Below are 56,058 nucleotides of genomic sequence, written 5' to 3' on the forward strand. Positions count from 1 at the left end.
TGCTCGAGCGTTTCGACGGAGACCGCGCAGTCGATCGAACCGGCCGGCAGGCCCGTCGTCCGGGCATCGGCCGGTGCGCGATACTCGATCCGCCACGAACGTTCGAGATCCTCCAGGGAATTCATATCGGGGTGGCTGTTGCCACTGACCCGAGAAATGATGGCGGCGTTGGAGCGGATCAACTCCAGTTTGGCCAGGCGCTCGATGTCGACAGTGATGAACCGCCGGGCCCCGTGCGCGCTGAAGGCCAGCGGAATGATCAGGTCGCGCCCGGCGCCGAACTCGAAGCAGGTCGAATCCCGCAGCGGCCGGAGACTGTACTTCTCGTGGACGTCGAGCAGCCGCTGCGCAAGAGTGTAGATGGATCTGACCTGCTTCTCGGGCCGCGGCAGCCGTCGTGTGACATAGCGCTGCAGGGCGTAGTGGATGTCTTCGCCCAAGGGGATATGCGACAGCACCGAGAACGCTCGCGCCTTTGTTTGCCAGCGCACGTCAGCGGTTCCTTGGTGGAATGGACGTCGTGATTGGACTGATGCTGACGAGCGGTCGTTGAAGCACGGTGTAGGTCCAGGAAAGGCCGATCTTCCGGCTGTTCAGGCAAGTACCAAGTCACGTGGCCGGATTCGGTCATACGGGAGCCGCAGGGGCAATGCAAGGTTCCTGGGACAGGCAGGATCGCGAGCGATCGGCAACGACAATCCACAAGATGATCGAGTTGGCGCCATCCGCGCGCGGGGCCGGCCGGCCTATGCGAAACTGACAATTGCCGAGTGCGACAATGATCGCGAACGGAGCCCCGCGGCCGTACGAGGAGCAGAGCCCGAGCGGAGTGTCGATGCTGCCACGCAGCCGCAAGAGACGGGAGCATGACGATCGTGTTCGGGGCTAGCCGTCGATTTCGAATTGCTCGACGCGGTGCCATTCCAGGTTGATTCCGCTATCGGCTGAGCGTAAATAAGCCCTTGTATTACAGCGACGTTTTAGCATGCGGGCAAGAACATCGCGTATGATCTATGGAAATTCGCCGGTTCGGTCTGCGCCGATCTTCCCTTGCTCTCCCGCTGAGTCTTGTCGAATGTCCGGTGAATTGCAGATTGGCGAGGCTGTCGCAAGGGGCTATCCCCCCGCCGTGCTCTACCTGCGCAACGACGAAACCGTCACGACGGAAGTTTGTGCCTTCAACTATTTCTCCGTTTTCCTCAAGGACCATCCGGATGCGGATGCCCATGTCTGGCTGTTCGACGGCGCGGGCAGGCCGGCAGGATATTTCCACAGGGAGCTCGGCCGCAATGGACAGCTGCAATTGCTGACCTCGGAGCTGTGTCCACGGATTTCGGGGACGGTGGCGATGGCGCTGATTCCGAAGCAGGAGACCAAGCTTCGCCCGGGACGCAAGGTGACGACCGGCTACTACGCGCAATACTATTCGCCGCATGGAGCGATCACGCTGTCGCACGAGCGCGAGCCAGTTGCCGCGGCCCCGTTTCCGACCTCCGCCTGGATGCAATCATATCTCACACGCTTGCTCAGAGAGTCCGGCGTGGTGCTGGTGAACTCCTGCATGGCATCCGAAGGCGCGTCGGTTGGGACGGCACGACTCATGGCGTTGGACGGCAGGGCCCTCGATGAACGCGCGCTGCCGGAGATTTCGCCAATGGGGGCGGTCCGCATTGGCACGCTTGACCTGTTCCCCGACGCCGAGCGGCTGATCGGCCAAGCCGAAGGTTTCGCCCTCGAGTTCAAGGGCACCAACATCGCGAGCCCGTTCAGCTACTATGAATTTGCGAACGGCAAATTCAGCCTGCATCATTTCTAGGGGCGGTGTCCGTGGCACGTTTCTCGTCAACTCCGTGGAAGCCTTACGAGCCCCGATTCACGTTCCCGACGTTTTCGGGAATTGAGAACCGGATGGGCTTCTCGATTCCGGCATGGTACCGCCCGCTCGACGTCAGATATCTCCGCAGCCTCGTCGCCGGCAGCCTGCGCAAGAACTTTCGCGAAACGGTCAAGGATCTCGTTCCCGAGCTCGCCAGCCTGGTCGCCTCGGGCTTCAGCAAGAAGCTCAGGTTCAGGCTGCATATCCTGTCGCGCGACGGCGACTACCGGGCGACCTACGAGTTTCCGGAAAATTATGCGCCTGGCGCCTCCGTCGAGATCGAGCTGTCGCGTCTTTTCGCCTCGCTCGGGCTGCCGCAGGACGACTATCTCGTTGTTGCCGTGATGTCGCGCGGACGCATGGACGGCTTTCGCTCTTCCCCCGCCAGCTATTCGATGACCTATGTCGACCAGGACAATGTCGCGATCTACCGCACCGGCGCATTCGCCCGGCCGCTGAACGAGGGCAGGCTCAAGGCACATGTCGGGTTCACCGGGATCAATCCGAAGATCATTGCGAACCAGGACATCGTCAGTAGCCTGATGCTGATCAACCACTCCTCCGATCCCGAATACGCTCATGCCGCCCATCCGACGTCGAAGCTGATCCGCGAGGACGGCGAGCAGATCGAGGGCGACTTCGGCGTGATTCCGCCGCTCGGGGCGCGCGAGATGTCGGTCGTCGACATGTTCGGCAGCCGCGTGTTCGATTTCCTCAAGCCGTTCGGCGGCCGCGGAACCACGGTCACCACCTGCACCGGTGTCACGCTGGCGAGCCTGCACCTGCAACGCACGAACGACAACCGGCGGACGCTGCTGGGTATCGAGCATTCGCGCCCTGCGCACATGAATCTCGCCGGCATTTTGCAGCATTAATTGAGGACATCGATTGTCGGAGCACGGGGGAATGCTGTCATGGTCCGGCGGGCTTGGCCGCTTGCTGAAGTTTGACGAGCATATGAAGACTCCATCCCTCGGCCTCGTGCTGGGGTTCTGGGCCATCTCGAACGTTCTGGTCATCGCCTGGTGGTGGGTGAATTTATCCGACAGGTATCTCCCGGGCGTGCTGCGGTACGTCGGAATTGCCTTCTACGTGGTCGTCGCGCTCGTTCCGCTCGTGCTCCTGTTCAAGGTCCGAAGGAGCTTCTTCAATCCGGTCACGCTGGGACTGCTCGTGAGTTGTTGTCTCGCGCTGTCGATCACCGCGCACGAGGCCAACCTGCTGCGCGAGCAGCTGCAGTTCAGCCTCGATCACGAGCGCGAGTTTGCCCATATGGACGCTGTGGAAGGCGTCATGCGGCCGTTGCTGGCAAAGATCACCGAGGCCTACGTCCAGATCCTCGGCGACGACCGCACCAACGGGGGTTCGACGTTCCACACCCACATCGTCGCGAACTACCTGTTCGATTCTCTGTCGTTTCTTGCCGTGTTTGCGCTGGCGACGCTGCTTCTGTCGCCGACTGCGACGTGGCTCTGCCTGCTGACCTTTGCGTTCTATACGCAGATCGCAATCTACCCGGGACGCATGGCCCCCGTCTTTATCGCGGGCGGGTTGTTCTGGCAGCTCTTTCTGCTGGCATCGCGGCGATATCCCGCCGCGATCATTTCCGGACTGATCATCAGTTTCGGGCGTACCGACGTCGTGTTCGCGTCGGCGTTCTCGCTTCTGGGCCTCGCAGCTTTCGAGCGGCGATGGCCGACACCGAAGGAATGGGCCGTGTTCGCCGCGCTGGTCGGCCTTTCGGTGGCAGTGCCGAAGATGCTTATCTGGATGCATCCCGGAACCGATTTCAGGTCATTCCTGGTCACGAATGGCGATTTCAGCAAGCTCGTCGTCAATCTTCAAACCATGAAGCTTGTGGTGGCCATCGCCAGTCCCGTGCTCGCAATCATTGTCGTGAGGACGTTTGCGCTGAGCCGGACGATCGCCGTGGTCGTTCCGGCCTGCTTGATCCATGTGGGGCTCGTCTTTTTCATCGCCGATTTTTCCGAGACGCGACTGATCATACCTGCGCTGGGTGGGCTCGCCTTCGTGGCCAGTGAAGCGCTTGGAAAGCTGCTGGAAGGCGAGCGCGATGCGCAAGCCGGCAGCGGCTGAGACCGGGCCCGGATTGCGCCCCGCCAAAGCGGGCGGTCCGGTTCAAAAATTGATGCGTTAGAGGTCGCTCGCGATCACCGGCCCACGGACGTGTATCTCGGAAGAAGCGCCTTCAGGTCTTTTCCGATGATGCTTTCCCCGCAGACGCTGAGATGATCGGAATCCCTGTACATCAGGCAATCGCCGTTCAGCAGGCCGATTGCATCCTGGTTGATGACATCGGAGAACGATATGAACCGGAAGTCCCTGGGTTGCAGGCCAATTTTGCCGCGAAGGTGCTTGTCGAGCGCGGAAAAGATGTCCACCGTCGGAGGATTGAGATGAAATCCTGCGCGCGCAACCCGTTTCATGTTTTCGAGGTCGCGGAAGTCCATTCTCGATTCGACAAAAGGACCGAGCCAGATTGTCCTGGYCATTTTCGACATGGCTTGCAGGTAATCGATCGTCATGGCGATCGGGCGTTCGTTGAAGTGGTACTTGCCTCCAAATCTCAGCACATCGGCAGGCTCCTGCCGGTCATGTTCGTCGACCACGAGGTGAGATCCGGAGAAATGCAAGATGACCGTCCCCACGACCTCTCGATGAGCGTCCCTGAAATTGTCGAAGCCAATATAGGGACATTCCGGAATCCTGGCCCAGGGCCGACATCCCGGGCCGACCAAGCCAACGACGAATTTGCCGTAGTTGTTCCTGAACAGTGCATTGTAGATGTTCATCGCGTGGGAATCCCCGAGAACAACGGTCGCGGGTCCGAACCTTTTCGAGCAATCGATGAGCCGGCCCCATACGGCAGGCTCGAACTGGTTCGTCCAGAACACGCAATCGCCGTCCGAGCCCATGTCGCGCATGAAGTCGCCGCCCGTGTTGCGCTCGAGCAATTCATAGAGACGGCGGGTATCGTCGCTGCTGAAGTAAAGGCCTTGCTTTTCGAATCCGTTGGTGGCGATCGCAACGATGCTGGTACTGGCCAGACAACCCATCGCGAGCGAGCAAAGCGCAATCAGGGCCGGCCTTCCCAACCACTTGCGGTCTCTGGCCGGCTGCTCGACAAAGCGATAGGTCAAGGCGGCCAGCACGAGAGAAATCGCCGTCAGCGCGAATGCCACGCCAACGTTCGGCCGGTCGAAGCCGTTCAATCTGGCGAAAACGAATACCGGCTGGTGCCATAGATAGGCGCCGTAGCTGATGAGGCCGATCGATACGGGAATTCGACTTCCGAGGAGCTTTCCGGTCCGCGTCCGTGCGCTTGCGAATGCGATGACAAGGCAAGCGCCAAGCACGGGCGGTAGAGCGCGGAAACCAGGGTATCGGATTTCGCCGTGGTCCAGCAGGCCATAGCCGATGAGTCCGATTCCGATCAGAACGAAAATGTCGAGCGCCGAATCCGGCAGTTCGGCCCTCAACTTCGTCGCCGGCCATAGCGCCAATAGGGTGCCAGCGAGCAACTCCCAGAGCCGGCTTGGTATCAAATAGAAGGTGGCCTCCTTGGTCTGGGGGCCCCATTGGGCATAGGCGATGCTTGCGACTGCAATCGCGGCAAACAGTACGCCGGCTCGCTTGCGACCAAATCGCAGGGCGAGCATCAGGAGGACGGGGAAAACCAGGTAGAACTGCTCTTCGACACCAAGGCTCCACGTATGCAACAGCGGCTTCAGTTCGGCCGCTCTGTCAAAGTAGCCACTCTGCGCCCAGAAAAACACATTCGACGCGAACACGCACACGGCGATGACGCTCTTCGAGAATTCCAGCACCTCGCGTGGAAGCATGAAGATGAGAACGAAGGGAACGCAGACCAGTACAACGACAATGAGTACTGGCAGTATTCTTCGCGCCCGCCTCTCGTAAAAGGCTGCGAATGTGAATTTGCCCGATTCCAACTCGGTGCTGATGATGGAGGTTATCAGATAGCCACTGATGACGAAGAAGATGTCGACGCCGAGATAGCCGCCGGGAATCGCATTCAATCCCGCGTGGAAGAGGATAACCGAGAGAACGGCGATGGCTCTAAGGCCATCAATTTCGGGGCGATAATCCACTTGGCTCGCAAATTTGAAGCGTCGAATGATCTTACGTGAGAACGTCAACGAGGCAAGGGCAAGCCGCCTCGATGATGATGCCAATTGATCGCGGACCAGCGATGGCATCGCCAAGACGATCGTCCGCCGCGACCCGATTTCTGCTCGGGTCTGACGTGGCTACCAGACGCTTCTGCCGCCGTCCATCACCAGGTTCTGTCCGGTCATGTAGCTCGATGCATCCGAGCAGAGGAACTGCACGGCCGCGCGGTATTCGTCGACATCGGCCATGCGGCCCATCGGGATCAGGCGCGTCAGTCGCTCCACGAAGGCGGGATCCTGGTTGTTGAAGACGCCGCCGGGCGAGATCGCGTTGACGCGCACGCCGTGATCGGCCCAGTAGGTCGCCAGGTATTTCGTCAGTCCGATCAGGCCGTGCTTGATCACGGAGTAGGTCACGGGCTTCACCGGCTGTTCCTCTTCGCGCGTCACCAGCGGCTGCCGGTAGAGCCGCTGGTCCGGCGCGATCACGCCGAGATCGGAGGCGATATTGAGGATCACGCCCCGACCGCGTTTGGCCATCTGGCCGCCGAACTCCTGCGCGCACAGCATCGCACCGGTCAGACCCACGGCGATCTCGGTCTGCCATTGCGGCACCGGAAACGCTTCGAAGCGCGAGGAGTGCATGACGCCGGGGCTCGACGTCACCTTCGGATCGATGGCGGCGTTGTTGACGAGGATGTCGACGGTGATGCCGCGGCCGGCAAGCTGCTCGTTCGCGGCGCGCACCGAATCCTGCGAGGTAACGTCGATCGCGATCGCGACCAGATCGGCGGACGGTGCGTTTTGCCCGAGTGCGGCGACAGCCGCTTCGGCTTGCGCAAGCCCGACGTCGGTGACGACGACGCGCGCGCCCGCCTCGGAGAGCGCGGCGACATGCTGCCGCCCGAGCAGACCGCCGGCACCGGTCACGAGAGCGGTGCGGCCGGTCAGGTCATAGCGGGAGGAGGGGTTTGCCATCGAAGGCTCCTGTTCAGCTTCTGAGCTGGCCGCCGTCCGCGACCATGACGCTGCCGGTGATGAACGCCGCGCGAGGCGAGGCGAGGAAGGCGACGAGGTCGGCGACCTCTTCCGGCTTGCCCAGCCGGCGCAGCGCCACCTCCCGCACAAGCATTTCCTCGACCGCAGCGCTGTTCTCCGCGAGCTTGCGCGCCCAGGTGCCGTCTGCGGCCAGGATATTGCCCGGCGCAACCGCGTTGATGCGAATGCCTTCGAGCGCCAGCGGGCGCGCCAGACCGCGCACGGTCGCATTCAGCGCGGCTTTCGCGGCGTAGTAAGTGACGGGCGCGCCAAGCGCCGCCATGCCTGCAATCGAGGAGATGCAGACGATGGCGCGGTCACCGCTGCCGCGCGCCATCAATGGGCGCGCGGCCTCGATGATATTGGTCGTCGCAAAAAGATTGAGGTCCATGACCCGCAACCACTCGGCCGCGGTTTCCTTCCCCGGCGGCACGGATGCACCGCTGCCGACGTTGCAGACCAGGATATCGAGCTGGCCCCATTGCTTCTCGACATTCTCGACCAGCGCTTTCGCAGCATTGGGATCGGTCGCGTCGGCGACATGGACGGATGCGCTGCCGCCAATGGCCGCACGCGCGGCATTCAGCGCATCGGCGCCACGCGCAGCGAGCGCGACCTTGGCACCTTCCGCGGCGAGCGACGTCGCGATCGCAAGCCCGATCCCGCGGCTGGCGCCGGTGACGAGGGCGACGCGATCGTTCAGCTCGAGCTTCATCGTGCGGCGTCCTCGATCCAGCCGATCGTCATGTCGCGATATTGCGCCAGCGCACCGGCATGACCGCCGTCGGCGGCGCGCGCGGTTTGCAGGATGTATTGTCCTTTGTAGCCGGACCGCTCGATCAGCCGGATGGTGCTGGCGAGGTCCGCGTTGCCGGTGCCGAGCGGCACGGTGGTGCCGCCGCGAATGCGGTCCTTCACATGCACATTGAGGATGCGCGACGCGTAAGCGTCGATCTCCTCGCCGCTGTCATAGCCGAGCGAGGCGCTGTTGCCGCTGTCGTAATTGATGCCGAAGACGTCGGCCGGAAAGGCCTCCATGAACCGGGCGAGCTCTTGCGGCGGCAGATCGGATTCGAACACGATCTTGACGTTCCGCCGTGCAAGCTGCTCGCAGCGTGCGAGCAGCACGCGCTTCAACGTATCGCTCTCGCTCTTGCGTTCGATCTTGCCGTTGTCGACCAGCGGGATCACGACGAATTCAATGCCGATCCGGCTGCAGGCGGCGATTAGGAGATCGAGGTCGGCGACGAGCGCGTCGCGCACGACGGCGTCGACCTTCCAGAACGGCGCCTGCATGAAGCAGTCGCCGGTGAGGCTCGGGATTCGAACGCCGTTGTCGCGTGACAGCGCGAGTATCTCCTGCTGTCCCTGCTCGGTCGTCAGCGGGTTCTCGCGCAACCGCTCCTGGTCGATGGTCCATTCCATCCGCGTCAGGCCGAGCGCCTTCGCGCGGGGAAATTCCTCGCGCCATTCATTCCACGGGAACGCCTGGATCTTGCCGTCGACGAGAGCCGACAGGCGTCCCTGCATGAAGCCGATGCGTTGCAGCGTTGCAGTCACGATTTGCTGTCCGAACTGATTGCGAGGCCTTTTGTGGTCCAGCCGCCGTCGACAAAGATCTCCTGGCCGGTCACATAGATCGAGGCAGACGAGGCCAGAAAGATCGCGGCGCCCACCATGTCGGCGGGCTGTCCCCATCGGCCGAGCATGGTGTGGCGGCGCCTTGCCTCGTGCATGACAGGATCGGCGAAGCTCGCTGCCGTCATCTCGGTCGCCACATATCCCGGTGCGAGCGCGTTGACGCGGATGCCGTCGGGCGCATAGTCGGCCGCGAGCGCGCGCGTCAGCCCGGCGAGTCCGGCCTTGGCCGCCACGTAACCGGGATTGCCGGGGAAGCCGCGCACCGAATTGATGCTGGTGACGTTGATGATCGCGGCGGAGCCCGCATTCTTCAAGAGCGGATGAGCGGCAAGGATGGTGGCGTAGACGCCGGTGAGGTCGGTCGCGACCGTGGCGCGAAAGCGCGCGAGCTCGCTTTCGGCGCTCTGGGCCGGAAGACTGATGCCGGCGGCGTTGACCAGCGCGTCGATGCGGTCGCCTTGTGCGGCCACGGTGCGGAATGCGCTCTCGATCGCCGCGTCGTCGGAGAGATCGCAGGCAATCGCGGTCACGCCCTGAGGCGCGGTCCCGGAACGGCTGAGGCCGAACACCGTGGCCCCCGCGTCTTGCAGGCCGGTCGCAATCGCAGCGCCAATGCCGCGCGAGGCGCCGGTCACGACCGCGATCTTTCCTGCGAGAGAGAACGCGCTGAGGTCAGGCATAACCGTAACTGCGCATGATGGCGGCACAGAGCTTGACGTCTTCCGGGCGGTCGATCTGGAACATCTTGTGACGCTCCATCACGTGAAAGCCGATCTTGCCGCCGAGACGATTGCTCTGCTCGCGCAGGAGTGAGGGGATGAGAACGTAGAACGAGCCGTTTTCGAGATAGCGCTTTTCGATCTGCTGCCGCATGCGGCGATTGCGAAAGTCGTAGTTGATCGGCTCCGGGCCGCTCGCGCCGATCCGCCAGTTGAAGTAATCCTCGACCTCGCACACCGAAAGCAGGCTGTCGAGATGCTCGCGGTCGAACGTCTCCAGCGCCCGTTCGATGTCGACGGATTCGCGGATCGGCGAGGTCGCCTGGAGCGCGACGACGCGGTCGAATCGGCCCATGCGCGCGTCGACGGAATCGAGCGCATGCAGCCAGGCGGATTCGGAGGAGGCGAGGTCGCCCGAGATGTCATCGGGGCGGCGCACGCCGACGGCACCGGCCGCTTCGGCCGCGGCGAGGATATCGTCGCTGTCGGAAGAGACCGCCACCACGTCGACGCCGCGCGCCGCGCGTGCCTGCTCGACCGTCCAGGCGATCAGCGGCTTGCCGCAGAGATCGAGCAGGTTCTTGTGCGGAATGCCCTTGGAGCCGCCGCGCGCGGCGATCACGGCCAGCGTCTTGCGCGCCATCAGATGTGCCCCTCGAGACGCTCAAGCGCGGTCCAGAAGCCTTCGCCCATGTTCTTGTGGCCCTGCCAGATCTCGGGAATGAACGACGCGGTCGGCGCATGCTTGCGCAGCACCTTTCCGATCTCGTCGAAATCGATCTCGCCGTCGCCGACCTGGAGGCCTTCGCCGTCGAGCCCCTTGGCGTCGCCGAAATGCAGATGCGCGGTGTGCGGACCGAGCTGCGCCAGGCCTTGCGCAAAGTCGAAGCCGAAATGGTTGGCGGCGAGCTTGGTGTGGGAGATATCCACGCACATCCGCAGATCGTGCTTGGCGCAGAAGGCGGCGGATTCCTCCGGGAAAATGAAGATGTTCTGGTGGCGCTGCCCGCCGAAATGCCAGGGGAACGGCGCCATGGTCTGCGGCGTCAGCTCGACACCCGCCATGTCGAGCTCCTTCAGGCTCTGCGCGAAGATGCGATAGCGCTCGGCCTTTTCCTCCGGCGGCAGCGGCTCGTCCATGGTGAAGCCGCCGATATTGGCGACGATGGGCGGGCGCCTGGTCTTGGGAAAGAACTTCTTCAGGCCGCGGGTGATGTCGATCACCGCTTGCGTCTGCTCCAGCGAATAGCGCCTGAGCGCCTCGTCGGGCGTTGCGAGGTCCATCAGCTTGGAGCCGGCAAACAGCTCCGGCGCATGCACCACGAAGCCAAGATCATAGGTGCCGGAGAGATAGGCTGCGGGATCGCGCTCCATGTCGCTGTAGCTGAGATGGAATTCGATGATGTCGGGCTCGCAGATCTCCAGGAAGCGCTCGGTGTCGTGGTAGCGCACCGGTACGCCCCAGGGCCGGTCGAAGCGGTAGCGCCGCGCCTTCGCCGCGCCGTCGGCGATGTCGCTCTGGAAGAAATAATCGTCGGCTGCCATCGTCCGCGACAGCTTGCGGCCGAGCAGCGCCGGCATCTTCAGCGGCGACAGACCCTGTCCCGGGCTCTTCACGGCGATGTCGCTTTCGGAGATCACGGTGCCGGCCGGAAGCTCGCGCGCGGCCACCAGGCTCTTGGCGAGATTTTCGCGATTGATCAATTCGCCCTGGCTCAGCGCGCGCTCGGCGAGTTTCTCGCCGCGCGCCGCCTCGACCTCGCGGATGCCCGCGACCAGCGCCTTGAATTCCTCGGGCTCGAGGCTCGCGGCATGGTCCGGGCCTTCCATCTCGCGGTCGAGGGTGATGTGGCGCTCGATAACGATGGCGCCGAGGGCCACCGCGGCCGTCGAGACGGCGATACCGCGTTCGTGGCCGGAATAGCCGACGACGGGGTGGATCTCGCGGAGCGTTTCCATGAAACGCAGATGGATGTTGTGGAGCGCGGCGGGATAGGTGCTCTGGCAGTGCAGGAGCACGTAGCCCGCATTGCGCTCGTCGAGGAATTCTGCCGCGGTCTTGATCTCGGCCGTCGTGCTCATGCCGGTCGACACGATCAGCGTCTTGCCGGTGGCTGCGAGCTTGGCGAGCAGCGGCAGATTGGTGAGGTCGGCGGATGCGACCTTGTAGGCCTGCACGCCAAAGCCTTCGAGCACGGCGACGCTGTTCGCGTCCCAGGGCGTGCAGAGATACTGGATGCCTTTCGCCGCGCAGTAATCCGCGATCTTCTTTTGCTGATCGGTGGGCAGCTCGAAGCGGCGCAGGAGATCGAGCGTGTACTCGACGGCGAGGTCGTCGTCCTTGCCGGAGAGGCTGGATGCGCGATATACCTCGTCGAGCTTGCGCATCTGGAATTTCGCGCAGTCGGCGCCGGCCGCGACCGCGGCATCGACCAGCGCGATGGCGCGATCGAAGTCGCCATTATGGTTGTTGCCGATCTCGGCGATGACGTAGCAGGGCTCGCCATCGCCCAGAAGGCGGTTGCCGATGCGGACCCGGGCGATCTGTTTGGGCGGAGTCATCAACATTCTCGTCTCACATGGGTCAGGCGGATCGCGAGGGAAAGCGCGATTTCCACGTCCGCAGACCATTCTCTTCGAACATGATGCGCGAGCAGCCATGCCCGCGCTGTTCCAGCGCCGCGATCAGCTGGTAGCGCTCGAACGGACGCACGAAGAACATGAAATAACCGCCGCCGCCGGCGCCCAGCAGCTTGCCGCCCACCGCGCCGTGCTGCTTGGCGAAATCGTAGATCGTATCGAGCTCGTCCGACGAGATCTTGGAACTCAGCTTCCGCTTGGCGTGCCAGGCTTCGTCGATCAGCCGGCCGCATTCCAGGAGCTGGCCGCGCAGGAGATGCCGCCTTATATCGCGCGTCACTTCCTTCTGCCGGGCCGCTGCCGCGACCGCGTCGCTGGTCTCGTGCTGGGCCTTCTGGTCACGATGGATGGCCCCGGAATCGCGGCCTGAGCCGGTGTAGCAGAGCACCAGGCTTTCTTCGAGCTCAGCGATGATGTTGGGATCGAGACGAAGCGGCACGATGGTGTTCTGGTCGGAGAAGAACTCCATGTGATTGAAGCCGCCGAACACGGTGGCGTACTGATCCTGCCAGCCGCCGGGGATATTGAGCATCAGCCGCTCGGCCTGGAACGCCATCTCGGCGACCTCATGGCGGTCCCACTGATCGCTGCGGAATTCGTTGAAGCAGCCGATGATGGCGGAGGAGACCACCGCCGAGCCGCCGAGGCCGGAACCCACCGGGAAGTCGGCGGAGACCTCGAGCTCGAATCCGTAAGCCGGCTTGATCAGGCGCACCACCGACTTGATCAGCGCGAGATCGCCGCCTGTGCCGAGGTCGGCGAGATCGTCGGCCTCCACCGTGCGGCGGAAATCGTGCGAATAGATCCTGATGCGGGCATCGCTCCGGCGCCGCAACGTCGCATGGGCGTACATCTTGATGGTGGCGTTGATGACCGCGCCGCCGTCATTCGCCACGAAGTAATGCGTCAGATCGGTGCCGCCGCCGGAGAAGCTGATCCGCACCGGCGAGCGGGCGCGCGCGAACACCTCGCTCTCCTCCGAGAGGTTGAACAGCTCGCGGCTGAGCACGTCGACCAGCCGTCCCTCGCCATCGAGAATCGGCACGACGTGCACACGCTGGTCGAGCAGCTTGAGGATCTGCTCACGCGGCCCGCCGGCCCTCGCCCAGACGAAGTTGCGATTGATGCAAGGCGCAACCAGGTCCTGGATCGTGGTGCCGGTCAGCATGCGCCTGCGGATGTCGCCGTCGGTCACCGCACCGACGATTCGTCCGCTCGCGTCCTGCGCGAACAGGATGCCGAGCATGTTGGCATTCAGGCGCCGGAAGGCTTCCTCAATGGTCTCGGTCTCGGCGATGGTGACGAGGGTTCGTTCAAGCACGTTTTGGGGTCCAGGAAGGGCCAATTCCAGGCCATATCGTAGCAGGGTTGGTAATACGGGAGCAGCAGGGGCGATGCAAGGTTCCTGGGCCCGCGGCGTCGCGCCAAAATGGCCGCCGTCAAGCGCCTCCGCCGTGGCCGCGGCCGATTTACATTGGCCGCGGTTTCTGTAGAAGGCTCCCAAGGGGTCTACACGACATGTATGTGATCGGAATCAGCTCGGGGATCAAGCACGGCCACCACGACGGTGCGGCGGTGCTGCTGCGCGACGGCGAATTGATCGCCGCGGCCGAGGAGGAGCGCTTCACGCTGGCGAAACATGCGCGCGGCGAGCTGCCGCGCGGCGCAATCGGCTTCTGCCTGAAGCAGGCCGGCATCACCATGCGCGACGTCGACTGGATCTGCTCGCCGCTGAAGACCTACACAAACTACACGCAGCGCCTCACCGAATACTTCAGGTATCAGTTCGGACACAGCCCGAAGATCGAGCTCTACGACCATCACCTCTGTCACGCGGCGAGCTCGTTCTACGGGTCCGGTTTTTCCGAGGCGACCGTCGCCTGCTTCGACTTTTCGGGCGACTCCAGCTCCGGCCTCGTCGCGCATGCGCGCGGCAACGACTTCCGCGTGCTGACGCGGTTCGGCCGCCACAACAGTCTCGGTCTCTATTACGGGATGCTGACCCAGTATCTCGGCTACCAGATGACCAATGACGAGTACAAGGTCATGGGCCTGTCGTCCTATGGCAGCCCGGACTATCTCGACAAGTTCGCCAAGCTGCTGCGTCCCAATGGCATCGACTACGAGCTCGATCCCGAGCTCGATAAGCGCCGGCGCGACGCCGAGATCTTCACCAGCGATTTCTCGACGCGGCAGGAGCGCATCTTCACCGAGAAGATGGAAGAGATTTTGGGCCCGCGGCGGCTGCGCGGCCAGCCGCTCGACCAGCGGCTGACCAATATCGCCGCGAGCGGCCAGAAGCAGCTCGAGATCGTCACCACCGAGGTGATCCGTTCCGCGATCAAAGAGACCGGCTGCGGCGATGTCTGCATCGCCGGCGGCGTCGGGCTGAATTGCAAGATGAACATGGAGATCGCGGCCGAGCCGCAGGTGAAGCGCCTCTACGTTCCGCCGGTGCCGCACGACGCGGGCGTGGCGCTGGGCGCCGCGATGATGAAATGCGCGGAGGCGGGCCACGCGATCGCGCCGCTGACCCACGCCTATTGGGGCCCGGAATATTCCAACGACACGATCAGGGACACGCTGGACAAGATCGGTGCGCGGTTCGAACGGCTCGACGATCCCGTGTCGCGCTGCGTCACCGATCTGACGGAGCAGAAGACGGTGGGCTGGTTCCAGGGGCGGATGGAGTATGGTCCGCGCGCGCTCGGCAACCGCTCGATCCTGGCCGATCCGCGCCAGGCAAGCATGAAGGACCGCATCAACCTCACCATCAAATATCGCGAGGAGTTCCGGCCGTTCTGCCCCTCGGTGCTGTACGAGCGCCAGGCCGAGTATTTCGAGGACACGTTCGACGCGCCGTTCATGGTGGTGACGTTTCCGGTCAACGGGAAGGTTGCCGAGACCATGCCTGCGGTGGTCCATGTCGACAACACCGCGCGTATCCAGAGCGTCCATGCGGACAGCAATCCGCTCTACAGCCGCCTGATCGGCGAGTTCGCGAAAGCGACCTCGCTGCCCGTTCTGATCAACACCAGCCTCAACATCAACGAGCAGCCGACCGTGAACGCGCCGCTGGAGGCGCTGCACACCTATTTCTGCTCGGGGCTGGACGTGCTCTATCTCGGCAATTATCGGCTGTCGAAATCGAACTGAGCCTAGGTGGAATATCGCCCCGAAATAGATGGTCTTAGAGCGATCGCCGTTCTCTCGGTGATCCTCTTCCATGCGGGCATCAAGGCGATTCCCGGCGGCTATCTCGGCGTCGACATATTCTTCGTCATCAGCGGCTATCTGATCACCTCCATCATCGGCCCCGAGATGGAGCAGGGCCGGTTCACGTTTGCGGCCTTTTACGAAAGACGAGCGCGGAGAATATTGCCGGCGCTCATCGTGGTCGTGCTGGTCTGCATCCCCCTCGTTGTCCTGCTCATGCTTCCGCGCGAGGTGCTCGAATTCTCGCAGAGCGTGATCGCGGTCTGCCTGTTCGTGTCGAATGTGTTTTTCTGGTCGCAGAGCGGCTACTTTGACCGGATAGCCGAGCTGAAGCCGCTGTTGCACACGTGGAGCCTCGGCGTCGAAGAGCAGTTCTATCTCGTCTTCCCCGTTCTCCTGATGGGCGCGCTGAAATTTGGTCGAAGATGGGCCGGGGTGCTGCTCGCCGCGATTGCGGTTGCCAGCATCAGCTATGCCCAATGGGGACCCCAGACCAGGGAAGCCACCTTCTATCTGATCCCAAGCCGCCTCTGGGAGTTGCTCATGGGCGCTGTTTTGGCTTTGTGGCCCATGACGAAGCTGCGGGCTCGGCTGTCGAACGCAGTGCTCGACACCATGGTGCTCGTTGGAATCGGGCTTATTGCCTTCGGCCTCTTCGAGCACGGCGGGTTCAAATATCCCGGTTTTCGCTCTCTCGCCCCCGTGCTCGGAGCCTGCCTCGTCGTCGCATTCGCAACCACACGGACGGTAACCGGCAAGCTGCTCGGAAGTCGGATTCCCGTCGCAATCGGGCTCGTCAGCTACAGTGCCTATCTATGGCACCAGCCGGTGTTCGTCTTCGCCAGATTGAACGGCTTCGACCGCCCCAGTATCGGCGTGGCGTTTGCGCTGACGGCGATTTCTCTCGTGCTTGCCGTCTTGACCTACCGCTTTGTCGAACAACCGGCCAGAGATCGCAAATGGCTGAGAAGGCCGGCGCTGATCGGGCTTTGCTCACTCGGAATATCCTGCCTGGCCGGCGCCGGCATCGCCGGGATCGCCACGAATGGATTCGAGAAACAGGGCCTTTACTTCAGCGGCGACGATAGCCGCCGTCTCTACCAATTGCTCGTGCGCAACACGGGGGGCGAGCTGACGCGCGACATGGGCACGGATGGCGATTGCGTGTTCTGGATGACGCAGCTCGAGCCCGCCGCATGGGACCGGCTCGTCGATTGCTCGAAGAGGTTCGGACCCGGGACCGTCGTGCTCGGCGATTCCCATGGGATGAACATCTACAACGCTCTGTTCAGGAACAACTATGGCAAATTCGTCGTTGGCCTGATCAACCCTGGCTGTCGCCCCTGGCGTAACACGAGACGCGAATGTCCCTATCTCGGCTTCGACGAATTCTTGGCCGCCCATCGAGAGGCCGTCGGGACGGTCATCCTGCATTTCTCCGGATCCCATCTCGTGCTCGACGAAAATGGTCGGGAGGAGCCTGGCGATTTGCTGAGATTTGGCGGCAAATTCCACTTCGACGATGACGCGATCGCCCAGACGATGGCTTATCTGCAAGCCATGTCCGGGATCACCAGGGCGATTTGGCTGGGTCCTTTCGTCGAACCGAGGATCAATTTCGGCGACTTTGAAGGCATGAAGAAGGTTGCGCGAGAAGGGTTTCCGATCAATCCCGTGACGGTGGACATCTTCCTGGCGCTTGAGAAGCACTTGAGCGGCGCCGTCGGCCTGCAGCGCAGGGACTTCGACTATGTATCGTTCTTCGACGTCATCAAGCCGGGTGCGATGAATCTGCTGAACGGCGATTGCCTGATGTACAGGGATTTCGATCATCTCAGCGTTTGCGGCGAGACCATCGTCGGCAAGGATTTGAAGGCACGTCTTTCGCGATACGCCTCGCCGGGGCGGTGAGCGAAGGGGAGCGCCTTCGGGCGGCTTGTCAAGCTCAGCCGGACCGGCCTTCGTCATTCGCCACGGGCGCTATCTCTCGTCCGCGATCACCTTGCCGTCGTTCGGCAGTGCGCCGGGGCTGACCAGTTCGACGCTTCCGCCGAGTTTCGTCACCGCGCGCAAGGTGCCTGCGATCTCCTCGCGCAACGCTTCGCTCGCCGCCCCGGTTTCCACTCTCAGCGTCATCGCATCGGTCTCGCCCTGGCGCGTGACGACGAGGCGCAAGCGCCCGAGCGCCGGATGGCGCTTGCCGATCTCGGCGACCTGCTCGGGACGGACGAACATGCCCTTGACCTTGGTGGTCTGGTCGGCGCGGCCCAGCCAGCCCTTGATGCGCATGTTGGTGCGCCCGCACGGGCTTGGGCCCGGCAGCGCCGCGGTGAGGTCGCCGAGCGCGAGCCGGATCCAGGGATGGTGCGGGTCCAGCGAGGTCACCACGATCTCGCCGACGTCGCCCGGCGTGACCGGATCGCCGGTGCCGGGCTTGACGATCTCCATGATCAGATCCTCGTTCACGACCATGCCGTCGCGCGCCGCGGTCTCGAAGGCGATGAGGCCGAGATCGGCGGTGCCGAAGGCCTGATAGGCGTCGATGCCGCGCGCCTTGATCTCGGCCTGGAGCGAGGGCGGGAAGGCGGCGCCCGACACCAGCGCGCGCTTGATCGAGGAGACGTCGCGCCCCGAGGCTGCTGCGGCATCGAGCAATATCTTCAGGAAGTCCGGTGTGCCGCTGTAGCCGACCGGCCGGTAGGCCTCGATCAGCTCGAACTGCTGTTCGGTGTTGCCGGGGCCGGCTGGGATCACCGCGCAGCCGAGCGCGCGTGCCGAGGAATCGAAGATGAAGCCGCCGGGGGTGAGGTGGTAGCTGAAGGTGTTCAGCACCACGTCGCCCTCCCGGAACCCGGCCGCGAACAGCGCCCGTGCGCCGCGCCAGGGATCGGTCTGCCGCCCCTCCGGCTCGAAGATCGGACCGGGCGAGGTGAAGAGCCGGGCGAACGACCCCGGCGCCGCCGCCACGAAGCCGCCGAAGGGCGTGGAGGCCTTGTGCAGGGCCGGCAGTTCCGACTTGCGCAGCACCGGCAGGCCCGCCAGCGCCGTTCTGGAGGCCACGGTGGCGGGGTCGCAGCCCTTGAGGCGCTCGGCATAGGCGGGCGCGGTCATCGCGCTGCGCAGCACGTCGGGCAGGCGGGAGAACAGCTCGGCCTCGCGCGCGGCTTGCGCGCGCGTCTCGAGGGCGTCGTAATGGGCGGTCATGGCTGATCTTTCCGGGTTGGTTGCACGCCGCCGCTGGCATGGGTATCAGACGGCCATTGTCGGGGCGTGGAGAGAGCGCGATGGCGGACGAGCGAATCATTGCGGCGGACGACACGGCTGACGTCGTCGCGCGCCTGAAGCGACGCATGATCGACGAGGCGATGCCGTTGTGGTCGACCATCGGCTGGGACCATGCCGCGGGCGGCTTCATCGACCGGTTGCACCGCGACGGCACGGCGGACGTGGCCGCGCCGCGACGCGTGTTCGTGCAGGCCCGCCAGATCTATTGCTACGCCAAGGCGGCGCAGATGGGCTGGTATCCGGACGGCCGCGCCATCGCGCTCAGGGGGCTGGAGCATCTGCTGGCGAAGGCGAAGGCGCCCGACGGCCGGCCGGGTTTCGTGCACCGGCTGACACCGGAGGGGACGGTGCTGGACGCGCGGCGCGACGCCTATGACCACGCCTTCATCCTGTTTGCGCTGGCGACCGTCTATGCGCTCGACAAGGACGCGCAAATTCGCGCCGAGATCGATGCGCTGCTGGGCTTCCTCGACGGCCATCTGCGCTCGCCGCATGGCGGCGTCCACGAAGGTCTGCCGGTCTCGCTGCCGCGGCGGCAGAATCCGCACATGCACCTGTTCGAGGCGATGATCGCGTGTTTCGACGCGACCCACGATCTGTCGTTCCAGAATCGCGCCGGCGAGTTCTTCGCGCTGTTCCTCGCCAGTCTCTACCACAAGCAGAAGCGCGCGCTCGGCGAATATTTCGAGGAGGACTGGTCGAGGATCGAGCCGGTCAGCGTCGAGCCGGGCCATCAGGCGGAATGGGTCTGGCTGCTGAAGGGTTTTGAGCGCATCACGGGCTGCCCGACCGGACAGCGGCGCGCCGAACTGCTGGCGACGGCGCTGCGCTATCGCGACGAGGCCACCGGCTGCCTCATCGACGAGGGCGATGACACCGGCAACATCCGCCGCGGCACGCGCCGGCTGTGGCCGCAGACCGAGATCGCGAAGGCGTGGATCGCGCAGGCCGAGTCCGGCGAGCCGGGCGCGGCAGACGAAGCGCGCGCGGCGTTGGTGCGGCTCGAACGGCATTATCTCAGCCATCCCGTGCGGGGCGGCTGGTACGATCAGTTCGATCGCGACGGCAAATCGCTGATCGACACCATTCCTGCGTCGTCGTTCTATCATGTTCTCTGCGCAGTCACCGAAGCGGAGCAGGTGCTGAGCTAGGAATCTGTTGTTTTGACGCGTTGTCTTCACGCGAACCGGTTCCCACTTCGCTTCAAAACGCTATAGCCAGCGCTTGCGCCGCTTGAAGCTCTTGAGGTTCTTGAAGCTCTTGCGCTGGTCGCCGGCGCCGCCGAGATAGAATTCCTTGACGTCCTCGTTGTCGCGCAGCTCGTCGGCGGTGCCGTCGAGCACGACCTTGCCCTGCTCCATGATGTAGCCGTGGCTCGCCACCGACAGCGCGGCGCGCGCGTTCTGCTCGACCAGCAGGATGGTGACGCCGAGGTCGCGGTTGATCTTCTGGATGATCGAGAACACCTCTTTCACCAGCAGCGGCGACAGGCCCATCGACGGCTCGTCCATCAAAATCATCTTCGGGCGCGCCATCAGCGCGCGGCCGATCGCGAGCATCTGTTGCTCGCCGCCGGAGAGATAGCCGGCGAGCCCCGTGCGTTCCTTCAGGCGCGGGAAATAGTTGAAGACCATGTCGAGATCGGCACCGACCTCGCGATCCCTGCGGGTGAAAGCGCCGAGCTTGAGGTTTTCCAGCGACGTCATGTCGGCGACGATGCGCCGGCCCTCCATCACCTGGAAGATGCCGCGGCGGACGATCTTGTCGGGATCGATGCCGTTGATGCGCTCGCCCTCGAACAGGATATCGCCGCGCGTGACCTCGCCGTCCTCGGTCTTGAGCAGCCCCGAGATCGCCTTCAGCGTCGTCGACTTGCCGGCCCCGTTGGCGCCGAGCAGCGCCACGATCGCGCCCTTGGGCACGTCGAGGCTGAGGCCCCGCAGCACCAGGATGACGTCGTCATAGACGACCTCGATGTTGCGCACGCCGAGCAGGGGCGGCGCGGGCACGATGCTGGGCGAGGGGCGCTCGATGTGAGCCGCTTCAGTCATTGTCAGCTACTCTTTCGATGTCGTCACAGCTTCATCCCGTCATTCCGGGGCGGTCCGCAGGACCGAACCCGGAATCTCGAGGTTCCGGGTTCGCCTCTTCGAGGCGCCCCGGAACGACGAACGGACTAGTCGCTCACCACCCCAGCAATTCCGGCTTGCGCGGCAGCTCGACGGTCTTGACCTTCTCGAGCTTGATCGCGCCCTTGGCCATGAGGTCGTTGAGGTCGCCGTCGGTCGCACCCGCGATCTTGGTGCGATAGAGGTCGACCTTCAGCGTGCCGCGGTGGTCCTTGTCGGTCCAGGTCGAGGGATTGCAGACGCCTTCCATGCCGGCCGGCACCCAATCCTTCCTCTGGTAAAAGCCCTTGGCCACGTTATCGCCGGTGGCGCCGCCGTTCTTGGCGGCCCAGTCGAGCGCCTCCTTCATGTAGAGCGCCGAGCAGACGGCCGCGATGTAGTGCACGGGGCGATAGACCTTGCCGGTGGGGTCGGACATCTTCGAGATCTCCATCACCGTCTTCATGCCGGGCGCATCGCCGCCCCAGCTCACCGCGGTGCGCAAGGGGAAGATCACGCCGTCGGCGGCATCGCCTGCGGTCTTGGCGGCGTTCTCGTCCATGCCCCAGACATTGCCGAGGAACTGGATGTCGACGCCGGCGGTCTTGCAGGCCTTCAGGACCGAGATGTTGGAAGCCGCGGTGTTGCCGAGATAGGCGTAGTTGGCACCCGAGGATTTCAGGCTCAGGCACTGCGCGCTGTAGTCGCCCGGTGTCAGCGCGAACACCAGCGGCGGCAGCACCTCGAAGCCGAGCTCCTGCGCCATGGCTTCACCCGCGGCCTTCGGCGCGTTCGGATAGGGGTGGTTGGCGCCCATGTGGACGAATTTCGGCTTGCCGGGCTTGCCCTTGGCCTTCCAGTCCTCGGCCGCCCACATCAGCATCGCGCGCAGCGAGTCCGAATAGCTCGGGCCATAGAAGAAATTGTACGGCGCGGGCTTGGCCTTGCCGCTGACGCCCTCGGGATCGGTGAGGGCGGCGGCGTAGGAGCCGGACATATCGGGGATCTTGTCCTGGGCGAGGAAGCCGGTCAGCGCCTCGGTGTCCGCGGTGCCCCAGCCCATGATCGCAGCGACCTTGGAGTCCGGCGCCGACCATTTCTTGTAGAGCGCGATCGCGCGCGGCACCTGGTAGCCGTAGTCGTTGGTGTCGACATTGACCTGCTTGCCGCCGACGCCGCCATTCTTGTTGACCCAGGCGAAGGTGTCGGCGACGGCCTGGCCGTAGGGCGTGCCGACGTCGGAGGTGCCGCCGGAATAATCGGCGAGATGCCCGATCGCGATCTGGGCCTGCGCACCCGCCGAGAATGCGGCGATCGCCAGCGCGAGCGATGCGGTGCTCAAAAGCGATTTTGTCTTCATGGGTTGCCTCCTCCTGTTTTATTGGTTGGTTAGCGAGTCGCCCGTGCTCAATGCGAGAACGGGTAGAGTTTCCAATAGGCCTTGATCTGCCGCCAGCGATGGGCGAGCCCGTCCGGCTCGAACATCAGGAACGCGATGATGATCACCCCGATCGCGATCTCGCGCAGGAAGGTGATGTTGTTGTTGAGCGACAGCGCCTTGTCGATCGCGCCGCCCTTCAGGTAGAGGCTGAGGAATTCCATCGTTTCCGGCAGCAGCACCACGAAGGCGGTGCCCATCAGCGTACCCATGATCGAGCCGGTGCCGCCGATGATGATCATGGCCAGGAACAGGATCGAACGCTCGATGCCAAAGCCTTCCTGGGAGACCACGAGCTGGTAATGCGCATAGAGCGCACCCGCGATGCCGGCAAAGAACGCGGCGAGGCCAAACGACAGCGTGCGGTATTTGGTGAGGTTGATCCCCATGATCTCGGCGGAGAGATAATGGTCCCGGATCGCCACCAGCGCGCGGCCGTCGCGCGTGCGCATCAAATTGGTGACGAGGACGTAGCTCGCGACCACATAAGCCAGCACGACATAGAAATATTGCCCGTCGCCGCGCAGGGTGAAGCCGAAGATCGAGAACGGATTGGCGCTGGCCGGCACCGAGCCGCCGGTGAACCACTCCGCGCGGGAGAAGAAATCGAGCAGGATGTATTGCGCGGCAAGCGTCGCGATGACGAGGTACAGCCCCTTCAGCCGCGCCGCCGGGATGCCGAAGATCAGCCCGACCAGCGCTGTCACGACGCCCGCGAGCGGGATCGCGAAGAACACCGGGATCGGTGCGTTGTTCGAGATGTAGGCCGAGGTGAAGGCGCCGAGCAGGAAGAAGGCGGCGTGCCCGATCGAGATCTGGCCGGTGAAGCCGACCAGGATGTTCAGGCCAAGTGCCGCGATCGAGAAAATGCCGATCTGGATCAGGATACTGAGCCAGTATCCGCCGAGGAATTGCGGCACGAGGCACAGCGCCAGCACTCCGGCGATCGCAAAATTGCGGCTGGTCGTGGTCGGGAAGATGGTGGTGTCCGCCGCATAGGAAGTGCGGAAATCACCAGCGGGGATGAGGGCAGGGCCGGCCATGGTCAGATCCGCTCGATGTCATGGGTGCCGAACAGGCCATACGGCTTGATCATCAGCACGATGATGAGGACGTAGAACGGTGCGATCTCGTAGAGATTGCCCCAGTGCAGATACTCGCTGTCGACATATTGCGCGATGTTCTCGAGCAGGCCGATGATGATGCCGCCGAGCACGGCGCCGCCGACGGAATCGAGCCCGCCGAGGATCGCCGCCGGAAACACCTTGATGCCGTAGGCCGCAAGGCCCGACGACACGCCGTTCACCACTGCGACCACGACGCCCGCGACCGCCGACACCGTGGCCGAGATCGCCCAGGCCATCGCGAACACGCTCTTGACGGAAATGCCGAGTGACTGGGCCACCTGCTGGTTGAACGCTGTGGCGCGCATCGCAAGACCGTATTTCGAGACGCGGAAGAACCAGGCCATGCCGATCATCATGGCGACCGACACCACGAGGCTCATGACATAGACGGTCTGGATCTGAAGTCCGAACAGGCTGACCGACTGGCTCTCGAACACGCGCGGGAACGGCTGCGGATTGACGCCGAACATCCATTTCAGCGTGGCCTGGAGCACGGTCGACAGGCCGATCGTCACCATGATCACCGAGATGATGGGTTCGCCGATCATCGGCCGCAGGATCAGGACCTGGATGGCGATGCCGAACGCGAACATGAACACCAGCGTCATCGGCATGCCGATCCAGAACGGCACCTGGTATTTCGCGAGCAGGGCCCAGCACACCCAGGCGCCGACCAGCAGCAATTCACCTTGCGCGAAGTTGACGACCTGCGTCGCCTTGTAGATCAGCACGAACGACATCGCGACTACGCCATAGAGCGTGCCGACCACGAGGCCGTTGACCAGGAGCTGGATGAGGAAGGCGGTGTTCATGTCGACTGACCCAACTCGTCATTGCCGCGCTTGACCCGGCAATCCATCAATGTGGACGGAAGCTTGTTCGGAAGAAGATGGATGCGCGGGTCAAGCCCGCGCATGACGATTACGTGTTTCACTCCGCCGCCTCCGCCAGATGTCCGGGGCCGCCCAGATCCACCACCCGCAGCGTCGTGCGCACGCGCTGCGTGGTGCCGTCCTGGAACCGGATGACGGTGTCGACCGGGATGTCGGCGTCGCCGCGGTAGATGGCGTCGATGATGCCGGCGTACTTCTCGTTGATGACGCTGCGGCGAACCTTTCGCGTACGGGTGAGCTCGCCGTCGTCGGCGTCGAGCTCCTTGTAGAGCAGCAGGAAGCGCGAGATGCGTTGTGCCGGCGGCAGCGTGGCGTTGACGGTCTCGACTTCCCTGCGGAGCAGGGCGTAGACCTCGGGACGCGAGGCCAGGTCGCTGTAGGTCGTGAACGAGAGCCGGTTCTTCTCCGCCCATTTCGAGATGATGGAGTAGCGGATGCAGATCATCGCGGCGAGCGCGTCGCGGCCCGCGCCCAGCACCACGGCTTCGGCGATATAGGGCGAGAACTTCAGCTTGTTCTCGATGAATTGCGGCGAGAAGCGCTCGCCGCGCGAGGTCTCGGCGAGATCCTTGATGCGGTCGATGACCACGAGCTGGCGGTTCGCGTTGAAGTAACCGGCATCGCCAGAAAGCATCCAGCCGTCCCTGATGTCGGCAACGCTGGCTTCCGGGTTCTTGTAGTAGCCGAGAAACATGTTCGGATGCCGCACCACGATCTCGCCGACGCCGTGAATGTCGGCATTGTCGATGCGGATCTCGACGCTGTCGGCCATCGGCACGCCGGTGGTATCGGGATCGACCTTGCCCTCGGGATGCAGCGTGTAGGCGCCGAGCAACTCCGTCTGGCCATAGAGCGTGCGCAGCGGCACGCCCATGGCCTGGAAGAACTTGAAGGTATCGGGCCCGAGCGCCGCGCCGCCGGTCGCAGCCGAGCGCAGGCGGGTGAAGCCTAGGCGGTCGCGCAGCGCGCGGAACAGGATCGCGTCGGCATAGCCCGAGCGCTTGCCTTGTTCGAGTGCGGCGAGGCCCGTCTTCATTCCCACATCGAACAGGCGCTGCTTGAAGGGCGTCGCATCCATCACCTTGGCGCGGACGTCGGCCGCGATGGATTCCCAGACGCGTGGTGCAAACAGCACGAACGTCGGCGCGATTTCGCGCAAATCGTTCATCATGGTCTCGGGCTCTTCGACGAAGTTGATCTTCATCCGGCACAGCAGGCCTTTGCCGAGCACATAGACCTGCTCCATGATCCAGGGCAGCGGCAGCACCGAAACATATTCGTCGTCCGGCCCCTTCGGATCGAAGGCGAGATAGGTCGCGCAATGGCCGAGCACGCGGCCGGCGGCGAGCATCGCGAGTTTTGGATGCGAGGTGGTGCCCGACGTGGTGCAGAGGATCGCGACGTCCTCGCCCTTGGTGGCGTCGACAAGCCTGTCGTAAAGCTCCGGCTCGCGCGCGGCACGCGCACGGCCGAGCTCGGCGAATGTTTCCGCCGACATCAGCCGCGGATCGTCATATTTTCGCATCCCGCGCGGATCTGAATAGATGATGTGCTTCAGCCTCGGCACCCGTTCGGCCAGCACCAGCAGCTTGTCGACCTGCTCCTCGTCCTCGGCGAAGACGAGCTGCGCCTCGCCGTAATTGAGGAGGTAGGAGGCTTCCTCGTCCAGCACGTCACGATAGAGCCCGAGGCTCAATCCGCCGATCGCGTGGGCGGCGATTTCGGCCGCGACCCAGTCCGGACGGTTGTCGCCGATGATGCCGACGACGTCGCTGCGACCGAGGCCGAGCTCGACGAGGCCGAGCGCGAAATCGCGCACCCGCGTGTGGTAGTCATTCCAGGTGAACGGGCGCCACAGCCCGAGATCCTTTTCGCGCAACGCGATCTCGTTGCCGTGCTCCCTGGCATTGAGCCGGAGCATTTTGGGATAGGTATCCGCCTGCGCGACGCGGCCCGCATAGTCCATCATGCCGCGCTCTCCTGCGCCGGCGGCGCATCGTCGGGATCGACCAGCACCTCATCCTCCTCGCCGAGATAGGCGCGCCTGACATGGGGGTCGGCAAGCACCGCGGCCGGATCGCCCTCGGCGATCTTGCGGCCGAAATCGAGCACCATGACGCGGTGGGAGATGTCCATCACCACGCCCATATCGTGCTCGATCATCACCACCGTCATCCCGAACTCCTCGTTGAGGTCGACGATGTAGCGGGCCATGTCCTCTTTCTCCTCGAAATTCATGCCGGCCATCGGCTCGTCGAGGAGAATGAGGCGCGGCTCCAGCGCCATGGCGCGCGCCAGCTCCACGCGCTTGCGCAGGCCGTAGGAGAGGGTGCCGGCTTGCGCCTTTCGCACCGACTGGAGATCGAGGAAGTCGATGATTTCCTCGACCTTGCGGCGATGCTCGAGCTCCTCCTTGCGCGCGCCGGTCAGCCAGTAGAGCGAGCCCGTGAAGAAATTGTTCCTGAGGAGGTGATGGCGGCCGACCATGATGTTGTCGAGCACGCTCATGTGGTGGAATAGCGCGAGATTCTGGAAGGTGCGGCCGATGCCGAGCGAAGCGCGGGCGTTGGGCGTGAGGCCTGTGATATCGCGGCCCTGATAGAACAGCTGGCCTTCGGTCGGCTTGTAGCGGCCGGAAATACAGTTCACGATGGAGGTCTTGCCGGCGCCGTTGGGGCCGATGATCGAGAACAGCTCGCCATCCTTGATGGCGAAGCCGACATCGGTCAGCGCACGGACGCCGCCGAACCGCAGGGACACGCCGCGCACTTCAAGACTGGTAGCCACCAAACAAATCCCTCCCCGGTGATGGCGCTTTCAGTGGCGCTCTTCGTCGGTTGCTGTCGGGCGATCCTAGTACGGTCGTCCCGGTGAGGCCATGCAGCTATTGGTCTCGACCGGATCCCGCGCCACTCTCGTTCCCGGTCGGGATCAAAAGCCGCATCGCCCAAGGTGGCCCTCAATAGGGGAAAGCGCTATTTAGGAATGTCTCCCGCCTGACAATTCGGCGACAAAGTTTTTCGGGCGGCAGCGCCATCCTCTTTCGTCGGGTGGCGGCTGAAACGATCGTGTTGCAGTGCAGCAGAAGGATGGAGTGACGAAACGGTGCGGCTGGCTTCGGGATCATGATTTCAGAGGATCAACTGAAGCGCATTGCCGCCTGGTCGCGCGAGCTCACCGAGCGGGAGATCGAGGTCGCCCGCGCCGGAATCACGGAACGGTCCTACGGCACCGGTGAGACCGTCTTCATGCGCGGCGACAGGTTCGGTTATTGGGCCGGCATGGTCTTTGGCCTCGCCCGGATGGGCGGGGTCTCGCGCGACGGCAAGCAGACGAGCCTCGCGGGACTGACGGCCGGCGCCTGGTTCGGTGAGGGCAGCGTGCTGAAGAACGAGCCGCGCCGCTACGACGTGGTCGCACTTCGCGACAGCCGCATCGCGCTGATGGAGCGCTCTGCCTTCATGTGGCTGTTCGAGAACAGCGTCGGCTTCAACCGTTTCCTGGTCCGCCAGCTCAACGAGCGGCTCGGCCAGTTCATCGGCATGCTCGAGGTCAACCGCACGCTGGATGCCACGGCGCGGCTCGCCCGCAGCATCGCCTCGCTGTTCAACCCGATCCTCTATCCGGAATCGACCGCGCATCTGGAGATTACCCAGGAGGAGATCGGCGCGCTCTCGGGGATGTCGCGTCAGAACGCCAATCGCGCGCTGAACCGCCTGGAGAAGGAGGGACTGCTGCGGCTGGAGTACGGCGGCGTGACGATATTGGATATCGATCGGCTGCGCGGGTATGGGGATTAGCGACGGCTCTCTCCGTCGTCCCGGACAAGCGCAGCGAAGCGGAGCGTAGATCCGGGACCCATAACCACAGGATTGAGTTTGGCGAAGACTAGCGGTTACCAGCTTCGGGCCATGACCTCTCCCTGGGGTTATGGGTCCCGGCCTTCGCCGGGACGACTCGGGGAGGAAGTTCGGTCAATTCGCTGCCGCCTTCGACCGCTTCTCCGCAAGCGCGCTCGCCATCGCCGAGATCAGCGGCCGCATGAAATAGGCCTCGTCGGCCGGCGAGATATCCGTCCGCAGCCCATGCGTGGCTAACTCGCCGGAAACCGCCGGACCCACCGACGCAATCAGCGTCCGCTCCAAGCCAGCGCGCAGGCGCGCCTCGCTGCCATGCGCCTTTGCGGCTTCGATCAGGCGGCGGACCTGGCCGAGATTGGTGAGCGCGATCGAATCGATCCGCCCGTCCGCCATGGCGTCGATGGCGGCGACGATGTTGGCGTCCGCCGCCTTGGCGTCGTAGACGTAGGGCAGCACGGTATCGACATCAGCACCTTGTGCGGCGAGCGCGCCGGTCAGCGCGCCGTGATCCTTGTCGGGATAGAGCTGGAGGCCGACACGGCGGCCCCTGAGATCGAGCCTTGCCAGCATCTCGATGACGCCCTCGGTGGTCGGCTTCTCCGTGGTCTGCTGTGGTTCGAGCGAGACCTCGCGCAGCGCTTTCCCAGGCTTTGGTCCGCGGGTGAATTTTCGTGCCTTGGCAAGTACCGCGACAAGAGCCTGGTCGATCCCGTGCGCGCGCGCGAGCTTCATGATTCGCCGCAGGCCTTCGCCGGTCATCAGCACGAGGTCGTCAAAGGGCTTGTCGATGGCGCGTCGGATCCAGGCCTCGACCGGGGCCGGGTCGGGCGCATCCTGGATGGTGAACATCGGGCACTGCACGACCTCGGCGCCTTGCTCGGCCAGAAGCTTCGAAAACTGCGCCTCCTCGCGCGTTTCCAGGATCAGGATACGGTAGCCGTTCAAGCGGTCGGCCATGGGCGTGCTCCGGTCAGTCAATCGCAATGGTACGTTCATCCTGACTCCGGGCTTCATGTTGAAGCAAGTCTTGGAATCAAGTCTTGGGATTGGCGCAAGGGTGGGGTCGGTGATAGAGCAGGACGCAAATCGCAGGTAGTTCCGCACCCGCTGCCCAAACCTTCATCAAGGCCCATGCCCGATCATCAATATGTCCTGACCCTGTCCTGTCCGGATCGTCCCGGCATCGTCTCGGCGGTGTCGACCTTCCTGGCTCACAACGGACAGAACATTCTCGACGCCCAGCAGTTCGACGACGTCGAGACCAAGAACTTCTTCATGCGCGTGGTGTTCACCGCGGCAGATCTCGCCGTCGAGCTTGCGGCGCTCCAGACCGGCTTCGCCGCGATCGCGGAACGTTTCGGCATGCAATGGCAGATGCGCGACCGCGCCGCGCATCGCAAGGTGATGCTGCTGGTGTCGAAATCCGACCATTGCCTGGTCGACATTCTCTATCGCTGGCGCATCGGCGAGCTGCCGATGATCCCGACCGCGATCGTCTCCAACCATCCGCGCGAGGTCTATGCCGGGCTCGATTTCGGCGGAATCCCGTTCCATCATCTGCCGATCACCAAGGAGACCAAGCGCGAGCAGGAGGCGCAGATCCTCGACCTCGTCGCCGAGACCGGCACCGATCTCGTGGTGCTCGCCCGCTACATGCAGATCCTGTCCGACGATCTCTCGGCCAAGCTCTCCGGCCGCTGCATCAACATCCACCACTCGTTCCTGCCCGGCTTCAAGGGCGCAAAACCCTATCACCAGGCCCATGAGCGTGGCGTGAAGCTGATCGGCGCCACCGCCCATTACGTTACCCGCGACCTCGACGAGGGCCCGATCGTCGACCAGGACGTCGAACGCATCAGCCACCGCGACACGCCCGAAGATCTCGTCCGCAAGGGCCGCGACATCGAGCGCCGCGTGCTCGCCCGCGCGATCCGCTACCATCTCGACGACCGCGTCATCCTCAACGGCCGCAAGACTGTGGTGTTTGTGGATTGATCCGGAGGTCATTCCGGGGCGCCTCGAAGAGGCGAACCTGGAATCTCGAGATTCTCAGGTGCGCAATTGCGCACCATGGTTCGCTGCTGACGCATCGCCCCGGAATGACGGCTATCCCTCAGCGCACTGCGCCGCTCGACGTGGTGCCCGTCGCGCCCTTCTGCGCCTGCTCTTCCTTCTCGCGATCCGCCGCCGGCAGCAGCCGCTTGCGCTCGCGCTCCTTCATGTAGGCCTCGTATTGCGGCGTGCCGACCCGCGGTGGGGCGTCGGCCGGCAGGCCGCCGGCCCATTGCGGGACGTAGTCGCCCATGCCGGCCGAGAGCTTTTCGTTGACCGTGCCGCAGCCGGACAGCCCCGCGGCGAGCGCGAGGAGGGCCAGGAGGGACCGGAAAGGCTTGGACATTGTGTGGGCGCGCGGGTTCGGTCTGGTTGGACGCCGGGTCAGGCTGGCGCCGTGAGAGTAGCCTTCAACAAGGTAAAATAGACTTATTCGAGGTAGGTATTTAATTACCGAGTTGCGGCCAGCCAAGGTCTCGCCGATGTACAAATTCTGCAAAAGAAAGACGAAATCCTCCATCCCCGCGGCCGGTCGCGTTTCTAGACTGCGGCCCGGGGCTCGCGACAAATTGGCTTGGTCGGCGAGGGGGCTTTTTCGTTGACAGGTCCATTTTATTTGTACAATCGTACAAATAGAAGCAGCCAAGGTCGCGTGCTCGGGGTCACCCCGACGTAACCGCGACATAGCTCTCCGCCGCGGAAATCGGGATGCTCGGCTTGCGCCGAATGGTCGCCAAACGTCCGATTGACAAGGGGGGCGCGAAGGACGCCATGTGACGCGCGATAGGGCTCGTGCGTGAGCTAAGGTGAAGCAAGGACCGGGCACTCGGTTCGGCGCACAAGAGGTCAGGAATGAAGGGGAGGGACATCTGATGTTCGAACGTAAGCAGCTTTCTTGTAAGTTCTCTTGGGCCGCCGCGGTGGCAGCCGTTGCCGGCCTCGTGGCCGTCGCGCCCGCCAAGGCCGAGGACACCGTCAAGGTCGGCCTGATCCTGCCGATGACGGGCGGCCAGGCCTCGACCGGCAAGCAGATCGAGAACGCGATCAAGCTCTACATGCAGCAGAAGGGCGACACCGTCGCCGGCAAGAAGGTCGAGATCATCCTCAAGGACGATGCTGCGATTCCGGACAAGACCAAGACCGCCGCGCAAGAGCTGATCGTCAACGACAAGGTCAATTTCATCGCGGGCTTCGGCGTGACGCCGGCGGCGCTCGCGGCCGCACCGCTCGCGACCCAAGCCAAGATCCCGGAAGTCGTGATGGCCGCCGGCACCTCCATCATCACCGAGCGCTCGCCCTATATCGTGCGCACCAGCTTCACGCTGGCGCAGTCCTCGACCATCATCGGCGATTGGGCGGTGAAGAACGGCATCAAGAAGGTGGCGACGCTGACCTCGGACTATGCGCCGGGCAATGACGCGCTCAACTTCTTCAAGGAGCATTTCGTCGGCGGTGGCGGCGAGGTGGTCGAAGAGGTCAAGACGCCGCTCGCCAATCCCGACTTCGCGCCGTTCCTCCAGCGCATGAAGGACGCCAAGCCCGACGCGATCTTCGTGTTCGTGCCGGCCGGCCAGGGCGGCAACTTCATGAAGCAATATGCCGAGCGCGGCCTCGACAAGGCGGGTATCAAGGTGATCGGACCGGGCGACGTCACCGACGACGATCTCCTCAATAACATGGGCGACGCCGTGCTCGGCACGGTTACCGCCCACCTCTATTCCGCGGCGCATCCCTCGCAGATGAACAAGGATTTCGTCGCGGCCTACAAGAAGGCGTACGGCACCCGTCCGGGCTTCATGGCGRTGAGCGGCTATGACGGCATCCACCTGATCTATGAAGCCTTGAAAAAGACCAATGGCGATACCGACGGCACCAAGCTGGTCGAGGCCATGAAGGGTCAGAAGTGGGAGAGCCCCCGCGGCCCGATTTCGATCGACCCCGAGACCCGCGACATCGTGCAGAACATCTACATCCGTAAGGTCGAGAAGGTCGACGGCGAGCTCTACAACGTCGAGTTCGCAACCTTCGAAGCCGTCAAGGATCTCGGCAAGACCAAGAAGTGACGCGCGAAAGCGCGTCATCCCCGAGCGCGCTTAGCGCGCATCGGGGATCTCGAAATTGCTGAAACGAGATTCCGGGTTCAGCGCTGCGCGCTGCCCCGGAATGACGAAAGACCGCCAGGATCAACCGACCCTCGATGACCTCTATCCTCACCAACCTGTTCGATGGCGTTGCCTACGGCATGCTGCTGTTCGTGCTCGCCTGCGGGCTCGCGGTCACGCTGGGGCTGATGAACTTCGTCAACCTGGCCCATGGCGCCTTCGCCATGGCCGGCGGCTATGTCTGCATGGTGCTGGTCAACCGGATGGGCTGGCCGTTCTTCGCGGCGCTGCCGCTCGCCTTCGTCTCCGCGGCAGCGATCGGCATCGCCCTCGAACGCACGCTGTACCGCCACCTCTATGCGCGCAGCCATCTCGACCAGGTGCTGTTCACGATCGGCCTGACCTTCATGTCGGTCGCCGCCGTTGACTACATCCAGGGCTCGTCGCGGGTCTTCATCAATCTGCCGGCCGCGCTCCAGGGCCAGTTCGACCTGTTCGGCGTCGGCATCGGCCGCTACCGGCTGATGATCATCGTGATCTGCGGTCTGCTCACCATTGCGCTCCAGATGGTGCTGGCCAAGACCCGTTTCGGCAGCCGCCTGCGCGCTGCCGTCGACGATCCCCGCGCCGCGAGCGGCCTCGGCATCAACGTGCCACAGGTGTTCGCCTTTACCTTCGCCTTCGGTTGCGGGCTCGCCGGCCTTGGCGGTGCGCTCAGCGCCGAGATCCTCGGGCTCGATCCGTATTTCCCGCTGAAGTTCATGATCTACTTCCTGATCGTGGTCACCGTCGGCGGCTCCTCCTCCATCACCGGCCCGTTCCTGGCCTCGCTCCTGCTCGGCATCGGCGATGTCGCCGGCAAATATTACGTGCCGAAGATGGGCCCCTTCGTGATCTACACCATGATGATCGTGATCCTGATCTGGCGCCCGAACGGCCTGTTCGGCCGCACGGCTGCGCGTTGAGTTCGCCGATGAGCGCTTCTTCCGACGTCGGTCATCACGCCCAGCGCCAGGCGCGCTGGCACTACGGCGAAGCCGCCTTCTGGCTCGTCGTGCTGGCCTGCGGCTTCGCATTTCCCACGCGCTATCTGATCATGACCGACATCCTGCGGCTGGCGCTGTTTGCGATGTCGCTCGATCTCATCCTCGGCTATGCCGGCATCGTCTCGCTCGGCCACGCCGCCTTCTTCGGCGTCGGCGCCTATGCTGCGGGGCTTCTCGCCTTGCATGGGATTATCAACGAGCCTGTGCTCGCGCTCGTGGCCGCAGGCCTCGCCGCGATGGTGCTCGGCTTCGCCACCAGCTTCCTGGTGATCCGTGGCGTTGATCTCACCCGGCTGATGGTGACGCTCGGCATTGCATTGCTGCTCGAGGCTCTCGCCGAGCGCTTCTCGAAAATCACCGGCGGCACCGACGGCCTGCAAGGCATCGAGATGCAGCCGATCTTCGGGGAAATCCCGTTCGACATGTTCGGCAAGACCGGCTTCTTCTATTCGCTGGCCGTGCTGTTCCTGCTGTTCCTGTTCGCTCGCCGCGTGGTGCATTCGCCGTTCGGACTGTCGTTGCGCGCGATCAAGAACAATCCGCTGCGGGCGGCCGCGATCGGCATCCCGGTCAATCGCCGCCTGATCGCGATCTACACGCTTGCGGCCTTTTATGCGGGTATTGCCGGCGCACTCTTCACCCAGACCACGGCGATCGCCTCGCTCGACGTGTTCGCCTTTGAACGCTCAGCCGACCTGATGCTGGTGCTGGTGATCGGCGGCACCGGCTATCTCTATGGCGGACTGGTCGGCGCTGTGATCTTCCGCATGCTCCAGGAATTGTTCTCCACCATCACCCCGCAATACTGGCAGTTCTGGATCGGCCTGGTGCTGGTCGTGATCGTGCTGGTCGGCCGCCAGCGCCTGCATCGCTGGGTGCTGTACGTGCCGAACCTCGTGATCAAGCAGTTTGCCGGGCGCAAGGCCGTCGTCGCCGTGCCGGAGAGCGACGCATGACCATCGCGCTCGAAACCCAAAACCTCGAAAAGCAGTTCGGCGGCCTTCGCGTCACCCGCGACCTGTCCCTGAAGATCGAACAGGGCGCCCGCCACGCGCTGATCGGCCCGAACGGCGCCGGCAAGACCACGGTGATCAACCAGCTCACCGGCGTGCTGAAGCCGAACTCGGGCCGCATCCTGCTCGAAGGACAGGACATCACCGACCTTGCCGTGCACAAGCGCGTGCTGCGCGGCCTGTCGCGCACCTTCCAGATCAATCAGCTCTATCCCGACCTGACCCCGCTCGAGACCATCGGTCTCGCCGTCTCCGAGCGCCTCGGCCATGGCGGCGAGTGGTGGCGGCGGATGGGCACGCGTAGCGATGTCAATGGCGAGATCGCCGATCTGCTGACGCGCTTCCATCTGCTCGACGTCATGAACGAGCAGACGGTGACGCTGCCTTACGGCAAGCAGCGCCTGCTCGAGATCGCGGTCGCGATCGCGGCCAAGCCGCGCGTGCTGCTGCTCGACGAACCCGCCGCCGGCGTGCCCGAAAGCGAGCGCCACGATATTCTCGCGGTCGTAGGCAGCCTGCCGCGCGACGTCACCGTGCTGCTGATCGAGCACGACATGGACCTCGTCTTCTCCTTCGCCGACCGCATCTCGGTGCTGGTCTCGGGCGCGCTGCTCACCGAAGGCCCGCCCGAGCAGGTCGCGCGCGACCCGCAGGTCAAGGCCGTCTATCTCGGCGAGGAGGCGGTCAATGTCTGACCTGCTCGCGATCGAATCCCTGCGCGCCGGCTATGGCGAGGCAGTCGTGCTGCCGAACATGTCCCTGCGTCTCGCCGAGGGGCAGGTGCTGGCGCTGCTCGGGCGCAACGGCACTGGCAAGACCACGCTGATCAACTCCATCGTCGGGGTCACTCGCCGCTTCTCCGGCTCGGTCGCGCTCGGCGGCACCGACGTCACGGCCTTGCGGCCCGACCAGCGGGCGCGCGCCGGCATCGGCTGGGTGCCGCAGGAGCGCAACATCTTTCGCTCCCTGACGGTCGAGGAGAACATGACGGCGGTGGCCCAGCCTGGCCCCTGGACGGTCGAAAGGGTCTACGAGATGTTCCCGCGGCTGAAGGAGCGGCGGGGCAATTTTGGCAACCAGCTCTCCGGCGGCGAGCAGCAGATGCTGGCGATCGGCCGCGCGCTGACCCTCAACCCGAAGGTCCTGCTGCTGGACGAGCCGACCGAGGGGCTTGCCCCCATCATCGTCGAGGAGCTCCTGAAGGCGATCGGCACGATCACCCGGGCGGGCGGCATCTGCTCGATCATCGTCGAGCAGAACGCGCAAAAGATTCTGGGGCTCGCCGACCGTGTTGTGATATTGGAGCGCGGAACGATCGTCCACGACGCCCCGAGCGCCGCGCTGAAGGCTGACCCGTCGGTCCTCGAGCGCCACCTCGGCGTCGCAGGGGCGGCGGCCCACTAAAATATCCCGGGAGAAGAAAATGCAGCGAACCAAAGCCCCCTTCCGCGCCGACGAGGTCGGCAGCCTCCTGCGTCCGGCCAAGATCAAGGAAGCCCGCGCCAGGCTGGAGAAGGGCGAGATCTCGGCCGACGATCTGCGCAAGATCGAGGACATGGAGATCGAGAAGGTCGTGCACAAACAGGCCTCGGTCGGCCTGAAGCTCGCGACCGACGGCGAATTCCGCCGCTCCTGGTGGCATTTCGACTTCCTGGCCAAGCTCACCGGCTGCGAAATGTTTCACCCGGACACGGGCATCCAGTTCGCGGGCGTCGAGACGCGGCATGACGCGGTGCGGGTGATCGGCAAGCTCGATTTCCCCGATGACCACCCGATGCTCGACCACTTCAAGTTCCTGAAGAAGTACGCCGACCAGGCCCACGTCACCGCCAAGATGACGATTCCGTCGCCGGCCGTGCTGCACTTCCGCGGCGGCCGCAAGGCGATCTCCAAGGATGTCTATCCCGATCTCGACGCCTTCTACGAGGACCTCGGCAAGACCTACCGCAAGGCGGTGAAGGCGTTCTATGACGCAGGCTGCCGCTATCTCCAATTCGACGACACCGTGTGGGCCTATCTCTGCTCGCAGGACGAGTTGCAGAAGGCGCGCGAGCGCGGCGACAATCCGGACGGCCTCCAGCAGATCTATGCGCGCATCATCAACTACGCGCTGGCTGAGAAGCCGGCCGACATGGTGGTGACGACGCATGTCTGCCGCGGCAATTTCCGCTCGACCTGGATCTCCTCGGGCGGCTACGAGCCGGTGGCCGAGACCATGCTCGCCGGCACCAATTACGACGGTTACTTTCTGGAATACGATTCCGACCGTGCCGGCGGCTTCGAGCCGCTGCGCTTCCTGCCCAAGGGCAACAAGGTCGTCGTGGTCGGTGTCATCACCTCGAAGTTCGGCGAGCTCGAGAAGAAGGACGACATCAAGCGCCGCCTCGAAGAGGCCGCGAAATTCGCCCCGCTGGGGCAGCTCGCGCTGTCCCCGCAATGCGGCTTCGCCTCGACGGAAGAGGGCAACATCCTCTCCGAGGAGGAGCAGTGGGCCAAGCTCAGCCTCGCGGTGGAGATCGCGAAGGACGTGTGGGGCAACTGAGCTCCACGTCCACAACTGGTGCGAGGCGGAAAGCCTCGCCATTTCCTCGGTGTCATCCCGGCGAAGGCCGGGATCCATAACCACAGGGAGCAATTTGGCGAAGATCGGTCGTTCGGTACTCCGACCGTCCATCATCGATAGAATCCGCGGTATGGGTCCCGGCCTTCGCCGGGACGACACTGCGGTTGTGGCTATCCCGTCCGCATCATCGGCCCAAGCATCTCGTGGACATCATAGGTCATGACCGCGAGCAGCGCGGCGAGCGCCAGATATGCACTGCCATATTCGAGCTTGGTCTGGAGCGGTACGCCGTAATAGGCGACGTTCTCCGGTGCGTTCGGATCGTATCGCCATGCGCTGATCAGTTGCGGGGTTGCCAGGATCGCGACGATGAGCAGCATCGGGCTTGGCCGGTACAGCATCAGCGCGACCAGGATCGGCACGCCGACGAACCAGATCCGCGGACTGAGGACGGCCGTCACCCGGCCGCCGTCGAGCGGTGAGATCGGCAGCAGATTGAACAGATTGAGGAACAGCCCCGCGTAGGAGATCGCGAGCAATAGCCCGCTGTCTTCCGATCTCGCCCACAAATATACCCCGAGCGCGGCGGCCGTCCCGACCACTGGGCCCGCGATCGCCACATAAGCCTCGGTCTCGACGTCGACCGGCTGGTCCTTGAGCGCGATCCACGCACCGACGAACGGGATGAAGGCCGGCGCGCCGACGTCCAGGCCACGCTGGCGGGCCGCAACGTAGTGCCCCATTTCATGCGCGAACAGCAGTGCGATGAAGCCCGCCGCATAGCGCCAGCCCCATATCGTCGCGTAGACCGCCAGCGACAACAGCATGGTGCCGCCGCTGGTGGCGAGCTTCCCCCATTTCAGGCCGGAGAACAGCAGCAGGAAGAGAGTTTTCATGCCGCCCCGCCGGCGGAATCGTCACGCGGCTTGCGGCGGAAGAATTTCAGTATCCCGGCGCCGAACACGGCCGCGCCGATGAAGATGGCTTTGGCGAATTTGAGCACGAAGGCGAGCACGAGGGCAAACAGGCCGAGCTTCTTGGCGGCGACGCCGCCGACCAGCGCGAGCAGTCCGTATTCGGCGATTCGATCGGTCGAGGCGCTGAAATCCTCATAGCGCTTGCCGGATTGATAGGAGAGGTTGGCGAGCAGTTCGTGGGCGGCGGATTTGTCGGTCGCGATTCTGGTCGAATCCGACAATAAGTTCAGGCTGAAATAGCCTTCGCGGCCCAGAGCGTAGGTGTTGTAGTTGACGTCCTTGCGGGCATCGTCCGACGCGCCCTTGTCCTTGCCGAGCACCGACCACACCAGGCGGTGCGACACGGCATCATAGTTCGGCGGCTCGATCCAGCCGATCACTTCCATCTCGGGAAATCCGCGCGCGGCGCGATCCTTGTTGGACTCGTCGACGCCCTCCTTGAGATTCTTCAGCAGGTCGTCGGCATTCCAATCCTTGGCGGCATCATCCTTGATATAGCCTTCCTTGATGTAGTTAATGACGACCAGCCACCGGTCGTTCTGCCGGGTGCCAAGGACGAGACCGACAAAGTTCGCGTCGTGAACCGTGTTGCCGAGTGCGCGCATCACCCGCGCAGCTTCAGCCTTGGGTACGAAGAAGTCGCCGGCCGGGATTTTCAACGCTGCCTGGTCGATGAGGGGAACGTCGGCGGGACCGGCGGTGCCGGCATTGCCGGCCGCCTGCCACGCGGCCGCCAGTTCGGCCTTGCGCGAGGCCTCGCTGGACGGAGCGCCTTGGGAGAAGGCGGGCTGTGCCCCGAATATGACAGACAGGATGATGCCGACAGCGGCCGCGAATTTTCTCACCAGATTTCCCCAGCAATCAGTCCACCGACGATCGGTGTTGCCGGCACTGTAGGATAACGATATGCGACAAAATAGAGCAGCCGCAGGTTGCGCTCGACTATCTCGCTGGCTGTTGCAATTTTGGCTCGTTTTTCGTGGAGCGCGTCTGGTTCGTCCTCTCCGTCATTCCCCGCCACCGGGTCTCGCCTTCGGCGAGCCCGATGACAGGCTCCGGCGGGGAATCCAGTACGCCGCGGCTTCTCGATGGGTCACAGACGTCTCGGGGTACTGGATCGCCCGATCAAGTCGGGCGATGACAGCGGAGGGTGGAGCTACGGTGTTCCGCATCTGACGAAGATACCCACCCTCACTTCTCCGCCAGATAAACCTCGCCCAGCAGCGACGAGTTCGACCACGGCACCTGCTTGTTCTTCGTCGACGAGACCACCTCGGCCCGCACCCGTGTCAGCATCTGCTGCACCTCCAGGCCCGGCGTGCCGATGTGGCGCGACAATGCCGCCGAGAACGGCGAGTTGGCGCCTTCGCCGTCGAGCGCGACCTGGCCCGGCGCGGTCGCGAATGCGATCAGCGTGCCGGCGCCCAGCGTTGCACCGGCGCCCAGGCCCGTCGGCGCGGCGAGGCCCGATGCGCCCTCGATGCCGCGATTGGCACTGGTCGATGCGACCTGCTGCGCCATCGGATTGTTGCGGCAGGCATCGAAGATCAAAATGTTGGTGCGGACCTGGTCGTCGAGGCCGGCCATGATCGTGTCCATGTCGATCATCGCCTCCGTCATGCTGCTACCTGCCTTCAGCTCGACGTCGATGGGAATGAGATAGTTGCGGCCGTCGACCTGCACGCCGTGGCCGGCGTAGTAGACCACGGCAACCTGCGCCCGCGCGGCCTCGCGCAAAAAGTCGCGCGTCATCTTCTGCATCGCCGTGCGGTCGAGATCGATGCCTTCCGACACGGTGAAGCCGATGTCGCGCAGGCTCCTGGCCACGGCGCGCGCGTCGTTGGGCGGATTGGGCAGCGCCTTGACATGCGCATAGGCGCCGTTGCCGATGATCAGGGCCATGCGCCTGCCGCGAACGGCCGGGGCAGGCGGGGGCGCCGGGGCCGCGCCGGTCTGCTGCGCGGCAGGTGTTGCCGCTGGCTGCGTCGTCGGTGACGGCGCATCGCGCGGGATCGGCGCGGCTGCCTCCGTCACCAGCGACAGCCGCACCTTTGCGGTCGCCTGGCTGGCCTTGCTGCCGGCATCCGAGGCCACGATCGCCAGCGTCGCCTTGTAGTCGTCGCGCGCGCGGGCGTAATCGCCCTTGGCCTCATAGGCCAGCGCGCGATGGGTGTAGCCCGAGATCAGCACGCTGTTCGGCGGCGTCATGATGTTGGCCGGCGGCTTGTCCTTGGCAAGCCGGATCGCCTCGCTGCCGTCGGCAATGGCGCGGTCGAGATCGCCCCTGGCCCGCCAGATCGCGGTGCGGTTGATCAGCGGCTGCGGCAGCGTCGGGTCGAGACGGATCGCCTGGTTGATGTCCGCCAGCGCGCCGTCGAGCTCGCCGAGCGCCTCCTTCGCGATACCGCGGTTCTGGAACGAGAACGCCGATTTCGGGTCGGCCTTGATCGACATGTCGTAGTCGGCGATCGCTTTTGCGTAGTCGCCCTTGCCGCGCCAGGCATTGCCGCGGTTGTGGAAGATGGTGCCGCTCGGCGGACCGAGCTTCAGTGCATCGTCGAAATCTGCGACCGCGATGTCGTACTCGCCCTTGTCGTAGTAGGCCGAGCCGCGCAAATTGTAGACCGCCTGGCTCGGCTGGAGCCGGATCGCCTCGGTGGTGTCTGCGATGACTCTCGTGTAGTCGCCCTTCTTGTTCCAGCCCACCGCGCGCCAGAAATAGACGGTCGCAAGCTGCTCGCCCTTGAACACCTTCAGCGCGACGATCTTGTTGCAGGCATCGATCATCTGGTCCGCCGGCGTGGTGTCGGTGGTGCAGAGCGGCCCGAGCTGGCTGCGCGCCTGCGCGAAGGCGGGCGCGGACCACAGGGTTGCGGCGAGCAGACAGAGCGCGACGAGCAGGCGGCGCATGGCGGTGGTCCCGTAGGCGGAAGGGGTCTCCGTTTGTTGCGTGGCGTGATGGGCAGGTTCAAGGCTGGCGCGTGTGCGATGAAGCAGCTGTGCGCCAATCTCTCCCCAACGTCGTCCCGGCGAAGGCCGGGACCCATAACCCCAGGGAGCAGTTTGGCGAGGACTCGTCGTTCGGTACTCCTATCGATCGTAATCGATGGATTTCGCGGTGGGTCCCGGCCTTCGCCGGGACGACACGGAGGGTGTGGCAACGATTTCCCCGGTTGGGCAGATGATGCTAGGACCCTTTGGCCGACTCCCGCTGCCCACCACGTCCCATCCCATCCCGCCCATGAAAAACGACGAGATTCTCAGCCAGATCACCGAATTCTGCCGCAAGGCGGACATGGCGGAGTCGACGTTCGGGCGTCGCGCGGTGAATGACGGCAAGCTGGTGCATCGCTTGCGCGAGGGCAAGCGCATCACCATCGACACGCTGGAGCGGATCCAGGCCTATATGGCGGCGTCCATGCCCGGCGGGATGCCGCCGCCGCGGGGGCTTCAGGTGCCGCCGGAGAAGCGCGATCCGCGCGGCAATTTCCGCTTCTTCGAGAACCGGCAGAAATACCTGCTGTTCGTCCACACCTGCAGCGAGAAGCGCGTGATCGCCGACAGGGTTGCGCTGGAGCTTGCCAGCCTCCATCCGCGGCCGCCGGCGCTGCGCGTGTTCGACGCCGGCGTCGGCGACGGCACGGTGCTGGCGCGGACGCTGCGCGCGATGCATCGGTATTTTCCGCATATGCCGTTCTATGTCGCGGGCAAGGAGCTGAGCCTCGAAGATGTCCGCCTGACGTTGGAGAAGGTGCCGGACCGGCTGTTCGAGCATCCCGCCTCGGTGTTCGTCTTCACCAACATGTACTACGCCGAGGCGCCCTGGCTGACGCCGGCCTCGCCGGCGGCGGCGGCCGCGACGGTCTGGCACGAGGTGGCCTTGCGGGGCGATGCGTCCGGCGACTTCGAGACCCAGATCGCCGATCTGAAACCATTTCTGGAGCAGAACTGGCGCGCGGCGGTCAGCCCGCGGACCGGAATGCCGCTGTACGAGCGGCCGGTGGTGCTGGTGCTCTACCGGGAAGACCACCGATTCCTGCTTGATTCGACGATCCCCCGGCCGGGCCGGACCGAGGCCAATTTCGACCTGGTCATCGCCTCGCAGCCCTATCGGGCCAAATCTTCGGTTAATTTCCGTGCAAAACGCATCATTGCGCCCCTGGCGCGGGCGTTGCGGCCCGGTGGCCGGCTGATCGGGATTCACTCCCACGGGCAGGATCCGGGGATAGAGATCATCCAGGCGGTCTGGCCTGGAGAAAATCCTTTCTCAGTGAGCCGTCATGAGCTATTGCGCGCGGTGAAATACGAGCTCGGCTCGGTGGGGCGGGACCTCAATTTTAACGCTTACGCCGATAACCGTTCGATCTTCCGGTATGATATGGAAGCGCTGCCCAACGAGGTGACCGGCACCATCGGAACCTCGACAGCCTTTGCAGCGTGGAATGCGGCGGTGTATGTCGCTCAGATTGAGGACGACCGATTGACAGAAATGACTCAAAACGGCCGCACTCTGGATGCCGCCAGGGATGTACTGCGAAAGTACAACGGGCTCTGGTTTTTCGACGAATCCTACGTCATCTCGCGACGGCGTGATTGACAGAATCCTAGAGTAAACATCGCAAACGACCGTCCTGATGAGGCGGAACAAGGGGTTACTTGATGCGCGCGTCCTATCTCTTCACCAGCGAGTCCGTGTCTGAGGGCCACCCGGACAAGGTCTGTGACCGGATCTCCGATGAGATCGTCGATCTGTTCTACCGCGAGGGGCCGAAGGCCGGCATCGACCCATGGGCGATCCGCGCCGCCTGCGAGACGCTCGCGACCACCAACAAGGTGGTGATCGCGGGTGAGACCCGCGGTCCTGCCTCCGTCACCAACGAGCAGATCGAAGGCGTCGTCCGCAACGCGATCAAGGACATCGGCTACGAGCAGGAAGGCTTCCACTGGAAGACCTGCGACATCGAGATCCTGCTGCATCCGCAGTCGGCCGACATCGCCCAGGGCGTCGACGCGCTTCAGCCGGGCGAGGTCAAGGAAGAGGGCGCGGGCGACCAGGGCATCATGTTCGGCTACGCCACCAACGAGACGCCGGATCTGATGCCGGCGCCGATCTTCTATGCCCACAAGATCCTCCGCCTCATCTCCGAGGCGCGCCACTCCGGCCGCGAGAAGGTGCTGGGTCCGGACTCCAAGAGCCAGGTCACCGTGCAGTACGAGAACGGCAAGCCTGTCGGCGTCCGCGAGATCGTGGTCTCGCACCAGCATCTGGTCGAGGACCTCACCTCCAAGCAGGTTCGCGACATTGTCGAGCCCTATGTGCGCGAGGCGTTGCCGAAGGACTGGATCAACGGCAAGACCATCTGGCACATCAACCCGACCGGCAAGTTCTACATCGGCGGTCCCGACGGTGACTCCGGCCTGACCGGCCGCAAGATCATCGTCGACACCTATGGCGGCGCGGCCCCGCATGGCGGCGGCGCGTTCTCCGGCAAGGATCCGACCAAGGTCGACCGCTCGGCGGCTTACGCCGCGCGCTACGTCGCCAAGAACATCGTCGCGGCCGGTCTTGCCGACCGCTGCACGCTGCAGCTCGCCTACGCCATCGGCGTGGCGCGCCCGCTGTCGATCTACATCGACACCCACGGCACCGGTAAGGTGCCGGAGGATCAGCTCGAGAAGGCGGCGGCGCAGGCGATGGATCTCACGCCGCGCGGCATCCGCAGCCATCTCGACCTCAACCGCCCGATCTACGCCCGCACCTCGGCCTACGGCCATTTCGGCCGCACGCCCGACAACGAGGGCGGCTTCTCCTGGGAGAAGACCGATCTGGTCGAGCCGCTCAAGCGCGCGCTCTAGTTCACTTGCGTCATTCCGGAGCGCTGCGACAGCGGCGAACCCGGAATCTCGATCCTCCGGATTCCGGGTTCGCTCGTTTCACGAGCGACCCGGAATGACGAGCCAAACAAACAGGAACCCCCTATGAACGCGAAGCCCGGCTTCACCGATTACATCGTCAAGGACATTTCGCTCGCCGATTTCGGCCGCAAGGAACTCTCGCTCGCCGAGACCGAGATGCCCGGCCTGATGGCCACCCGCGAGGAGTTCGGCCCGAAGCAGCCGCTCAAGGGCGCGCGTATCGCCGGCTCGCTGCACATGACGATCCAGACCGGCGTGCTGATCGAGACGCTGGCAGCCCTCGGCGCCGACATTCGCTGGGTCTCCTGCAACATCTATTCGACGCAGGACCACGCCGCGGCGGCGATCGCGGCCGCCGGCATCCCGGTGTTCGCGGTCAAGGGCGAGACGCTCGCTGAGTACTGGGACTACACCGCAAAACTGTTCGACTGGCACGGCGGCGGTCACCCGAACATGATCCTCGACGACGGCGGCGACGCCACCATGTACGTCCATCTCGGTCTGCGCGCCGAGAACGGCGACACCGCCTTCCTCGACAAGCCCGGCTCCGAGGAAGAGGAAGTCTTCTTCGCGCTTCTGAAGAAGCAGCTCAAGGAAAAGCCAAAGGGCTACTTCGCCGAGATCGCCAAGAGCATCAAGGGCGTTTCCGAAGAGACCACCACGGGCGTGCATCGTCTCTATGACATGCAGAAGGCGGGCACGCTGCTGTGGCCGGCCATCAACGTCAACGACAGCGTCACCAAGTCGAAATTCGACAACCTCTATGGCTGCCGTGAATCGCTGGTCGACGGCATCCGCCGCGGCACCGACGTGATGATGTCGGGCAAGGTCGCGATGGTCGCGGGCTTCGGCGACGTCGGCAAGGGCTCGGCCGCCTCGCTGCGCCAGGYCGGCTGCCGCGTGATGGTGTCGGAAGTCGATCCGATCTGCGCGCTCCAGGCGGCGATGGAAGGCTACGAGGTCGTGACCATGGAAGACGCCGCGCCCCGCGCCGACATCTTCGTCACCGCCACCGGCAACAAGGACATCATCACCATCGAGCACATGCGCGCGATGAAGGATCGCGCCATCGTCTGCAACATCGGCCACTTCGACAACGAGATCCAGATCGCGGGTCTGCGTAACCTGAAGTGGACCAACATCAAGCCGCAGGTCGACGAGATCGAATTCCCCGACAAGCACCGCATCATCATGCTGTCGGAGGGCCGCCTGGTGAACCTCGGCAACGCGATGGGCCATCCGTCCTTCGTGATGTCGGCCTCCTTCACCAACCAGACGCTGGCGCAGATCGAGCTGTTCGCCAACAACAAGGACGGCAAGTACAAGAAGGAAGTCTACGTGCTGCCGAAGACCCTCGACGAGAAGGTCGCGCGCCTGCACCTCGCCAAGATCGGCGTCAAGCTCACCGAGCTGCGCAAGGACCAGGCCGACTACATCGGCGTCAAGCAGGAAGGCCCGTATAAGAGCGATCACTACCGCTACTGAGAATTTATCCAGCTGCGACACGAAAGCCCCGGAGCGATCCGGGGCTTTTTTTGTCGCCATTCTCTATGGTACGCTCGGAGGTAGAGCCAAAACAAGCCTGCCACTTTCGAAGCGGGCGGCCGCCTTTCCCAGTTCATTTTCAGAATGCATATGGAGGGAATGCGATGTCCAGCGAAGCCAACGTTCAGCTGTTGAAGGAAGCCTATCGCCAGTGGAACGACAGCAAGGGAGCCAGCGTCGACTATTGGTTCGACAAGGTCATCGGCCCGCAGATCAAGTTCGATTCGATTCCGCGGGGTGCCGAGCCGGTGCCTTTTGCCAAGCGTTATGACGACCGTACCGAGCTGCGCGGCTATTTCGACGGCCTGCTGGCCGACTGGAGCATGCAGTACTACACGATGAACGAGTACGTCGCGCAGGGCGATACCGTCGTCGCGCTCGGCGAATGCGCGTGGACCAACAAGAAGACCAAAAAGGTCGCGAAGACGCCGAAGGTGGATTTCTGGCGCTTCAAGGACGGCAAGGCAGTCGAATTCCACGAGTATTTCGACACCGCCTGTGTCTACGGCGCGACCATCCCCTGACGGTTGCAATTCGGCGCGGCGCCGCCCATCCTGTGCGGCGGGAGAACGCCATGATCGAAGCCAAAGAACATTTCGACGTGCTGATCGTCGGTGCCGGCCTGTCCGGCATCGGCGCGGGCTATCATCTTCAAAGCAGGTGCCCGGGCAGGAGCTACGTCATCCTGGAGGGACGCGACTGTATCGGCGGCACCTGGGATCTGTTCCGCTATCCCGGCATCCGTTCCGACAGCGACATGTTCACGCTCGGCTATTCCTTCAAGCCGTGGACCGATCCGAAGGCGATCGCCGACGGCCCGCAGATCCTGAACTATGTGCGCGAGACCGCAGCCGAGAACGGCATCGAGAAGCACATCCGCTTCCGCCATCGTGTCAGGCGCGCGGCGTGGTCGAGGAGTGAGGCGCGCTGGACCGTCGAGGCGGAGCGCACCGCGGGTGAGGGCGCGTCCGAAATCGTGCGCTTCACCTGCAATTTCCTGTTCATGTGCTCGGGCTATTACAAATACGAGGCGGGCTACACGCCGGAGTTCAAGGGCGTGGCGGATTTCGCCGGCCGCATCGTGCATCCGCAGAAATGGACCGAGGACATCGATTATGCCGGCAAGCGCGTGGTCGTGATCGGCTCGGGCGCGACCGCGGTGACGCTGGTGCCGGAGCTCGCCAGGAAGGCGGCCCACGTCACCATGCTCCAGCGCTCCCCGACCTATGTGGTGTCGCGCCCGGCGCAGGATCCGTTCGCCAACAAGCTGCGCCGCAATCTTCCGGCGCGGCTGGCCTACCACCTGATCCGCTGGCGCAACGTGATGTGGGGGATGTTCTTCTTCCAGCTCAGCCGGCGCCGGCCCGCGAAGGTGAAGGACCTCATCCTCAAGGGCGTGCAGATGGCGCTCGGCCCCGACTACGACGTCGCGACCCATTTCACGCCGCGCTACAATCCCTGGGATCAGCGTCTGTGCCTCGTGCCGGACGGCGACCTCTTCAATGCGATCCGCGAGCAGCGCGCCTCCGTCGTCACCAACGAGATCGACAATTTTACGCGCGACGGCATTCGCCTGAAGGACGGCAGCGAACTTGCGGCGGACATCATCGTGACGGCGACGGGGCTCGTGCTCCAGGTCGTCGGCGGGTTGGAGGTCAGCGTCGACGGCCGTGCCGTCGATTTCGCCAACACGCTGACCTACAAGGGCATGATGTATGCCGACGTGCCCAACATGGCCTCCGCCTTCGGCTATACCAATGCCTCCTGGACGCTGAAATGCGACCTGACCTGCGAATATGTCTGCCGGCTCATCAACTACATGGACCGGCACAATTTCCGCCAGTGCGTGCCGCACAATGACGACCCCACGATCACCGCGCAGCCGTCGCTGGATTTCACCTCGGGTTACGTGCAGCGCGCGGTCGCGAAGATGCCGAAACAGGGTTCGAAGCGGCCGTGGCGGCTTTACCAGAACTATGCGTTCGACATCGTCTCCCTGCGGTTCGGCAGGATCGACGACGGCGTGATGCAATATTCCTGATCTTGCTACGTAAATTGCCGGAGGAGGCTCACGATCGCTTGAGACGAATCGCGACTTACGGTAGTATTTTGCGTTGCAAGAAATCTATTCTCGACAACGTCTGAGTTCCGCGTCGTTGCCGTCTTCAGGAGAGCGCGGAACATGTACGTCCTTGCTCTGGTCACGCAGAAAGGCGGAAGCGGCAAGAGTACGCTCTCCGTTGGACTGGCCGTGGCAGCGATGCAGCGCGGACAGCGCGTCGCTCTCATTGAAGCGGACGCGCAAGGTACGGTCTTGAAATGGAAGGAGCGCCGCGAGGATCCCTATCCTCGCGTCGAGTGCGTTGCTGATCCCGCCGAGATCGAGCCGTTGATCGCGCGCCTCAGGGCTGAAGGCATCTGGCTTGCCATCATCGACACCGCCGCGACGACCAACAGCCTGGCGACGCGCGTCATTGCCAGCGCCGATCTCTGTCTGATCCCGGCGCGCCCGAGCCCGGCCGATATCGAAGCCGCGATCCCCACGCTGATCGCCATCCGCAGGCTCAATCGCCGATTTGCCTTCATCCTCAATCAGACGCCGACACGGGGTTGCCGGTTGAGCGAAGCTGCGACGTCGCTCAGCTCGCTCGGCGTGCTTGCGCTTCCCTTCATTGGACAGCGTAACGACCACCAGGACGCGCTCGGGGCAGGGCTGGGCGTGACCGAGTTCGCGCCGGAGGGAAAAGCTTCGGAGGAAATGGTCGCTCTGTGGGGTTGGATCGCGGCGCACTTTGTCGGGGAGTTGGATGATCATGGGAAAGGCGCGCTCAAGACAGCCTGCTGACGTTGCGCGCGCCAGGCGTCGCTCGCTGGTGGAGCTGACGGCGGAAGTGGGCCGTGCCGTCGACGAGGGCTTGGCCATGCCGCCTGGCTCGGTCACCGTCTTCCTCCAGGATGCGCCGCAGATCGCGCAAGCAGCGCCTGCCCCGATCACCGTTCCGGCACAAGAAGGGGCCAGCGTCATCGTTGCAAGACCTGAAGTTGCGAGACCTGAAGCTGCAAGACCTGAACCTCCAAGACCTGAACCTCCGAGCAGCACCACCACCGATCTCATCGTGGACATGGTCAAGGATTGCCAGGCCCGTGCTTTGGACGGCATGAAGACTGGCGCTCACGTTGCGCTGGATTATGCCAAAGATCTCGCCAATCCACGGCTCGCCGCTGGACCATCCGAGGCCGATGGGGTCGCCGCCGCGGAAAGCCAGCTCATCGAGGCGATTGGGACGGCAGCCGAGTGTCGCGCCGTCGTGCTCGAACTGATGAAAGTCAATGCGGGCGCGACCTTGGAGTATGCGGGGGAGTTGGGTCGTGCGAGAACGCTGGCGGAATTGGTTGAGCTCTCGAGCACGCATGCGCGAAAGCAATGTGAGTTAGTCCTGAAGCAAACCGAGTTGCTGAGATCGCTTGCTCAAAAGATGATAAAGCCCGCTACCTTGTAGCACCGCTCGCCTGCCGTCATGCGTTCAGGATCTGCTCGGGACAATCAGGGTGAGGCCGAGATCGATCGCGAGTGCTAGAACCACCGCCCCGCCGCCGAGCGCGAACAGGACGAGATAGTCGCCACCCGTGTGCGCGTAGAGCCAGGAGAAGCCATAGGCGGCCGCCGCCTGGAACAGCGCAAAGCTGGTCGTGGCATGGCTCCAGGTGGTGCGCTGCTGCTCGGCAGAGTGCGGCACGAGCTCATGGATGCGTCCGAGCACCAGCGGCACGATGCCGGGCGTGAAGCCGCCGGCCACGACGCTCGACACGATCAGCGAAACCGGTGCGGTGCTCACGGCTGGGAGCAACACGGCGGCCGCCTCGATCAGGAACGCGGCGCGCAAGGCGGGTCCGAACCCGGATCTGTCGCCGAGATGGCCGGTGACCAGCGGCCCGACGATCGCGCCGAGGCCGTAGAGCACCCAGTAGCGCGATCCCGCGGCGATGCCCTGGCCGAGGCCGCGCGCCACGAAATCGACTATGAAGACCATGTGTGGCACCAGCGCCACCGCGTTGAGGCCATACTGGATCAGCAAAGCGCGGATGGCGGGCGAGGCGCGGCGGTGCTTCGGGTGATGTTGCACAGGTGTTGCATCGGCCTTGGCTTCCGCGGGCCAGTTCCACCAGCTCGCGAGCGTGAGCAGGGCCGACAGCACGCCGAGGCCATACCAGCTCTGTTGCAAACCCTGCTGCAAGAGCAGCGGCACCAGCGTGCCCGATGCAGCGACGCCGAGACCGACACCCGCGAAGATCACGCCGCCGACGATGCCACGCCTCGCGGGCGAGGTGTGCGGGAGAATAACGGACGCCGCAAGCACCATGATGATTCCGCCGGTGAGCCCGGACAAGAAACGCCAGGCGAAGAACCAGGTGAACGACACCGGGGCGGAGCTCGCGAAGAAGGAGAGCGTGGCGAGCAGCATCATGGCGCGTAGCGCGTTGACCGCGCCGATGCGCGTGGCCACAGCTCGCGCCGCAACTGCGCCGGCGAGATAGCCGGCGAGGTTCGCCGCACCGAGATAAACGACGTCGGAGGCGCTGAACCACTTTGCTGCGATGAGGGCGGGGATCAGCGGCGTGTAAGAAAAGCGGGCGAGGCCGAGTCCGACCAGCGATGCGGACAAGCCGGCCACGGCATATCGCCAAGTCTGCTGAGACGTCGATCCCGGCCGCTGATGCGGCCGGGCGTGGTGCTTGGCATCGGCATTGAGTTCGGTCATGTCGTCCCCCTGCGCGGGCTCAGTGGCCGGCGCTCTGGCCGCCGTCGACATGCAGGATCTCGCCGGTGACGAAGCCTGCCTGCTCGAGATAGAGCACGGCATCGACGATGTCGGAGGTCTCGCCCATATGGCCGACGGGGTGCAGCGCACCGAGCTGCGCATGGGTCTCGACTGCGTGCATCGGCGTCTTGATGATGCCGAGCGCGACCGCGTTCACGCGGATGCCGCGCCTGGCGTATTCGATGGCAAGCGACTTGGTCGCGGCGTTCAGGCCGCCCTTGGTCAGCGAGGCCAGCACCGACGGCACGTTCGAGTTGGCGTGGTCGACCAGGCTGGTCGAGACCTGAACGACGTGGCCCGAACCCTGCTTTTCCATCTCGGCGATGGCGAGTTGCGTAATGCGGAAGAAGCCCGCGACGTTGACGCCCATCACTGCCGCGTAGTCTTCGGCCGTATACTGCGTGAACGGCTTTGCGACGAAGATGCCGGCGTTGTTGACCAGCGTGTCGACGCGGCCGAAGCGGGCGACGGCCTGCGAGACCACGCGCTCGGCGGTGGTCCAGTCGGCGATGTCGCCCGGGATGGCGAGGACGTCATCGTCGCTCGACGGCTTGATGGAGCGCGCCGTTGCGACGACGCGATAGTTGCGATCGCGAAAACCCTGGACCAGGGCGGCGCCGATACCCTGCGATGCACCGGTGATGATGGCGACCTTCTGCTCGATACCCATGATGGGCTCCTGTTGTTGACTTCCGGACCTGTGCCAGTCGGCTGCGGGGCAGTGGCTGGCTTGCCCGCTCAGGTACGCCGCCGCGGCCCGGCTGCGAATACGCGCTGTCCGGCAGACACTCTTTCGCGGCGCGAACGAATGCCGGATCGGCCCGGGGGCGGATCGCAGCCCCGCGGCGGTTGTCGCGGCGGGAGCGAGCGCTTAGCTTGCAACCCGAAACCGAGCGGGCTGGCGGGAAGCGCATGGATCGTCTGGATGCGATGAAGGTGTTCGTCCTTGCGGTGGACGAGGGCAGCCTTGCCGCTGCCGGGCGCAAGCTCGGCCGCTCACCGGCCGCGGTCAGCCGCGCCATCGCCTTTCTGGAGGAGCGCGTCGGTGCCGAGTTGCTGCACCGGACGACGCGCGCGATCAAGCTGAGCGAGGAGGGCGAGCGCTATGTCGCGATCTGCCGTCGCGTGCTCGCCGAGCTCGAAGAGGCTGATGACATCGCGGCCGGACCGCGCACCGCACCGCGCGGCCTGCTCACCATCACCGCTCCTGTGGTGTCAGGCGAGATGGTCCTGCGTCCGATCCTCGATGCGTTCCTCGACGCCTACCCGACGGTGTCGGCAAAGCTCCTGCTGTTCGACCGCGCGGTCAACCTGATCGAGGAGGGCGTCGACATCGCGCTTCGCATCGGCCACCTCGCGGATTCGGCGATGGTGGCGATGCGGGTCGGCGAGATCAGCCGTGTCGTGGTGGCGGCGCCGCGCTATCTGAAGCAGCATCCGCGGATCGCGGAGCCGGGCGATCTCGCCAAGCACCAGATCGTGGCGATGGCCCATCTCCCCAATTCCTGGACGTTTGCGCCGCAGGCAGGCTCATCGGTGCCGCGTACGGTCCAGTTCACGCCGCGGCTCGTCGTCAACAGCACCTATGCGGCGGTGGCTTCCGCGGTCGCCGGACGCGGCATCGCGCGGATGTATTCGTACCAGGTGGCCGAGGAGGTCGCGCGCGGCGAGCTGGCGGTCGTGCTGGCCGGCGACGCGGATCCGGAGATGCCGGCCCATCTGGTCTGTCCGCAGGGGCGGCTTGCGGTGCCGAAAGTGCGCGCCTTCACCGACTTTGCCGTGCCGCGGCTGAAGAAGCAGTTCGCGGCCCTGAAGAAGAGCATCGGCCCTCGCTGAATTGTGATACGTTCGCGGAGAGGAAGAGTGTCTGTCGCTCGGTGGCGCTTCGCCGCCGTCTCGATTGGGCCTAATTGCAGGTCGACACAGCGCGCGCTCATCTTTTCAGGTCACGAGATCAACATGTCGCAAGTCAATCCCGATCGTCGCCGCTTCCTCGGCTCCGCCGTCCTGGGCGTGGCGGGCGCCCGCATTTTGCTCGGGAACTTCACGTCGCCAGCCGTTGCGGAGAGCCTCCCGCCGATCAAGCTGGGCGCGAACGCGTCGTTCGGCGCGCTCAAGCAGGTCGATGCCGGCGTTCTCAACGTCGGCTATGCCGAGGCCGGCCCGGCCGATGGGGCCGTGGTGATCCTGCTGCACGGCTGGCCCTATGACATCCACAGTTTCGTCGACGTGGCGCCCGCGCTGGCGCAGGCCGGGTATCGCGTCATCGTTCCGCATCTGCGCGGCTATGGCACGACGCGTTTCCTGTCGGACCAGACGATGCGCAACGGCGAGCCCGCGGCGCTGGCCGCCGACATCGTGGCGTTGATGGATGCGCTTGGCATCAGGCGGGCGACGCTTGCCGGCTATGATTGGGGTGCGCGGACCGCCAACATCGTCGCGGCGCTCTGGCCGGAGCGCGTCAAGGCGATGGTCTCGGTGAGCGGCTATCTGATCTCGAGCCAGGCGGCCGGCAAGATGCCGCTGCCGCCGAGTGCTGAGCTGCAATGGTGGTATCAGTTTTACTTTGCCACCGAGCGCGGCCGCGCAGGCTACGCCAAGAACCGGCACGACTTCGCCAAGCTGATCTGGAAGCTCGCATCGCCGAAGTGGAATTTCGACGATGCCACCTATGACCGCAGCGCGGCCTCGCTCGACAATCCCGATCATGTCGACGTCTCGATCCACAATTATCGCTGGCGGCTTGGCCTCGCGGAGGGTGAGGCGAAGTATGCGGAGCTCGAGCAGCGGCTCGCGGGCTTGCCGGTGATATCGGTCCCGACCATCACCATGGAGGGCGACGCCAACGGCGCACCGCATCCGGAGCCCGCCGCCTACGCCAGGATGTTTTCGGGCAAGTATGAGCACCGGACGGTCAGCGGCGGCATTGGGCACAACCTGCCCCAGGAGGCCCCGCAGGCCTTCGCCGAGGCCGTCGCCGATATCGCCGGGAGTTGAGGGCGCATGCCGGCCGCCCGGTACCGGCGCCATGCGTTGTTTTGCGTATTCGGAGGCCGGGCTGAATCAGCCATGCTGCCCAAACGGTTAACGCCGAATTAACGGATGAGTCCTAGCCTGTCTCGGCCGGGTTACTCGCAGGCCGAGGTGAGCCCAATGGAAGCCCAGAAGATCGCGGTCGACGCCGTCGTCGCGCTGACCGATTGCGACCGCGACGCCGTCATCGCCTTCATCCGCCGGCTCTATCTCGCCGGCGTCACCGACCCCAAGCGCCTGACCTTCAAGGGTCTCCAGGCGCTGTCCCGGGTGTGACCCAGCACGCAATCGAATCTACTGCGTCTGAACCGTCGGATCGCTGATTCGGATCGAGGTGACACGATCCTCCCGCACCTCGAATGAGAACGGCCAGGGACCATAGGTCCAGAGTTCGGTCTTCTCGAGCCCGCTCGGGCCGACATGGAATGGACTGCCGAGCTGCGCCAGGAGCTTCTCCGTGGCGTCGCCGAGATTGATCTGGTTGAAGCTGTAGGGGGCGGCCTGTGCCGGCCCACTGATCTGGAGCGCGAGAACGCGGTTCGCCTTCACGGTTGCGGCGAGATAGGGAAACTGGTCGGGCTTGCCGAGAAAGTACACATAGGTCGTGGCGCCGTTCGCCGGCGGCAGCTTGCGGTGCGGCTCGCCGAGCACGGCCTTGAGTGACGCTTCCGGGATACCCACACCGAGCGCGCCCATGCGCTGGCAGGCGAAGCTGAGCACGTCAGGGTCGGGCGGGCTGACACGCTTACCGGCGTCGACCTTGCAGGCGAATCCCTGCCCGGCCCGCAGCCACTGGCCGCGGAGCTCCGGATCCGGCGTCTTGCCCAGCGGCGGTCGCGGCGGAGCGCCTTGACCATTCACAGATGCGGATAGTCCAAGCAGAAACAGCGCGAGCGTAGAGCCCGCGAACAACCGCCACATCCCCAAGACGCCCCCCGACTTCCCAACCTGTGGAGCAGGATACCATCCCGAAAGCTGGCCGCAACGCCGGGATTGATCTCGGGTCGGCTGCGATTTTTAATTGTGCACGGCACGGCCTGGGCCGTCCCAATCACAACCTTTGGAACAGCCTCAGGATGCACTTCAATATCTTGCCCGTCGGCCTAGGTCGGGGTAGATGACGTCCCCGGCTGGGTCACTTTGGAACCGGGGATATGCTGAAACAGCTTTTTGCGCCGCAACTTGTCATTCTCTATGTGCTTGCGGCATCCACCATTTACGTTCACTTCCGAGGCAAGCAGCGGCTGCGCTTCGCGCGCCAGCTCGGTGACCACTCGACCTATCTCGCGCCCTACAATGTGCTGATGTATGCGGGCTCGGCCGTGCCGAACAAGCCGGTGATCCCGGTCGAGCAGTTTCCCGAACTCAAGCCCCTCAGCGAGAACTGGGAGACCATCCGCGACGAGGCCGTTCGCCTGTTCGACGAGGGCTTTATCCGCGCGGCGGCCAAGAACAACGACTGGGGCTTCTACTCGTTCTTCAAGAGCGGCTGGAAGCGCTTTTACCTGAAATGGTACGACGACTTCCTGCCCTCGGCGCGCACGCTGTGCCCGCAAACGGTGGAGCTGTTGAATTCGATTCCTTCCATTCATGGCGCGATGTTCGCGATGCTGCCGCCGGGCGGCAAGCTGGGGGCGCACCGCGATCCCTTCGCGGGCTCGCTGCGCTACCATCTCGGCCTCGTCACGCCGAACTCGAACAAGTGCCGCATCCTGGTCGACGGCGTCGAATGCGTCTGGCGCGACGGCGAAGCCTTCATGTTCGACGAGACCTTCATCCACAGCGCGGAGAATGCGACCGACGTCAACCGCATCATCCTGTTCTGCGACGTCGAGCGCCCGATGAAGTTCGGCTTCATGACCGCGATCAACCGCTGGGTCAGCCATCACATCGTCAAGGCGTCGGCGACCCAGAACGTCGATGGCGAGAGCGTCGGCGTGCTCAACAAGGTGTTCGGCAAGCTCTACGAGATCCACCTCGCCAGCCGCAAGGTCAAGGAGTGGAACCGCAACGTATACTACACGCTGAAATACTCGCTGACGGCGCTGATCCTCGGCCTCATCGTGATGTCGGCGCTGCGGTGAAGCAGGTGTAGCGCGGATCGGCGAGCCGCGTAGCCCGGATGGAGCGAAGCGAAATCCGGGGATTTTTGCCACGGCGAGAAAGTCCCGGATTGCGCTTCGCTCCATCCGGGCTACGGTGACTAAATGACAAAGCCCCGGAGCGTACTCCGGGGCCTTGTTTTTGCATCACGCAGGCTTGGCGCCGGTGTTGATGATCGACCCGACGTGCTGGCCGCGCAGCGCCGCCGTGAGCCGGCCGGGAACGAGGCCGTTCACGACCTGCACGCGCGCGATGTGCCGCGCGTTCGCCATGACATCGAGCAACGCCGGATCGAACGGCAGCGTGCCCTTCAGCTTCGCAAGCTCGGCAAAGCTGGTCTCTTTCAGCAGCTCCGCCTTCTTGCCATCGGCGCCATTGGGATCGTCGGAGTACACGCCGTCGACATCCTCCACGATCGTGAGCCCGGCGGCGCCGAGCGCGTCGGCGAGCAGGAAGGCGCCGGTGTCGGCCCGATGCAGCGGAATGCGCGAGGTCGGGAATTCATGGTGGTGGTAGGGCGGAAAGGCGCTGCCGACCACCGAACGCGCCGCGGTGAGGTGGATGGCGAGCTGGCTCGCGATGGTGGGATGCTCGATGTAGGAGACGCCCTCCGGCGCCAGCAGACTTGCAAGGATATGGCCGTTCTGGCCGGCCTCGCTTGCGGCGAGCGGCGCCAGCGAGCCGACCGGCAGTCCGAGATCGAGACCGACGCTGTAGAGATGGCGGGCGCGGATGCCGGCGCCGGTCAGGATGAGCAGGCGATGCTCTGATAGCAGCGAGCGCAGTTCGTCGACGAGCGGCAGGATCGCTTCATGGCCGCGATCCATGATGCGGCCGCCGATCTTGATGACCTGCAGCCAGGGCAAGAGCTTGATCGGGCGGTTGCCCGCGAC

Annotated in this window: 51 protein-coding genes (2 of these 51 running past the window's edge); 25 read left to right on the forward strand and 26 right to left on the reverse strand. The window is 64.2% G+C overall.

Going from position 1 to position 56,058, the window contains the following annotated elements; translation table 11 throughout:
• Nucleotides 1-491, reverse strand: the 5' portion of a protein-coding gene (locus ACXJMY_RS19325) for a class I SAM-dependent methyltransferase (RefSeq protein ID WP_456620930.1). 394 nt of this gene lie to the left of the window's left edge; the window shows 491 of its 885 coding nt (coding positions 1-491); it begins with the start codon at nucleotides 489-491; the stop codon falls past the left edge of the window.
• A 584-nt stretch (nucleotides 492-1,075) separates the two neighbouring features.
• Here ACXJMY_RS19325 and ACXJMY_RS19330 point away from each other — a divergent pair.
• The 3 genes from ACXJMY_RS19330 (at nucleotide 1,076) to ACXJMY_RS19340 (ending at nucleotide 3,973) form a co-directional block, all read left to right on the forward strand.
• On the forward strand, nucleotides 1,076-1,816 hold the full coding sequence (locus ACXJMY_RS19330) for a hypothetical protein (protein ID WP_456620931.1): 741 nt from the start codon (nucleotides 1,076-1,078) through the stop codon (nucleotides 1,814-1,816).
• 92 nt (nucleotides 1,817-1,908) lie between these two features.
• Entirely contained in the window at nucleotides 1,909-2,751 is an 843-nt protein-coding gene (locus ACXJMY_RS19335; RefSeq protein WP_456620932.1) for a hypothetical protein, read from the forward strand.
• An 82-nt stretch (nucleotides 2,752-2,833) separates the two neighbouring features.
• On the forward strand, nucleotides 2,834-3,973 hold the full coding sequence (locus ACXJMY_RS19340) for a hypothetical protein (RefSeq protein ID WP_456620933.1): 1,140 nt from the start codon (nucleotides 2,834-2,836) through the stop codon (nucleotides 3,971-3,973).
• A gap of 74 nt (nucleotides 3,974-4,047) precedes the next feature.
• Here ACXJMY_RS19340 and ACXJMY_RS19345 read toward each other — a convergent pair whose 3' ends face one another.
• The 8 genes from ACXJMY_RS19345 to ACXJMY_RS19380 are packed head-to-tail and all read right to left on the reverse strand — an operon-like array spanning nucleotide 4,048 to nucleotide 13,389.
• The gene (locus tag ACXJMY_RS19345; RefSeq protein ID WP_456620994.1) at nucleotides 4,048-6,117 is read right to left on the reverse strand and encodes an acyltransferase family protein; all 2,070 of its coding nucleotides are present in this window, start codon (nucleotides 6,115-6,117) and stop codon (nucleotides 4,048-4,050) included.
• 51 nt (nucleotides 6,118-6,168) lie between these two features.
• Nucleotides 6,169-7,008: an SDR family oxidoreductase gene (locus ACXJMY_RS19350; RefSeq protein ID WP_456620934.1), complete on the reverse strand. Its 840-nt coding sequence runs from the start codon at nucleotides 7,006-7,008 to the stop codon at nucleotides 6,169-6,171.
• A gap of 13 nt (nucleotides 7,009-7,021) precedes the next feature.
• Nucleotides 7,022-7,783, reverse strand: coding sequence for an SDR family NAD(P)-dependent oxidoreductase (locus ACXJMY_RS19355; RefSeq protein ID WP_456620935.1), 762 nt, complete (start codon nucleotides 7,781-7,783; stop codon nucleotides 7,022-7,024).
• On the reverse strand, nucleotides 7,780-8,628 hold the full coding sequence (locus ACXJMY_RS19360) for a sugar phosphate isomerase/epimerase family protein (RefSeq protein ID WP_456620936.1): 849 nt from the start codon (nucleotides 8,626-8,628) through the stop codon (nucleotides 7,780-7,782). The genes ACXJMY_RS19355 and ACXJMY_RS19360 overlap by 4 nt, the downstream gene beginning before the upstream one ends.
• A complete protein-coding gene (locus ACXJMY_RS19365) occupies nucleotides 8,625-9,389 on the reverse strand; it encodes an SDR family oxidoreductase (RefSeq protein ID WP_456620937.1) in 765 nt (254 codons plus the stop codon). Before ACXJMY_RS19365 ends, ACXJMY_RS19360 begins: the two co-directional genes overlap by 4 nt.
• Nucleotides 9,382-10,071, reverse strand: a complete 690-nt coding sequence (locus ACXJMY_RS19370) for an acylneuraminate cytidylyltransferase family protein (RefSeq protein WP_456620938.1) — start codon at nucleotides 10,069-10,071, stop codon at nucleotides 9,382-9,384. The genes ACXJMY_RS19365 and ACXJMY_RS19370 overlap by 8 nt, the downstream gene beginning before the upstream one ends.
• Nucleotides 10,071-11,990, reverse strand: coding sequence for an N-acetylneuraminate synthase family protein (locus ACXJMY_RS19375; protein WP_456620939.1), 1,920 nt, complete (start codon nucleotides 11,988-11,990; stop codon nucleotides 10,071-10,073). The genes ACXJMY_RS19370 and ACXJMY_RS19375 overlap by 1 nt, the downstream gene beginning before the upstream one ends.
• Before the next feature lie 22 nt (nucleotides 11,991-12,012).
• On the reverse strand, nucleotides 12,013-13,389 hold the full coding sequence (locus ACXJMY_RS19380) for a GHMP family kinase ATP-binding protein (RefSeq protein ID WP_456620940.1): 1,377 nt from the start codon (nucleotides 13,387-13,389) through the stop codon (nucleotides 12,013-12,015).
• A gap of 197 nt (nucleotides 13,390-13,586) precedes the next feature.
• On the opposite strand from ACXJMY_RS19380, the gene ACXJMY_RS19385 reads away from it, so the two are divergent.
• Both ACXJMY_RS19385 and ACXJMY_RS19390 read left to right on the forward strand, forming a co-directional pair.
• The gene (locus ACXJMY_RS19385; protein WP_456620941.1) at nucleotides 13,587-15,224 is read left to right on the forward strand and encodes a carbamoyltransferase family protein; all 1,638 of its coding nucleotides are present in this window, start codon (nucleotides 13,587-13,589) and stop codon (nucleotides 15,222-15,224) included.
• Between the two features lie 6 nt (nucleotides 15,225-15,230).
• A complete protein-coding gene (locus ACXJMY_RS19390) occupies nucleotides 15,231-17,195 on the forward strand; it encodes an acyltransferase family protein (RefSeq protein WP_456620942.1) in 1,965 nt (654 codons plus the stop codon).
• 69 nt (nucleotides 17,196-17,264) lie between these two features.
• Here the strand turns inward: ACXJMY_RS19390 and ACXJMY_RS19395 are convergent, their stop codons facing one another.
• Entirely contained in the window at nucleotides 17,265-18,488 is a 1,224-nt protein-coding gene (locus ACXJMY_RS19395; protein WP_456620943.1) for a phenylacetate--CoA ligase family protein, read from the reverse strand.
• A gap of 80 nt (nucleotides 18,489-18,568) precedes the next feature.
• Here ACXJMY_RS19395 and ACXJMY_RS19400 point away from each other — a divergent pair, with 80 nt between their 5' ends.
• Complete coding sequence (locus tag ACXJMY_RS19400) at nucleotides 18,569-19,720, forward strand: AGE family epimerase/isomerase (RefSeq protein ID WP_456620944.1); 1,152 nt, start codon at nucleotides 18,569-18,571, stop codon at nucleotides 19,718-19,720.
• 60 nt (nucleotides 19,721-19,780) lie between these two features.
• On the opposite strand, the gene ACXJMY_RS19405 is transcribed toward ACXJMY_RS19400, so the two are convergent.
• The 6 genes from ACXJMY_RS19405 to ACXJMY_RS19430 form a co-directional block, all read right to left on the reverse strand.
• A complete protein-coding gene (locus ACXJMY_RS19405; protein ID WP_456620945.1) occupies nucleotides 19,781-20,620 on the reverse strand; it encodes an ABC transporter ATP-binding protein in 840 nt (279 codons plus the stop codon).
• A 133-nt stretch (nucleotides 20,621-20,753) separates the two neighbouring features.
• Complete coding sequence (locus ACXJMY_RS19410) at nucleotides 20,754-22,037, reverse strand: ABC transporter substrate-binding protein (protein ID WP_456620946.1); 1,284 nt, start codon at nucleotides 22,035-22,037, stop codon at nucleotides 20,754-20,756.
• A 47-nt stretch (nucleotides 22,038-22,084) separates the two neighbouring features.
• The gene (locus ACXJMY_RS19415; RefSeq protein WP_456620947.1) at nucleotides 22,085-23,158 is read right to left on the reverse strand and encodes a branched-chain amino acid ABC transporter permease; all 1,074 of its coding nucleotides are present in this window, start codon (nucleotides 23,156-23,158) and stop codon (nucleotides 22,085-22,087) included.
• A 2-nt stretch (nucleotides 23,159-23,160) separates the two neighbouring features.
• Nucleotides 23,161-24,054: a branched-chain amino acid ABC transporter permease gene (locus ACXJMY_RS19420; RefSeq protein WP_456620948.1), complete on the reverse strand. Its 894-nt coding sequence runs from the start codon at nucleotides 24,052-24,054 to the stop codon at nucleotides 23,161-23,163.
• 118 nt (nucleotides 24,055-24,172) lie between these two features.
• Nucleotides 24,173-26,104, reverse strand: a complete 1,932-nt coding sequence (locus tag ACXJMY_RS19425) for an AMP-binding protein (RefSeq protein ID WP_456620949.1) — start codon at nucleotides 26,102-26,104, stop codon at nucleotides 24,173-24,175.
• A complete protein-coding gene (locus ACXJMY_RS19430; RefSeq protein WP_456620950.1) occupies nucleotides 26,101-26,922 on the reverse strand; it encodes an ABC transporter ATP-binding protein in 822 nt (273 codons plus the stop codon). The genes ACXJMY_RS19425 and ACXJMY_RS19430 overlap by 4 nt, the downstream gene beginning before the upstream one ends.
• Nucleotides 26,923-27,260: 338 nt before the next feature.
• On the opposite strand from ACXJMY_RS19430, the gene ACXJMY_RS19435 reads away from it, so the two are divergent.
• On the forward strand, nucleotides 27,261-27,935 hold the full coding sequence (locus ACXJMY_RS19435) for a Crp/Fnr family transcriptional regulator (protein WP_456620951.1): 675 nt from the start codon (nucleotides 27,261-27,263) through the stop codon (nucleotides 27,933-27,935).
• Between the two features lie 174 nt (nucleotides 27,936-28,109).
• Here ACXJMY_RS19435 and ACXJMY_RS19440 read toward each other — a convergent pair whose 3' ends face one another.
• Nucleotides 28,110-28,952, reverse strand: a complete 843-nt coding sequence (locus tag ACXJMY_RS19440; protein ID WP_456620952.1) for a uroporphyrinogen-III synthase — start codon at nucleotides 28,950-28,952, stop codon at nucleotides 28,110-28,112.
• Between the two features lie 174 nt (nucleotides 28,953-29,126).
• On the opposite strand from ACXJMY_RS19440, the gene purU reads away from it, so the two are divergent.
• Nucleotides 29,127-29,990 (forward strand): formyltetrahydrofolate deformylase, encoded by an 864-nt coding sequence (purU, locus tag ACXJMY_RS19445; RefSeq protein ID WP_456620953.1) that lies wholly within the window; start codon nucleotides 29,127-29,129, stop codon nucleotides 29,988-29,990.
• Nucleotides 29,991-30,108: 118 nt separating this feature from the next.
• On the opposite strand, the gene ACXJMY_RS19450 is transcribed toward purU, so the two are convergent.
• Nucleotides 30,109-30,393 carry a hypothetical protein gene (locus tag ACXJMY_RS19450; RefSeq protein WP_456620954.1) on the reverse strand — a complete coding sequence of 95 codons (285 nt, stop codon included), beginning with the start codon at nucleotides 30,391-30,393 and terminating at the stop codon, nucleotides 30,109-30,111.
• Between the two features lie 526 nt (nucleotides 30,394-30,919).
• Here ACXJMY_RS19450 and ACXJMY_RS19455 point away from each other — a divergent pair.
• The 6 genes from ACXJMY_RS19455 (at nucleotide 30,920) to ACXJMY_RS19480 (ending at nucleotide 36,750) form a co-directional block, all read left to right on the forward strand.
• Nucleotides 30,920-32,110, forward strand: a complete 1,191-nt coding sequence (locus ACXJMY_RS19455; protein ID WP_456620955.1) for an ABC transporter substrate-binding protein — start codon at nucleotides 30,920-30,922, stop codon at nucleotides 32,108-32,110.
• A gap of 134 nt (nucleotides 32,111-32,244) precedes the next feature.
• Complete coding sequence (locus ACXJMY_RS19460; protein WP_456620956.1) at nucleotides 32,245-33,114, forward strand: branched-chain amino acid ABC transporter permease; 870 nt, start codon at nucleotides 32,245-32,247, stop codon at nucleotides 33,112-33,114.
• Between the two features lie 8 nt (nucleotides 33,115-33,122).
• Nucleotides 33,123-34,151 carry a branched-chain amino acid ABC transporter permease gene (locus tag ACXJMY_RS19465; protein ID WP_456620957.1) on the forward strand — a complete coding sequence of 343 codons (1,029 nt, stop codon included), beginning with the start codon at nucleotides 33,123-33,125 and terminating at the stop codon, nucleotides 34,149-34,151.
• Complete coding sequence (locus tag ACXJMY_RS19470; RefSeq protein WP_456620958.1) at nucleotides 34,148-34,903, forward strand: ABC transporter ATP-binding protein; 756 nt, start codon at nucleotides 34,148-34,150, stop codon at nucleotides 34,901-34,903. The genes ACXJMY_RS19465 and ACXJMY_RS19470 overlap by 4 nt, the downstream gene beginning before the upstream one ends.
• Entirely contained in the window at nucleotides 34,896-35,612 is a 717-nt protein-coding gene (locus ACXJMY_RS19475; protein WP_456620959.1) for an ABC transporter ATP-binding protein, read from the forward strand. The genes ACXJMY_RS19470 and ACXJMY_RS19475 overlap by 8 nt, the downstream gene beginning before the upstream one ends.
• Before the next feature lie 19 nt (nucleotides 35,613-35,631).
• Complete coding sequence (locus ACXJMY_RS19480; RefSeq protein ID WP_456620960.1) at nucleotides 35,632-36,750, forward strand: cobalamin-independent methionine synthase II family protein; 1,119 nt, start codon at nucleotides 35,632-35,634, stop codon at nucleotides 36,748-36,750.
• A gap of 191 nt (nucleotides 36,751-36,941) precedes the next feature.
• Here ACXJMY_RS19480 and ACXJMY_RS19485 read toward each other — a convergent pair whose 3' ends face one another.
• The 4 genes from ACXJMY_RS19485 to ACXJMY_RS19500 all read right to left on the reverse strand — a co-directional run bounded on the left by ACXJMY_RS19485 (nucleotide 36,942) and on the right by ACXJMY_RS19500 (nucleotide 40,658).
• Entirely contained in the window at nucleotides 36,942-37,667 is a 726-nt protein-coding gene (locus tag ACXJMY_RS19485; RefSeq protein ID WP_456620961.1) for a site-2 protease family protein, read from the reverse strand.
• On the reverse strand, nucleotides 37,664-38,593 hold the full coding sequence (locus ACXJMY_RS19490) for a DUF2167 domain-containing protein (RefSeq protein WP_456620962.1): 930 nt from the start codon (nucleotides 38,591-38,593) through the stop codon (nucleotides 37,664-37,666). Before ACXJMY_RS19490 ends, ACXJMY_RS19485 begins: the two co-directional genes overlap by 4 nt.
• Nucleotides 38,590-38,769, reverse strand: a complete 180-nt coding sequence (locus ACXJMY_RS19495) for a hypothetical protein (protein ID WP_456620963.1) — start codon at nucleotides 38,767-38,769, stop codon at nucleotides 38,590-38,592. The genes ACXJMY_RS19490 and ACXJMY_RS19495 overlap by 4 nt, the downstream gene beginning before the upstream one ends.
• 170 nt (nucleotides 38,770-38,939) lie before the next feature.
• Nucleotides 38,940-40,658: a caspase family protein gene (locus ACXJMY_RS19500; protein ID WP_456620964.1), complete on the reverse strand. Its 1,719-nt coding sequence runs from the start codon at nucleotides 40,656-40,658 to the stop codon at nucleotides 38,940-38,942.
• Nucleotides 40,659-40,989: 331 nt separating this feature from the next.
• Here ACXJMY_RS19500 and ACXJMY_RS19505 point away from each other — a divergent pair, with 331 nt between their 5' ends.
• The 7 genes from ACXJMY_RS19505 to ACXJMY_RS19535 all read left to right on the forward strand — a co-directional run bounded on the left by ACXJMY_RS19505 (nucleotide 40,990) and on the right by ACXJMY_RS19535 (nucleotide 48,709).
• Nucleotides 40,990-42,345 carry a hypothetical protein gene (locus tag ACXJMY_RS19505; RefSeq protein WP_456620995.1) on the forward strand — a complete coding sequence of 452 codons (1,356 nt, stop codon included), beginning with the start codon at nucleotides 40,990-40,992 and terminating at the stop codon, nucleotides 42,343-42,345.
• Nucleotides 42,346-42,407: 62 nt separating this feature from the next.
• On the forward strand, nucleotides 42,408-43,604 hold the full coding sequence (gene metK / locus ACXJMY_RS19510) for a methionine adenosyltransferase (RefSeq protein ID WP_456620965.1): 1,197 nt from the start codon (nucleotides 42,408-42,410) through the stop codon (nucleotides 43,602-43,604).
• A 123-nt stretch (nucleotides 43,605-43,727) separates the two neighbouring features.
• The gene (gene ahcY, locus ACXJMY_RS19515) at nucleotides 43,728-45,149 is read left to right on the forward strand and encodes an adenosylhomocysteinase (protein ID WP_456620966.1); all 1,422 of its coding nucleotides are present in this window, start codon (nucleotides 43,728-43,730) and stop codon (nucleotides 45,147-45,149) included.
• A gap of 164 nt (nucleotides 45,150-45,313) precedes the next feature.
• Nucleotides 45,314-45,733: a nuclear transport factor 2 family protein gene (locus ACXJMY_RS19520; protein ID WP_027545109.1), complete on the forward strand. Its 420-nt coding sequence runs from the start codon at nucleotides 45,314-45,316 to the stop codon at nucleotides 45,731-45,733.
• Nucleotides 45,734-45,783: 50 nt separating this feature from the next.
• On the forward strand, nucleotides 45,784-47,250 hold the full coding sequence (locus ACXJMY_RS19525) for a flavin-containing monooxygenase (RefSeq protein ID WP_456620967.1): 1,467 nt from the start codon (nucleotides 45,784-45,786) through the stop codon (nucleotides 47,248-47,250).
• 141 nt (nucleotides 47,251-47,391) lie between these two features.
• On the forward strand, nucleotides 47,392-48,054 hold the full coding sequence (locus tag ACXJMY_RS19530; RefSeq protein ID WP_456620968.1) for a nucleotide-binding protein: 663 nt from the start codon (nucleotides 47,392-47,394) through the stop codon (nucleotides 48,052-48,054).
• Entirely contained in the window at nucleotides 48,017-48,709 is a 693-nt protein-coding gene (locus tag ACXJMY_RS19535) for a phasin family protein (protein ID WP_456620969.1), read from the forward strand. The genes ACXJMY_RS19530 and ACXJMY_RS19535 overlap by 38 nt, the downstream gene beginning before the upstream one ends.
• 24 nt (nucleotides 48,710-48,733) lie before the next feature.
• Here the strand turns inward: ACXJMY_RS19535 and ACXJMY_RS19540 are convergent, their stop codons facing one another.
• Complete coding sequence (locus tag ACXJMY_RS19540; protein ID WP_456620970.1) at nucleotides 48,734-49,969, reverse strand: MFS transporter; 1,236 nt, start codon at nucleotides 49,967-49,969, stop codon at nucleotides 48,734-48,736.
• Between the two features lie 19 nt (nucleotides 49,970-49,988).
• Nucleotides 49,989-50,699 (reverse strand): SDR family NAD(P)-dependent oxidoreductase, encoded by a 711-nt coding sequence (locus tag ACXJMY_RS19545; protein WP_456620971.1) that lies wholly within the window; start codon nucleotides 50,697-50,699, stop codon nucleotides 49,989-49,991.
• Between the two features lie 242 nt (nucleotides 50,700-50,941).
• Between ACXJMY_RS19545 and ACXJMY_RS19550 the strand changes: the two genes are divergently transcribed.
• The 3 genes from ACXJMY_RS19550 (at nucleotide 50,942) to ACXJMY_RS19560 (ending at nucleotide 53,338) form a co-directional block, all read left to right on the forward strand.
• Nucleotides 50,942-51,865, forward strand: a complete 924-nt coding sequence (locus ACXJMY_RS19550) for a LysR family transcriptional regulator (RefSeq protein ID WP_456620972.1) — start codon at nucleotides 50,942-50,944, stop codon at nucleotides 51,863-51,865.
• Nucleotides 51,866-51,988: 123 nt separating this feature from the next.
• Nucleotides 51,989-53,026: an alpha/beta fold hydrolase gene (locus tag ACXJMY_RS19555; protein ID WP_456620973.1), complete on the forward strand. Its 1,038-nt coding sequence runs from the start codon at nucleotides 51,989-51,991 to the stop codon at nucleotides 53,024-53,026.
• Between the two features lie 156 nt (nucleotides 53,027-53,182).
• Nucleotides 53,183-53,338: a hypothetical protein gene (locus ACXJMY_RS19560; RefSeq protein WP_167768006.1), complete on the forward strand. Its 156-nt coding sequence runs from the start codon at nucleotides 53,183-53,185 to the stop codon at nucleotides 53,336-53,338.
• An 18-nt stretch (nucleotides 53,339-53,356) separates the two neighbouring features.
• Here the strand turns inward: ACXJMY_RS19560 and ACXJMY_RS19565 are convergent, their stop codons facing one another.
• Nucleotides 53,357-53,983, reverse strand: a complete 627-nt coding sequence (locus tag ACXJMY_RS19565; RefSeq protein ID WP_456620974.1) for a hypothetical protein — start codon at nucleotides 53,981-53,983, stop codon at nucleotides 53,357-53,359.
• Between the two features lie 233 nt (nucleotides 53,984-54,216).
• Here ACXJMY_RS19565 and ACXJMY_RS19570 point away from each other — a divergent pair, with 233 nt between their 5' ends.
• Nucleotides 54,217-55,146, forward strand: a complete 930-nt coding sequence (locus tag ACXJMY_RS19570) for an aspartyl/asparaginyl beta-hydroxylase domain-containing protein (protein WP_456620975.1) — start codon at nucleotides 54,217-54,219, stop codon at nucleotides 55,144-55,146.
• 165 nt (nucleotides 55,147-55,311) lie between these two features.
• Here ACXJMY_RS19570 and ACXJMY_RS19575 read toward each other — a convergent pair whose 3' ends face one another.
• Nucleotides 55,312-56,058 carry the 3' portion of an amino acid kinase family protein gene (locus tag ACXJMY_RS19575; RefSeq protein ID WP_456620976.1) on the reverse strand. Its footprint extends 81 nt past the window's final position, so 747 of the gene's 828 nt are visible here — the last part of the coding sequence; the start codon falls outside the window, past its right edge — the gene reads right to left on this strand; its stop codon occupies nucleotides 55,312-55,314.

This window comes from Bradyrhizobium sp. P5_C12, assembly GCF_054049735.1.

Excerpts from the sequence above, each read along its gene's own strand:
- ACXJMY_RS19540 (WP_456620970.1), bottom strand. The coding sequence starts at position 49,969 with ATGACCGAACTCAATGCCGATGCCAAGCACCACGCCCGGCCGCATCAG.
- ACXJMY_RS19520 (WP_027545109.1), top strand. The coding sequence starts at position 45,314 with ATGTCCAGCGAAGCCAACGTTCAGCTGTTGAAGGAAGCCTATCGCCAG.
- ACXJMY_RS19560 (WP_167768006.1), top strand. The coding sequence starts at position 53,183 with ATGGAAGCCCAGAAGATCGCGGTCGACGCCGTCGTCGCGCTGACCGAT.
- ACXJMY_RS19460 (WP_456620956.1), top strand. The coding sequence starts at position 32,245 with ATGACCTCTATCCTCACCAACCTGTTCGATGGCGTTGCCTACGGCATG.
- ACXJMY_RS19435 (WP_456620951.1), top strand. The coding sequence starts at position 27,261 with ATGATTTCAGAGGATCAACTGAAGCGCATTGCCGCCTGGTCGCGCGAG.
- ACXJMY_RS19415 (WP_456620947.1), bottom strand. The coding sequence starts at position 23,158 with ATGGCCGGCCCTGCCCTCATCCCCGCTGGTGATTTCCGCACTTCCTAT.
- ACXJMY_RS19365 (WP_456620937.1), bottom strand. The coding sequence starts at position 9,389 with ATGCCTGACCTCAGCGCGTTCTCTCTCGCAGGAAAGATCGCGGTCGTG.
- ACXJMY_RS19530 (WP_456620968.1), top strand. The coding sequence starts at position 47,392 with ATGTACGTCCTTGCTCTGGTCACGCAGAAAGGCGGAAGCGGCAAGAGT.
- ACXJMY_RS19410 (WP_456620946.1), bottom strand. The coding sequence starts at position 22,037 with ATGAAGACAAAATCGCTTTTGAGCACCGCATCGCTCGCGCTGGCGATC.
- ACXJMY_RS19355 (WP_456620935.1), bottom strand. The coding sequence starts at position 7,783 with ATGAAGCTCGAGCTGAACGATCGCGTCGCCCTCGTCACCGGCGCCAGC.
- ACXJMY_RS19400 (WP_456620944.1), top strand. The coding sequence starts at position 18,569 with ATGGCGGACGAGCGAATCATTGCGGCGGACGACACGGCTGACGTCGTC.
- ACXJMY_RS19335 (WP_456620932.1), top strand. The coding sequence starts at position 1,909 with ATGGGCTTCTCGATTCCGGCATGGTACCGCCCGCTCGACGTCAGATAT.
- ACXJMY_RS19330 (WP_456620931.1), top strand. The coding sequence starts at position 1,076 with ATGTCCGGTGAATTGCAGATTGGCGAGGCTGTCGCAAGGGGCTATCCC.
- ACXJMY_RS19550 (WP_456620972.1), top strand. The coding sequence starts at position 50,942 with ATGGATCGTCTGGATGCGATGAAGGTGTTCGTCCTTGCGGTGGACGAG.
- ACXJMY_RS19505 (WP_456620995.1), top strand. The coding sequence starts at position 40,990 with ATGAAAAACGACGAGATTCTCAGCCAGATCACCGAATTCTGCCGCAAG.
- ACXJMY_RS19440 (WP_456620952.1), bottom strand. The coding sequence starts at position 28,952 with ATGGCCGACCGCTTGAACGGCTACCGTATCCTGATCCTGGAAACGCGC.
- ACXJMY_RS19465 (WP_456620957.1), top strand. The coding sequence starts at position 33,123 with ATGAGCGCTTCTTCCGACGTCGGTCATCACGCCCAGCGCCAGGCGCGC.
- ACXJMY_RS19470 (WP_456620958.1), top strand. The coding sequence starts at position 34,148 with ATGACCATCGCGCTCGAAACCCAAAACCTCGAAAAGCAGTTCGGCGGC.
- ACXJMY_RS19525 (WP_456620967.1), top strand. The coding sequence starts at position 45,784 with ATGATCGAAGCCAAAGAACATTTCGACGTGCTGATCGTCGGTGCCGGC.
- ACXJMY_RS19450 (WP_456620954.1), bottom strand. The coding sequence starts at position 30,393 with ATGTCCAAGCCTTTCCGGTCCCTCCTGGCCCTCCTCGCGCTCGCCGCG.
- ACXJMY_RS19395 (WP_456620943.1), bottom strand. The coding sequence starts at position 18,488 with ATGACCGCCCATTACGACGCCCTCGAGACGCGCGCGCAAGCCGCGCGC.
- purU (WP_456620953.1), top strand. The coding sequence starts at position 29,127 with ATGCCCGATCATCAATATGTCCTGACCCTGTCCTGTCCGGATCGTCCC.
- ACXJMY_RS19485 (WP_456620961.1), bottom strand. The coding sequence starts at position 37,667 with ATGAAAACTCTCTTCCTGCTGCTGTTCTCCGGCCTGAAATGGGGGAAG.
- ACXJMY_RS19500 (WP_456620964.1), bottom strand. The coding sequence starts at position 40,658 with ATGCGCCGCCTGCTCGTCGCGCTCTGTCTGCTCGCCGCAACCCTGTGG.
- metK (WP_456620965.1), top strand. The coding sequence starts at position 42,408 with ATGCGCGCGTCCTATCTCTTCACCAGCGAGTCCGTGTCTGAGGGCCAC.
- ACXJMY_RS19385 (WP_456620941.1), top strand. The coding sequence starts at position 13,587 with ATGTATGTGATCGGAATCAGCTCGGGGATCAAGCACGGCCACCACGAC.
- ACXJMY_RS19535 (WP_456620969.1), top strand. The coding sequence starts at position 48,017 with ATGATCATGGGAAAGGCGCGCTCAAGACAGCCTGCTGACGTTGCGCGC.
- ACXJMY_RS19565 (WP_456620974.1), bottom strand. The coding sequence starts at position 53,983 with ATGTGGCGGTTGTTCGCGGGCTCTACGCTCGCGCTGTTTCTGCTTGGA.
- ACXJMY_RS19350 (WP_456620934.1), bottom strand. The coding sequence starts at position 7,008 with ATGGCAAACCCCTCCTCCCGCTATGACCTGACCGGCCGCACCGCTCTC.
- ACXJMY_RS19370 (WP_456620938.1), bottom strand. The coding sequence starts at position 10,071 with ATGGCGCGCAAGACGCTGGCCGTGATCGCCGCGCGCGGCGGCTCCAAG.
- ACXJMY_RS19340 (WP_456620933.1), top strand. The coding sequence starts at position 2,834 with ATGAAGACTCCATCCCTCGGCCTCGTGCTGGGGTTCTGGGCCATCTCG.
- ACXJMY_RS19555 (WP_456620973.1), top strand. The coding sequence starts at position 51,989 with ATGTCGCAAGTCAATCCCGATCGTCGCCGCTTCCTCGGCTCCGCCGTC.
- ACXJMY_RS19375 (WP_456620939.1), bottom strand. The coding sequence starts at position 11,990 with ATGACTCCGCCCAAACAGATCGCCCGGGTCCGCATCGGCAACCGCCTT.
- ACXJMY_RS19480 (WP_456620960.1), top strand. The coding sequence starts at position 35,632 with ATGCAGCGAACCAAAGCCCCCTTCCGCGCCGACGAGGTCGGCAGCCTC.
- ACXJMY_RS19425 (WP_456620949.1), bottom strand. The coding sequence starts at position 26,104 with ATGATGGACTATGCGGGCCGCGTCGCGCAGGCGGATACCTATCCCAAA.
- ACXJMY_RS19405 (WP_456620945.1), bottom strand. The coding sequence starts at position 20,620 with ATGACTGAAGCGGCTCACATCGAGCGCCCCTCGCCCAGCATCGTGCCC.
- ACXJMY_RS19570 (WP_456620975.1), top strand. The coding sequence starts at position 54,217 with ATGCTGAAACAGCTTTTTGCGCCGCAACTTGTCATTCTCTATGTGCTT.
- ACXJMY_RS19475 (WP_456620959.1), top strand. The coding sequence starts at position 34,896 with ATGTCTGACCTGCTCGCGATCGAATCCCTGCGCGCCGGCTATGGCGAG.
- ACXJMY_RS19545 (WP_456620971.1), bottom strand. The coding sequence starts at position 50,699 with ATGGGTATCGAGCAGAAGGTCGCCATCATCACCGGTGCATCGCAGGGT.
- ACXJMY_RS19420 (WP_456620948.1), bottom strand. The coding sequence starts at position 24,054 with ATGAACACCGCCTTCCTCATCCAGCTCCTGGTCAACGGCCTCGTGGTC.